At 42.5% G+C, this 57,671-nt stretch carries 62 protein-coding genes and 1 riboswitch (2 of these 63 running past the window's edge); of the genes, 11 read left to right on the forward strand and 51 right to left on the reverse strand.

All coding sequences use genetic code 11. The annotated features are described in order from the left end of the window. Positions 1-208, reverse strand: the 5' end (the start) of a protein-coding gene (locus tag M3180_RS07150) for a CPBP family intramembrane glutamic endopeptidase (protein WP_251666620.1). 395 nt of this gene lie to the left of the window's left edge; the window shows 208 of its 603 coding nt (coding positions 1-208); it begins with the start codon at positions 206-208; the stop codon falls past the left edge of the window. A gap of 60 nt (positions 209-268) precedes the next feature. Between M3180_RS07150 and M3180_RS07155 the strand changes: the two genes are divergently transcribed. Next, complete coding sequence (locus M3180_RS07155) at positions 269-1,183, forward strand: hypothetical protein (RefSeq protein WP_251666621.1); 915 nt, start codon at positions 269-271, stop codon at positions 1,181-1,183. 215 nt (positions 1,184-1,398) lie between these two features. Beyond that, positions 1,399-2,988: a phosphoglycerate dehydrogenase gene (serA, locus tag M3180_RS07160; protein ID WP_251666622.1), complete on the forward strand. Its 1,590-nt coding sequence runs from the start codon at positions 1,399-1,401 to the stop codon at positions 2,986-2,988. Between the two features lie 148 nt (positions 2,989-3,136). Here serA and M3180_RS07165 read toward each other — a convergent pair whose 3' ends face one another. The 26 genes from M3180_RS07165 to M3180_RS07290 form a co-directional block, all read right to left on the reverse strand. Then, a complete protein-coding gene (locus tag M3180_RS07165) occupies positions 3,137-4,600 on the reverse strand; it encodes a HAMP domain-containing sensor histidine kinase (protein ID WP_251666623.1) in 1,464 nt (487 codons plus the stop codon). Next, on the reverse strand, positions 4,601-5,317 hold the full coding sequence (locus tag M3180_RS07170; RefSeq protein ID WP_251666624.1) for a response regulator transcription factor: 717 nt from the start codon (positions 5,315-5,317) through the stop codon (positions 4,601-4,603). Positions 5,318-5,353: 36 nt separating this feature from the next. Continuing rightward, on the reverse strand, positions 5,354-6,616 hold the full coding sequence (ccsA, locus tag M3180_RS07175; protein ID WP_251666625.1) for a cytochrome c biogenesis protein CcsA: 1,263 nt from the start codon (positions 6,614-6,616) through the stop codon (positions 5,354-5,356). Beyond that, positions 6,613-8,289 (reverse strand): cytochrome c biogenesis protein ResB, encoded by a 1,677-nt coding sequence (gene resB, locus M3180_RS07180; protein ID WP_251666626.1) that lies wholly within the window; start codon positions 8,287-8,289, stop codon positions 6,613-6,615. Before resB ends, ccsA begins: the two co-directional genes overlap by 4 nt. Positions 8,290-8,291: 2 nt before the next feature. Next, on the reverse strand, positions 8,292-8,819 hold the full coding sequence (locus tag M3180_RS07185) for a redoxin domain-containing protein (protein ID WP_251666627.1): 528 nt from the start codon (positions 8,817-8,819) through the stop codon (positions 8,292-8,294). Between the two features lie 94 nt (positions 8,820-8,913). Then, the gene (locus tag M3180_RS07190) at positions 8,914-9,654 is read right to left on the reverse strand and encodes a pseudouridine synthase (protein WP_251666628.1); all 741 of its coding nucleotides are present in this window, start codon (positions 9,652-9,654) and stop codon (positions 8,914-8,916) included. Positions 9,655-9,712: 58 nt separating this feature from the next. After that, the gene (locus tag M3180_RS07195) at positions 9,713-10,246 is read right to left on the reverse strand and encodes a spore maturation protein (protein ID WP_251666629.1); all 534 of its coding nucleotides are present in this window, start codon (positions 10,244-10,246) and stop codon (positions 9,713-9,715) included. Continuing rightward, positions 10,239-10,919 (reverse strand): nucleoside recognition domain-containing protein, encoded by a 681-nt coding sequence (locus M3180_RS07200; RefSeq protein WP_251666790.1) that lies wholly within the window; start codon positions 10,917-10,919, stop codon positions 10,239-10,241. The genes M3180_RS07195 and M3180_RS07200 overlap by 8 nt, the downstream gene beginning before the upstream one ends. 27 nt (positions 10,920-10,946) lie before the next feature. Continuing rightward, a complete protein-coding gene (locus M3180_RS07205; RefSeq protein ID WP_251666630.1) occupies positions 10,947-12,104 on the reverse strand; it encodes a D-alanyl-D-alanine carboxypeptidase family protein in 1,158 nt (385 codons plus the stop codon). Positions 12,105-12,261: 157 nt separating this feature from the next. Then, on the reverse strand, positions 12,262-12,783 hold the full coding sequence (ytfJ, locus tag M3180_RS07210) for a GerW family sporulation protein (protein ID WP_340836271.1): 522 nt from the start codon (positions 12,781-12,783) through the stop codon (positions 12,262-12,264). A gap of 84 nt (positions 12,784-12,867) precedes the next feature. Next, complete coding sequence (locus M3180_RS07215) at positions 12,868-13,539, reverse strand: DUF2953 domain-containing protein (protein ID WP_251666632.1); 672 nt, start codon at positions 13,537-13,539, stop codon at positions 12,868-12,870. Positions 13,540-13,606: 67 nt separating this feature from the next. Then, a complete protein-coding gene (gene scpB / locus M3180_RS07220) occupies positions 13,607-14,212 on the reverse strand; it encodes an SMC-Scp complex subunit ScpB (RefSeq protein ID WP_251666633.1) in 606 nt (201 codons plus the stop codon). Then, on the reverse strand, positions 14,181-14,963 hold the full coding sequence (locus tag M3180_RS07225) for a segregation and condensation protein A (protein ID WP_251666634.1): 783 nt from the start codon (positions 14,961-14,963) through the stop codon (positions 14,181-14,183). The genes scpB and M3180_RS07225 overlap by 32 nt, the downstream gene beginning before the upstream one ends. Before the next feature lie 30 nt (positions 14,964-14,993). Further along, the gene (gene ribH / locus M3180_RS07230) at positions 14,994-15,464 is read right to left on the reverse strand and encodes a 6,7-dimethyl-8-ribityllumazine synthase (protein ID WP_251666635.1); all 471 of its coding nucleotides are present in this window, start codon (positions 15,462-15,464) and stop codon (positions 14,994-14,996) included. Between the two features lie 63 nt (positions 15,465-15,527). Continuing rightward, a complete protein-coding gene (locus tag M3180_RS07235) occupies positions 15,528-16,742 on the reverse strand; it encodes a bifunctional 3,4-dihydroxy-2-butanone-4-phosphate synthase/GTP cyclohydrolase II (protein ID WP_285855649.1) in 1,215 nt (404 codons plus the stop codon). 38 nt (positions 16,743-16,780) lie between these two features. Beyond that, on the reverse strand, positions 16,781-17,437 hold the full coding sequence (gene ribE / locus M3180_RS07240; protein ID WP_251666636.1) for a riboflavin synthase: 657 nt from the start codon (positions 17,435-17,437) through the stop codon (positions 16,781-16,783). A gap of 28 nt (positions 17,438-17,465) precedes the next feature. After that, on the reverse strand, positions 17,466-18,575 hold the full coding sequence (ribD, locus tag M3180_RS07245; RefSeq protein WP_340836269.1) for a bifunctional diaminohydroxyphosphoribosylaminopyrimidine deaminase/5-amino-6-(5-phosphoribosylamino)uracil reductase RibD: 1,110 nt from the start codon (positions 18,573-18,575) through the stop codon (positions 17,466-17,468). 194 nt (positions 18,576-18,769) lie between these two features. Continuing rightward, positions 18,770-18,934, reverse strand: a riboswitch (FMN riboswitch). Between the two features lie 29 nt (positions 18,935-18,963). Next, entirely contained in the window at positions 18,964-19,395 is a 432-nt protein-coding gene (locus tag M3180_RS07250) for a peptidylprolyl isomerase (RefSeq protein ID WP_251666637.1), read from the reverse strand. Between the two features lie 52 nt (positions 19,396-19,447). Next, the gene (lysA, locus tag M3180_RS07255) at positions 19,448-20,779 is read right to left on the reverse strand and encodes a diaminopimelate decarboxylase (RefSeq protein WP_251666638.1); all 1,332 of its coding nucleotides are present in this window, start codon (positions 20,777-20,779) and stop codon (positions 19,448-19,450) included. Positions 20,780-20,896: 117 nt separating this feature from the next. Further along, positions 20,897-22,603 carry a spore germination protein gene (locus tag M3180_RS07260; RefSeq protein WP_340836267.1) on the reverse strand — a complete coding sequence of 569 codons (1,707 nt, stop codon included), beginning with the start codon at positions 22,601-22,603 and terminating at the stop codon, positions 20,897-20,899. 26 nt (positions 22,604-22,629) lie between these two features. Continuing rightward, positions 22,630-23,058, reverse strand: coding sequence for a stage V sporulation protein AB (locus M3180_RS07265; RefSeq protein ID WP_251666639.1), 429 nt, complete (start codon positions 23,056-23,058; stop codon positions 22,630-22,632). Then, entirely contained in the window at positions 23,051-23,704 is a 654-nt protein-coding gene (locus M3180_RS07270) for a stage V sporulation protein AA (protein ID WP_251666640.1), read from the reverse strand. The genes M3180_RS07265 and M3180_RS07270 overlap by 8 nt, the downstream gene beginning before the upstream one ends. Before the next feature lie 97 nt (positions 23,705-23,801). Beyond that, positions 23,802-24,557: an RNA polymerase sporulation sigma factor SigF gene (gene sigF / locus M3180_RS07275; RefSeq protein WP_251666641.1), complete on the reverse strand. Its 756-nt coding sequence runs from the start codon at positions 24,555-24,557 to the stop codon at positions 23,802-23,804. A gap of 19 nt (positions 24,558-24,576) precedes the next feature. Continuing rightward, the gene (gene spoIIAB / locus M3180_RS07280; protein ID WP_251666642.1) at positions 24,577-25,023 is read right to left on the reverse strand and encodes an anti-sigma F factor; all 447 of its coding nucleotides are present in this window, start codon (positions 25,021-25,023) and stop codon (positions 24,577-24,579) included. Beyond that, positions 25,020-25,373 carry an anti-sigma F factor antagonist gene (spoIIAA, locus tag M3180_RS07285; RefSeq protein WP_251666643.1) on the reverse strand — a complete coding sequence of 118 codons (354 nt, stop codon included), beginning with the start codon at positions 25,371-25,373 and terminating at the stop codon, positions 25,020-25,022. Before spoIIAA ends, spoIIAB begins: the two co-directional genes overlap by 4 nt. A 290-nt stretch (positions 25,374-25,663) precedes the next feature. Further along, positions 25,664-26,869, reverse strand: a complete 1,206-nt coding sequence (locus tag M3180_RS07290) for a D-alanyl-D-alanine carboxypeptidase family protein (RefSeq protein ID WP_251666644.1) — start codon at positions 26,867-26,869, stop codon at positions 25,664-25,666. Positions 26,870-27,142: 273 nt separating this feature from the next. Here M3180_RS07290 and M3180_RS07295 point away from each other — a divergent pair, with 273 nt between their 5' ends. Continuing rightward, positions 27,143-27,490, forward strand: a complete 348-nt coding sequence (locus M3180_RS07295) for a VOC family protein (RefSeq protein WP_251666645.1) — start codon at positions 27,143-27,145, stop codon at positions 27,488-27,490. Between the two features lie 83 nt (positions 27,491-27,573). Here M3180_RS07295 and M3180_RS07300 read toward each other — a convergent pair whose 3' ends face one another. The 9 genes from M3180_RS07300 to M3180_RS07340 all read right to left on the reverse strand — a co-directional run bounded on the left by M3180_RS07300 (position 27,574) and on the right by M3180_RS07340 (position 34,423). Further along, complete coding sequence (locus tag M3180_RS07300; RefSeq protein ID WP_251666646.1) at positions 27,574-28,908, reverse strand: pyrimidine-nucleoside phosphorylase; 1,335 nt, start codon at positions 28,906-28,908, stop codon at positions 27,574-27,576. 48 nt (positions 28,909-28,956) lie between these two features. Further along, positions 28,957-29,136: an aspartyl-phosphate phosphatase Spo0E family protein gene (locus M3180_RS07305; protein ID WP_251666647.1), complete on the reverse strand. Its 180-nt coding sequence runs from the start codon at positions 29,134-29,136 to the stop codon at positions 28,957-28,959. A 128-nt stretch (positions 29,137-29,264) separates the two neighbouring features. After that, positions 29,265-30,083: a purine-nucleoside phosphorylase gene (locus tag M3180_RS07310; protein ID WP_251666648.1), complete on the reverse strand. Its 819-nt coding sequence runs from the start codon at positions 30,081-30,083 to the stop codon at positions 29,265-29,267. A gap of 42 nt (positions 30,084-30,125) precedes the next feature. After that, entirely contained in the window at positions 30,126-31,307 is a 1,182-nt protein-coding gene (gene deoB / locus M3180_RS07315; RefSeq protein ID WP_251666796.1) for a phosphopentomutase, read from the reverse strand. 30 nt (positions 31,308-31,337) lie between these two features. Next, complete coding sequence (gene xerD / locus M3180_RS07320; RefSeq protein WP_251666649.1) at positions 31,338-32,228, reverse strand: site-specific tyrosine recombinase XerD; 891 nt, start codon at positions 32,226-32,228, stop codon at positions 31,338-31,340. 40 nt (positions 32,229-32,268) lie between these two features. Next, positions 32,269-32,490: a DUF4227 family protein gene (locus M3180_RS07325; protein WP_251666650.1), complete on the reverse strand. Its 222-nt coding sequence runs from the start codon at positions 32,488-32,490 to the stop codon at positions 32,269-32,271. 122 nt (positions 32,491-32,612) lie between these two features. Next, the gene (gene fur / locus M3180_RS07330) at positions 32,613-33,068 is read right to left on the reverse strand and encodes a ferric iron uptake transcriptional regulator (RefSeq protein ID WP_251666651.1); all 456 of its coding nucleotides are present in this window, start codon (positions 33,066-33,068) and stop codon (positions 32,613-32,615) included. Between the two features lie 91 nt (positions 33,069-33,159). Further along, a complete protein-coding gene (spoIIM, locus tag M3180_RS07335; protein ID WP_251666652.1) occupies positions 33,160-33,765 on the reverse strand; it encodes a stage II sporulation protein M in 606 nt (201 codons plus the stop codon). A 106-nt stretch (positions 33,766-33,871) separates the two neighbouring features. Further along, on the reverse strand, positions 33,872-34,423 hold the full coding sequence (locus M3180_RS07340; protein ID WP_251666653.1) for an NUDIX domain-containing protein: 552 nt from the start codon (positions 34,421-34,423) through the stop codon (positions 33,872-33,874). Positions 34,424-34,515: 92 nt separating this feature from the next. Between M3180_RS07340 and M3180_RS07345 the strand changes: the two genes are divergently transcribed. Then, positions 34,516-34,665, forward strand: a complete 150-nt coding sequence (locus tag M3180_RS07345; protein WP_251666654.1) for a hypothetical protein — start codon at positions 34,516-34,518, stop codon at positions 34,663-34,665. Positions 34,666-34,697: 32 nt separating this feature from the next. On the opposite strand, the gene M3180_RS07350 is transcribed toward M3180_RS07345, so the two are convergent. Next, positions 34,698-35,834, reverse strand: a complete 1,137-nt coding sequence (locus M3180_RS07350) for a M20/M25/M40 family metallo-hydrolase (protein WP_251666655.1) — start codon at positions 35,832-35,834, stop codon at positions 34,698-34,700. An 84-nt stretch (positions 35,835-35,918) separates the two neighbouring features. Here M3180_RS07350 and prli42 point away from each other — a divergent pair, with 84 nt between their 5' ends. Continuing rightward, positions 35,919-36,017: a stressosome-associated protein Prli42 gene (gene prli42, locus M3180_RS07355; protein ID WP_251666656.1), complete on the forward strand. Its 99-nt coding sequence runs from the start codon at positions 35,919-35,921 to the stop codon at positions 36,015-36,017. 9 nt (positions 36,018-36,026) lie between these two features. Here prli42 and lipB read toward each other — a convergent pair whose 3' ends face one another. The 5 genes from lipB to lpdA form a co-directional block, all read right to left on the reverse strand. Beyond that, entirely contained in the window at positions 36,027-36,716 is a 690-nt protein-coding gene (gene lipB / locus M3180_RS07360) for a lipoyl(octanoyl) transferase LipB (RefSeq protein WP_251666657.1), read from the reverse strand. A gap of 85 nt (positions 36,717-36,801) precedes the next feature. Beyond that, complete coding sequence (locus M3180_RS07365; protein WP_251666658.1) at positions 36,802-38,100, reverse strand: dihydrolipoamide acetyltransferase family protein; 1,299 nt, start codon at positions 38,098-38,100, stop codon at positions 36,802-36,804. A 31-nt stretch (positions 38,101-38,131) separates the two neighbouring features. Then, positions 38,132-39,115, reverse strand: a complete 984-nt coding sequence (locus M3180_RS07370; protein ID WP_251666659.1) for an alpha-ketoacid dehydrogenase subunit beta — start codon at positions 39,113-39,115, stop codon at positions 38,132-38,134. Next, positions 39,115-40,146, reverse strand: coding sequence for a thiamine pyrophosphate-dependent dehydrogenase E1 component subunit alpha (locus M3180_RS07375; RefSeq protein WP_251666660.1), 1,032 nt, complete (start codon positions 40,144-40,146; stop codon positions 39,115-39,117). Before M3180_RS07375 ends, M3180_RS07370 begins: the two co-directional genes overlap by 1 nt. A 97-nt stretch (positions 40,147-40,243) precedes the next feature. Beyond that, entirely contained in the window at positions 40,244-41,671 is a 1,428-nt protein-coding gene (lpdA, locus tag M3180_RS07380) for a dihydrolipoyl dehydrogenase (RefSeq protein ID WP_251666661.1), read from the reverse strand. A 184-nt stretch (positions 41,672-41,855) separates the two neighbouring features. Between lpdA and M3180_RS07385 the strand changes: the two genes are divergently transcribed. Both M3180_RS07385 and M3180_RS07390 read left to right on the forward strand, forming a co-directional pair. Then, positions 41,856-42,158 carry a DUF2627 domain-containing protein gene (locus M3180_RS07385; RefSeq protein WP_251666662.1) on the forward strand — a complete coding sequence of 101 codons (303 nt, stop codon included), beginning with the start codon at positions 41,856-41,858 and terminating at the stop codon, positions 42,156-42,158. A gap of 83 nt (positions 42,159-42,241) precedes the next feature. Continuing rightward, entirely contained in the window at positions 42,242-42,403 is a 162-nt protein-coding gene (locus M3180_RS07390) for a mechanosensitive ion channel protein MscL (protein ID WP_251666663.1), read from the forward strand. Between the two features lie 58 nt (positions 42,404-42,461). On the opposite strand, the gene nagZ is transcribed toward M3180_RS07390, so the two are convergent. Next, entirely contained in the window at positions 42,462-44,204 is a 1,743-nt protein-coding gene (nagZ, locus tag M3180_RS07395) for a beta-N-acetylhexosaminidase (RefSeq protein WP_251666664.1), read from the reverse strand. A 661-nt stretch (positions 44,205-44,865) separates the two neighbouring features. Between nagZ and M3180_RS07400 the strand changes: the two genes are divergently transcribed. Then, on the forward strand, positions 44,866-46,206 hold the full coding sequence (locus tag M3180_RS07400) for a hypothetical protein (RefSeq protein WP_251666665.1): 1,341 nt from the start codon (positions 44,866-44,868) through the stop codon (positions 46,204-46,206). A gap of 52 nt (positions 46,207-46,258) precedes the next feature. On the opposite strand, the gene M3180_RS07405 is transcribed toward M3180_RS07400, so the two are convergent. Then, the gene (locus M3180_RS07405; RefSeq protein WP_251666666.1) at positions 46,259-46,552 is read right to left on the reverse strand and encodes a DUF6509 family protein; all 294 of its coding nucleotides are present in this window, start codon (positions 46,550-46,552) and stop codon (positions 46,259-46,261) included. Positions 46,553-46,767: 215 nt separating this feature from the next. Between M3180_RS07405 and M3180_RS07410 the strand changes: the two genes are divergently transcribed. Beyond that, a complete protein-coding gene (locus tag M3180_RS07410; RefSeq protein WP_251666667.1) occupies positions 46,768-48,498 on the forward strand; it encodes an ABC transporter ATP-binding protein in 1,731 nt (576 codons plus the stop codon). Beyond that, on the forward strand, positions 48,491-50,323 hold the full coding sequence (locus tag M3180_RS07415) for an ABC transporter ATP-binding protein (RefSeq protein ID WP_251666668.1): 1,833 nt from the start codon (positions 48,491-48,493) through the stop codon (positions 50,321-50,323). The genes M3180_RS07410 and M3180_RS07415 overlap by 8 nt, the downstream gene beginning before the upstream one ends. Before the next feature lie 150 nt (positions 50,324-50,473). Here the strand turns inward: M3180_RS07415 and M3180_RS07420 are convergent, their stop codons facing one another. Together M3180_RS07420 and M3180_RS07425 are read right to left on the reverse strand one after the other, a co-directional pair. Further along, the gene (locus tag M3180_RS07420) at positions 50,474-51,379 is read right to left on the reverse strand and encodes a LysR family transcriptional regulator (protein WP_251666669.1); all 906 of its coding nucleotides are present in this window, start codon (positions 51,377-51,379) and stop codon (positions 50,474-50,476) included. A gap of 205 nt (positions 51,380-51,584) precedes the next feature. After that, positions 51,585-52,427, reverse strand: a complete 843-nt coding sequence (locus M3180_RS07425; protein WP_251666670.1) for a flagellin N-terminal helical domain-containing protein — start codon at positions 52,425-52,427, stop codon at positions 51,585-51,587. 233 nt (positions 52,428-52,660) lie between these two features. On the opposite strand from M3180_RS07425, the gene M3180_RS07430 reads away from it, so the two are divergent. Further along, a complete protein-coding gene (locus M3180_RS07430; RefSeq protein WP_251666671.1) occupies positions 52,661-53,032 on the forward strand; it encodes a hypothetical protein in 372 nt (123 codons plus the stop codon). 88 nt (positions 53,033-53,120) lie between these two features. Here the strand turns inward: M3180_RS07430 and M3180_RS07435 are convergent, their stop codons facing one another. From M3180_RS07435 to recN, 5 genes are all read right to left on the reverse strand, one after another. Next, a complete protein-coding gene (locus tag M3180_RS07435) occupies positions 53,121-53,483 on the reverse strand; it encodes a hypothetical protein (protein WP_251666672.1) in 363 nt (120 codons plus the stop codon). 220 nt (positions 53,484-53,703) lie between these two features. Continuing rightward, the gene (locus M3180_RS07440; RefSeq protein ID WP_251666673.1) at positions 53,704-54,258 is read right to left on the reverse strand and encodes a DUF4352 domain-containing protein; all 555 of its coding nucleotides are present in this window, start codon (positions 54,256-54,258) and stop codon (positions 53,704-53,706) included. A 190-nt stretch (positions 54,259-54,448) separates the two neighbouring features. Continuing rightward, positions 54,449-55,264 carry a sporulation transcription factor Spo0A gene (spo0A, locus tag M3180_RS07445; protein ID WP_251666674.1) on the reverse strand — a complete coding sequence of 272 codons (816 nt, stop codon included), beginning with the start codon at positions 55,262-55,264 and terminating at the stop codon, positions 54,449-54,451. Positions 55,265-55,503: 239 nt separating this feature from the next. Continuing rightward, on the reverse strand, positions 55,504-56,835 hold the full coding sequence (gene spoIVB / locus M3180_RS07450; protein WP_251666675.1) for a SpoIVB peptidase: 1,332 nt from the start codon (positions 56,833-56,835) through the stop codon (positions 55,504-55,506). Positions 56,836-56,942: 107 nt separating this feature from the next. Beyond that, a protein-coding gene (gene recN / locus M3180_RS07455; protein ID WP_251666676.1) for a DNA repair protein RecN crosses the window boundary here: on the reverse strand, positions 56,943-57,671 show its end. The gene runs 978 nt beyond the window's last position; the window shows 729 of its 1,707 coding nt (coding positions 979-1,707); its start codon lies off the right edge, out of view — the gene reads right to left on this strand; its stop codon occupies positions 56,943-56,945.

A 57,671-nucleotide genomic window follows, 5' to 3' on the forward strand; every position in this document is an offset into this window, starting at 1 on the left:
CCCCCCAAAATAGAACATCAACAATTTCGTCAGGTATCGACAAAAGTGAAAGTAAATTTTGGTGTTGAAAAAATACCCATATTAAGCCGATAATAAGAGTAAGTGCTTGGGTGAGATATAAATTAATAAGCAGCGTACGATCATCTAGCTCATCGATAGACACCTGCCGGAATTGAATTTTTCTGAATTTGAATTTATTTCTTTTCACCAAAACACTTCCTATTCTGCGTTAATTCTACAAATGAACATATCATAAAGGAGCAATAACATGGACAGAACCTTCAATCGCAATGCAATGATTTTTAGTACATTATTTTTAGTGATGCTTGTCGTCTCAGTAGCCGCATTTTTCTATGGGCTAAATATTGGAACTAAAAAAGTGGAGGCAAAATATGCACACTTAATAAGTCCTGAGTCCACAGCAAATGATTATGTGTATCAGCAGCAAGATCTTGTGTCATTCTACTTAACAGTATACGCACCTTATCGTGAATTCCAGCTATCATGGAATGATGCGCTGAAAAAAATCTCAAATAATGAAGTGAGCAATGTAGCTTCACTTTACAAGGAAATCGAAGGGCAAGCAAGTAAAAAAGCTGAAGAAGCTGCTAGCTTTAACTTACAGCACGCCGGTTTGCTCGGTCAAGCACAGCAAAGCTATATTCGTAGCTTAGATCAATTTGAAAAAGTAGCTGTCGTTCTTCAACGAAAAAATGCAGCAACCACGTATGAAGGTATTACAAACTCCCTTAAAAATAATGATGTATACCAAGCTGCCATATCGCAGGCATTAACTGGACAAGGACAGTTTTATGAAGCTATGGTACAATGGGGAATATCAATAGATCCGAACATTCCAAGTGAATATGACCGGAATGTTAGCCAAAAACTAACGGATTGGAGCAGTAAACCACTGTTAATTAAGAATGAAATCATTGCCAACTATTTACTTGATTCCAAGCAGTTTGTGGAATATTTGCCACATGACTTAGTAAGTAGCATCGATCAATTTATTACATCTGGACAAGCTGAGTCTATGAATCTTACTACAGTTGAGGGCATTATTTCTCTTCTAATGAATACTGCTGCTGTTCGTGCAGGTGACTATAATCTGCATCGTAACTCACTGTACACAGATGAATTTTTGCCACAAATTCCATTTTTCTATCCAAATGTGGACTAAATAAGAAATTAAATAAAAATTGTTGAATGTTAGTGAAATTTCGTCTTTTTGTTTATGCTAGAGATTGATTTAAATAGAGTACTTGCTATAGAATAGGAATTGACCGTTATGTTCGTTGATGAAACTCTCGCCCACATCCTTCATCGATGCGGCGAGAGTTTTTTAGTTTACATTATTTGCGAGCAGTCGCACACATTCAGGAGGTAGTTATCGTAATGTTTAAAGTTTTAGTTTCCGATCCGATCAGTGACCAAGGAATTCAACAGCTAGTCGATGCTGCAGACATTGTAGTAGACAAAAAACCAGGTCTCTCCGAAGATGAATTAGTAGCCATTATTGGTGAGTATGATGCTTTGCTTGTTCGTAGCCAGACGACAGTTACGGAGAAAATTTTAGAGGCTGGAAAGAAACTAAAGGTTGTTGGTCGTGCAGGTGTAGGCGTTGACAACATTAACCTTGAAGCTGCAACAAAGCTTGGCGTAATCGTTATTAACGCTCCAGACGGCAATACAATTACGACATGTGAACATACGTTTGCAATGATGATGGCGTTAGCTCGTCACATTCCGCAAGCATATAAGAAAACTACTGAAGGCGTTTGGGATCGCAAATCCTTCCTGGGCGTTGAGCTTCGCAATAAAACACTAGGCGTACTTGGTATGGGCCGTATCGGTAGTGAAGTTGCCAAGCGTGCAAAGGCATTTGGTATGAAAGTGCTTGGTTACGATCCTTTCCTAACTGAAGAACGTGCTCAGCAGCAAGGGATTACACTTGCATCTGTTGATGACATCGTGCGTAACGCTGATTTCATGACTGTTCATACCCCGCTTACTCCTGAGACAAAGCATATGATTGGTAAAGCACAATTCGAGGTAATGAAGCCTGGCATGCGTATTGTGAACTGCGCTCGCGGTGGAATTATTGATGAGGGCGCACTCGTTGAAGCAATCGATCAAGGAATTGTTGCAGGTGCTGCATTTGACGTATTCGAGGTAGAGCCCCCTGCTGCAGATCATCCATTCCTGAATCATCCGAATATTATCGTAACGCCGCATCTTGGCGCTTCCACTGTAGAAGCACAAGAAAACGTTGCGATTGATGTTTCCGAGCAGGTGCTTCACATTTTACGTGATGAGCCGTTTATGAATGCTGTAAACATGCCTCCAATTCCAGCAGAGGTTCGCAAAGTGCTTGAACCATACTTTGAGCTTGGAGAAAAGCTTGGTCATTTCATCGCTCAAAGCACTGAGGGTGCAATTGAAGAGATTACAGTAAGCTACTCTGGTGAATTATCTGAGGTTGATACACAGCCACTAACTCGTTATATCGTTCGCGGCGTACTAGCTCATCATCTTGGAAAAGACGCGGTCAACGTCGTCAACTCTATGCATATTGCTAAGCAACGCTCATTGAATATTGTGACGAATAAATCACGTGCAGCACATAACTTTACTAACCTGGTTACTGTTTCACTTCGTACGAACAAAGGTAACCGCTCTGCTTCAGGTACATTACTTGCTGGTTACGGAGCTCGTATCGTACAAATCGACAGCTACAACATTGACCTTACGCCAGAAGGACATTTCATCCTTATCTCACATAACGACAAGCCTGGTATCATCGGTCGCGTAGGTACACTACTTGGCAACAATGATGTAAACATCGCAACGATGCAGGTTGGTCGTCAAGATAAAGGCGGATCTGCTATTATGATGCTTCGTGTAGATAAAGGCACACCTAAGGAAGTACTAAAACAGCTATTAGATATGCCTGAGCTTATCAGTGCTAAAGAAGTTATTCTGTAGTTCATAAAGAAAACGCGCCAGAGACGCTGTAAGCGTCCTTGGCGCGTTTTTATGTTGTTCCACGACAAACAATAACTTTCCTCTTCTTCCGTCCTGTATCGACGTGTATGGACGTTTCTCGTTGAGGATTTATATCGAATCATTTACTTTATTGTATCTTTTCATGAATGGATATAGGCAACAGAATCGTAAATGTCGTTCCTTGCCCAACCGTGCTTTCTACCGCGATCTTTCCTTCATGCTGATCAATAATATTTTTAACGATAGCAAGACCTAAGCCAGTACCTGATCTGGAGCCGCGCTTTCTTGCTTTATCTGCTTTATAGAATCGTTCAAAAATGTATGGCAAATCTTCGGCAGGAATTCCTTGGCCTTCGTCTTTGAATTTAAGCTGGACGAATGAGTCATAGTTTAATGATACGACACTAGGAAGAATCATTACACGCTTTCCGGTGTCCGTATGCCTTAAAGCATTATCGATTAGGTTAGTAAATACCTGCTCTAAACGATCCTCATCTGCATGCTGCAGCACAAGCGACTCTTCTGATGGAATATATTCAAGCTCTATCCCTCTTTCCTTCGCATATACGAAAAACTTTCGAAAAACACGCAGCAGTATATGACTGACATCAACAATTTGATATTTCATATTGATATGACCAGCTTCCATGCGTGCCACATCAAGAAAATCATTCACCAGTCTTCCCATTCGAACGGATTCATCATGGATAACCTGCACAAGCTCTTGTCTTTCCTCAGGGGATACGACGATATCATCTATGAGTGCCTCACTATAGCCTTGCAGCATTTGCAAAGGTGTACGAATTTCATGAGAAATATTTGCAACGAAATCACGACGAATTTTATCTATTTTGTGTTCTTCTGTCACGTCACGAATAACAGCTACGACTCCTCGCATAATACCGTTAGATAGCAATGGTGTTAATACTACAGACCACATATAGCTTTGTACATGAACTTTATCTGTGCTGTCCTTGCCGTGATTGAGAACTTTGATATAGTTTTCTCGAATAGGCGCTGGAACCTTAGGATAATTCAAGCCTTCACTTAACACCCATTCATCTTCAATCGCCTGCCATTGGTTCAGCAGGATATGACCCTGCGGATTGGTAAGTATAACCTCTCCATTAGCATCGAACGTAATAACCGCATCTCGAATACTCCGAATTACGTTAGACAAATGATTACTCTCATGATTAAGGTCATGGATCAGCTTTTCAAGCTTTTCAGTCATCTCGTTAAACGTATCAGCTAACTGACCAATTTCATCAGACGATGAAATATTGACACGTGTAGAATAATTACCCTTTGATATTGAAACTGCTGCATCCTTAAGCTGCAGCAGAGGCTGCTGTAGCTTTGCTGATAAGAAAAATGCGAAAAAGGTTGATAATAAAAAACCTATAATCGCCGTAATGATGAACAGCAGCTTAATGTCATGTGCATCCTCAGCAAATGAAACATCAATATACTGCAGCAAAAATGCACCTAGTATCAATAATACGACGGCTACAAGCACAATAATCGTCACCCATAGCTTACCGATTACACTATGCCACAGTAGATTGAATATTTTACGCAGCCACCCCATTTACTTAGGCACCTCAAGCTTGTAGCCAACGCCCCAAACCGTTGTAATCATGCTAGCAGCCTCACTAGACACTTTATTCAGCTTTTCACGTAGACGTTTTACATGCGTATCTACTGTTCTTAAATCTCCAAAAAACTCATAGTTCCATACATCCTTTAGCAGCTCTTCACGAGAGAACACCTTATCTGGCGATATCGCTAAATAATGAAGCAGCTCGTACTCCTTAGGTGTTAAGCTAACCTCTTGTCCACCTGCTGTTACACGATGAGCATCATGCTCAATAATAAGGTGTGGGAACACAATACTGTTAGATGTATTCATTTCCTTTGTTAAAAAGGCTGTAGCAGATGAACGTCGCAAAATCGCTTTAACACGATAGATAACCTCACGAGGAGAAAATGGCTTTACAACATAATCGTCAGCACCTACTTCAAAGCCCTGCACACGATTCATCTCTTCTCCTTTCGCCGTTAACATAACGACAGGAGTAGCCTTAACCTGACGAAGTCTTGTGCATACCTCGATGCCATCGATTCCTGGAAGCATAACATCAAGTAAAATTAGCGCATAGTCTCGATTCATTGCTAATTGCAATGCGCTTTCGCCGTCCTCGGCTTCATCAATTTCATAGCCTTCCTTCTCAAGATACATCTTCAATAAGCGACGTATACGCTCCTCATCATCAACAACTAGAATACGATTAAAGTAATCAGCCATAGCAACAAGCACCCCTTTCAATTATTCAGCTTAACATTAATCTACCCCTGCATATGAATGCATACCGGCAATAAGTAGATTTACTCCGACTAACGTAAATAGAACGATAACAAATCCAATAACAGCTAGCCATGCAGACGGTCTACCATGCCAGCCGCGTGACAATCTAAAATGCAAGTACGCACTGTAGTACAACCATGTAATTAGTGCCCATACCTCTTTCGGATCCCAGCCCCAGAAACGTCCCCATGCAATCTCTGCCCATATCATCGCAAAGATTAATGCTCCGAGCGTGAAGATTGGAAAGCCTATAACGATCGCACGATAACTTATTTCATCCAAATCATCTGGATCGATGCCCTCGAGCTTAGGATGTATGGCAGCACCTAACGGTTTGCGAATGATTAAACGAATTATACCATAAAGAATTAGTCCTACAATAATCGACCAAACGACCGTATTCAGCTTACGTCCAGAGTTCACTCCGTTGAACCATGATGGTGTCTCGAACAAGCCATCGGTCATTCCTAAAAACTCAGTCACTTGCAGTGCTTCACTATTATATGGTTTGAAAATAGGGGGCATCGTATACTCAACAACATCATATGATGTAGTAAGCTCGCCTACTTGTGATACATCTACTGTTTCTTGCTGAAATTGTGCAACGTAGCCAGCACCCTTAAAGCCAAATGCCGCTACGATAAAGCCGATTACAATGAAAATGGAAATAAGCGTGAACTCAAGCCAGCGCTGTGCTCGTTTCCCTTTTTTCGTATGATCGTTATAGTCAATAACGCGTAAAAGGTACATGAGCCCTGCTGCGAAACCAACTGCAAAGAATGCCTCACCTAATGCTGCCATTGTTACGTGGATTTTCAGCCAGTTCGATTGTAGTGCTGGTATTAACGGCTGGACCTCTTGGGGAAATACAGACGCATACGCAATGATAATAATCGTTAGTGGTAATGCGAACATCCCAAGCAGCGGCTTTTTATATATGAAATGAATAATGGTATAGGCAATCATGATGGTCATGCCTAGTAGCGTTATAAATTCATACATATTGCTCGTTGGGATCTGGCCACTGCCAATCCATCTTGTAAAGAAAAACGAAAGATGCGCAAGTAAGCCAAGAGAAGACGTTATAAATGCTATTTTACTCCAGCGCGCCTCATGCTGCTTAGCATCTCTTTTCCCCCATTTCTTACCTGCTACGGCAACCATATAAAAAATAAAAGCAAACACATATAAAAAGAATGCAGCAATAAAGCTTGAACTACTAAAATCTAACCAATTCATCCTTTGTGTCCTCCATTATCAAGACTTTTGGGATCAAGCTCAATGCCGCAACGCTTCAATGCGTATGCTGCATCCGCCCGCAAGCCAAACCAGTTTTTATTCGTGTGAGCTCCTAGCGTCAGCTGATTGTCATCGATGCGCAGCCATATTCTTCTATGCTGCCAATACGTTCCCATAATCAAGCCAAGCATACTAAAGAATGCTCCGATCCAAAGAAACTTCACTGCCTTATCAATACGAACATTCAAATACGTTGTAGCTGCAGAGAAATCAACGTTTTCCATGCCATCAACCTTAATCTCTAGCTTATTGGCCAGCTCACGATTAATCGTATCCTGTGAGAAGCGTACTTTATCCTTCTCTAACGGAAAATACATAAACATTTCTCCGTCTTCAGCTAAATTAGGACCCTTTATATTAAAAATAAAGGCTGGAGCGTTCGGACTGCTTGAAAGTGTAATCGGCTCACCTTCACTATTAATTGAAAAGTCCATATATTTGTCGATTAACTCCATAGAGTACGGTCCAACCTCGTAATAAAGCTCAGGATCAACCATTGTTAAATGAAATGGCCCGTAGCTCTCTCCTGTTTCTTTATTAATGATCATTGGAGAAACTGCATTAATTCTAGGTGTTAGATTAAAATCAAACTGATGAAGCTTTAGCTCTTTATAGCGAAGCGGATCGTTAACAAGAATCGTATGCTCTTTAACCTCTTTAAGCTCTGGCTGCAGAAAATCGTCTCCACAATTAGCTGCACACTCGTATAGAACAACATCCGTTTTGAACGTCTTCACTCGACCGGAGTCTTTAAGCTCGATGGGCAGCTCATCGTTATCGTACAATTCCATAGAGAAGCCATCGCTTTTTACATAGTAGTTCGTTCCAACGATCGGAACGGTATCTCCATCCGTAATACTTACATATGTATCTACATTCCAGTCAGGAATGCTACGAGCTAGAACCGCTAAAAGAAATAATATAAGCCCAATATGGTTAATATAGGGACCCCAGCGGCTAAAACGGTTCTTTTCTGCTAGTAGTGCAGTGCCAGACTCATCGATATGTACCTTGTAGCCCTTTTTCTTCAGAGCCTCTCCATACTGCTTTGTCCATTGAACCGGCTCGTCTGTCACTTGACCGCTATAGGTCGCTTTTTGACGTTTTAAGAAGGCGTGGTGCTTTCTAATTTGCTGCTTGTTCAATGCACGATACAATGGCAACACACGGTCAATACTGCAGATGACAAGTGAGGTTCCGATCATCACTAAAAGTGTAATAAACCACCAGCTTGAGTAGGTGTTGTGCAAGCCAAGGAAATAATAAATTTCCCCTGCCAGTCCATACTGCTCACTGTAATAAACTTTTGGATTGAAAGTGGCAGAAATAAATGTAGAGGCCTGCGGGAAAATCGTTCCGAGCATTGCGCCTAAGAATGTAATAATAATGAGATAAATGGCAATCTTAACGGAAGAGAAGAAGTTCCAGATCTTATCTAGAAAATCTGGATTCGCCTTCTGTGAACGCCGAGCAACGCCATCATAACGCATTTCGAGCGGTTCATTTGACTTCATTAGCTGCTCTTCAAGTGGCTTACCACATGCTTCGCATAATACAGTCCCGACTGCATTTTGATGGCCGCATTCACATTTTGAGTTCACAGGTAATAGCACAGTTAACCTCCTACTATTTTTTCAATATGCTCATGAATTTGAGATTCCTTCATCTCACCGACAAAAACAGAGGATAATGTCCCATTCGGGTTCACAAAAAATGTTGTCGGATAGGAGCGTAGACCGTATTTTTTTTCTGTTTTGCGATCAACATCACGCAATATGGTGTACGTTACACCAAGCTTTTTCACATAATTAGAAACAGTCAACGTATCTTCGCTCAAATTAATGGCAACAACTTCAACACCCTTATCCTTCCACTCTTCATACTGTCGTTCGAAAGAAGGCATCTCTCGTATGCAAGGCTCACAAAAAGTACCCCAAAAATTAATGACGAGGGGTGAACCATTATAATCTTGCAGCGAAATTGGCTCTCCTTGCAAATTAGCCAAGCGAAAATCTGGTACAGCCTGTCCTTCTTTTATCGTTCCTGGAGTATCGTTTGTAAACGTTTGAAAAATTGCATACCCACCGATTACAAATGCAAATAGAAGAACGATGATTTGAACTTTTTTGCGGTTTTTACCCAATATGTATTACACCACCTGCATAAGTAGTATCCATGCTACAATACAATTCTCATTATAACGAAAATTCGACGGCACGATATGCCGTCGTCTCTTCTTATTTTTGAACTTTATGTGACTTACGCGCCTCTTGTAACATAGCCTTCACTTCATATTCCGTCAAATGACGAAACTTCCCTCGAGGCAGCCCCTCTAAAGTAAGCTCTCCAAATCGAACACGCTTCAGCTTCATCACCTTATGACCAATCGCATCAAACATTCTACGAACCTGCCGATTACGGCCTTCATGGATCGTAATCCGAATCGTCGCTTCATTCGATTCCATCTTCACATCATGATACTCTACCTCAGCAGGAGATGTGATGCCGTCTTCAAGCATAATTCCTTGCTGCAGCTTCTCTAGCGCCGTACCATGCGGCACTCCCTTTACTGTTGCATGATAGGTTTTTGGTACATGATGCTTAGGATGCGTCAGTAAATTTGCAAATTCACCATCATTGGTTAGCAGCAACAAGCCTTCCGTATCATAATCAAGTCTTCCGACTGGATATACCCGCTCCTTAATGCCCGGAAGGAAATCTGCAACGACCTTGCGGCCTTGAGGATCCTTAGCGCTTGTGATTACGCCTTTTGGCTTATTCAGCATTAAGTATATCTTTTTCTCACTACGAATTGGACGACCATTCACAGTTATGACATCAACGGCAGGGTCTGCCTTCGTTCCTAAAGTTGTGACTGGCTCACCGTTCACTTCTACAGCACCTGACAAGATCAGCTCTTCACATTTTCGCCGAGAAGCAACCCCTGCTTGAGCTAATATTTTTTGTAATCGTTCCAATTATGTTCACCTCATCTACCATCATAACGAGTTCATGAAAAAAGCACAAGCATTGCTGTTAGAATACGAGCATACAGATGACAATTGCCGCGACAAATCCAACAACATCAGAGAAAAGTCCAACCTTTAATGCGTATTTTGAATTTCTAATGGCGACTGCTCCAAAATAAACAGTAAGCACGTACAATGTCGTATCCGTGCTGCCTTGAATCGTGGAAGCAATTCGACCAATAAGAGAATCGGGTCCGTGAGTAGCAATTAAGTCTGCTGTAAAGGCAAGTGAGCCTGCACCTGTTATCGGTCTTAGAATACCTAGAGGAAGCACTTCACTAGGTACACCAAACCAATCGAACACTGGCTTGACCACCATCAGCATCGCATCCATTGCTCCAGATGCTCTAAACATGCTAATGGCCACCATCATACCTACCAGATGAGGTATGATGCCTATCGCCGTATCAAATCCATCCTTCGCACCATCGACAAATACCTCGTAAACCGGCTGCTTCTTACGCAGCATCGCATATAAAGGAATGAATACGATTATTGCAGGGATCATATAGGCGGATATTTGCGAGAACAGCTCAACCATTTCCGCTACCACCTCCTATTGCAGTTACCGTCGATGGAGTATGGACATCTGGTGCCGTACTTAAGCCATTTTGTTTCTTATATGGCACAGGCGGCCCTTTATCTCTATTGCGATACCATCGATCCGCTAATATAGCTGCACCTGTAGCGATAAAAGTAGCAGCCAAGGTAGTACCGATAATCTCGGCTGGATTAGCTGAGTTATAATTCATGCGAATAGCAATTAATGTAGTTGGCACTAACGTGATGCTGGACGTATTCAAGGCAAGCAAGGTACACATAGCCGGCGTTGCTGTATGCTTATCGGGATTTATACTCTGAAGCTCCTGCATCGCTTTGATACCCATTGGTGTTGCAGCATTACCGAGCCCGAACAGATTCGCACTTAAATTACTCATTATGTAGCCCAGAGCCGGATGATCCTTAGGTACATCTGGAAATAACCAACGAACGACAGGATATAGCATGCGGGAAAGCTTTTCCAGCAATCCCGCCTGCTCTGCTATTTTCATCATCCCTAACCAAAATACCATAATGCTTATTAACCCAAAGCTAATCGTCACTCCTGATTTGGCCCCATCAAAGGCTGCCTGAGTGATGCCATCCATATTGCCGTTAATCATTCCAAAAATTACGCTAATTACAATTAAAAAAAGCCATATCCAATTGACCATCATTCATGCCTCCCCCAACATGAAATGTTATTCAAACCATTCTTTTAATGTACCTAGCAAGCCTTGCTCCATCCAATTTTGTCGTTTAAATTGTGTAAAGCTTTGCTCTGCACGATGTTCATGCTTTTTCAACCGCGAGCTCCCCTTTTCGTACAGCGGAACAGAACCGATTGGTTCACCATTTAAATAAAATTGCATGCGTCCTCGTTCTCCAAGTATATAGTGTGGACCACTTGGATGAATAAGAGATACGGTAGCTTGAATATTGCCTAATTCATCCTCCTTAAGAGGATAGTTAAAATTTGCTCCGTATACGAGCGAACTTCCCGGTACTTCCTCATGTACTTCAGCTAGCCTTGATAGCGGAAAATGCTTAAAGCCCCAGTCTAATAAGTTTCGATGATCTCTCCAGTCATCACCATCATTCAAGGTTACAGCTACAAGCTGCTGACCATTCCTTGTCGCTGAGCTTACTAAGCAACGGAACGCTTTCTTTGTAAAGCCTGTTTTCACCCCGTCTGCCCCTTCATACATTCGCAGCATTTTGTTTTTGTTACGCCACGAATAATTCCACTTTTCGTTTGGATTAGGTGCCTGCTTAAATTCGGTTTTTACGATTTCCGCGAAGATTTTATTTTTAAGTGCATATGCGGTCAGTACTGCCAAATCATTAGCGGACGAATAATGACCATCTTCATCCAAGCCGTGTGGATTACGGAACTGCGTATTCCTTAGCCCCAATTCCTCTGCCTTTTGATTCATTAAAAACACGAAGCCGGCTTCTGATCCACCCACATGCTCAGCTATAGCTGTAGCCGCATCATTCCCTGACCTGAGCATTAAGCCATACAATAGGTTGGAAAGTGTAATTTCCTCACCAACTTTTAAATAAATCGATGAGCCTTCCTTACCCGCTGCACGTCGAGATACTGTTACCTTATCCGATAAATCACCTTGCTCAATAGCAACAATCGCTGTCATTATTTTCGTCAAGCTTGCAATACGTGTTTTTACATCCCCATTCATGTTGTATAGCAATCTTCCTGACTGCACATCGATAAGAGCCGTTGCATAAGCATTAGTCGAAATGGAAGGCGATGCGTGTGCCGGATGTCCACCAATGCCTGTTACGAAACAAGCTGCAATCGCAATATAGGCAACAATCATCTTAAGCTGTTTGTTCATAGTTGTCCTCCTGCATTTCTTTTGCTTATATCTCGTCTTTAGTATATGCAGATGCTCGTCTTTGTAGACGAGCATTCATCGCTTTCCTTAATCTGCTTACGATTAACAATAAAAAGCACATTGCGATTTTCCCGCAATGTGCCACTAATGAAGCTCGTTATTGAAAAGTAGTGCCGCTACCGCTACCCGTAGATGAAGTTGTCAGATCAGAGCTTGAACCGGATAATGTTGCAGAGGATGGATTCACTTGGCTAGCTTGACTTGAGCCGGTGCTGCTATTAGAGCTGCCACCAAACATGCCAGACATTTTATCGATAATTGCCGGCGCAGAGTCAATCACCTTATCCAGTAAATGCGTTTGATTATCCAGCGGAACAACCTTCACACCCTGAACACCAACGACTAGAAATGCGATCGGTGTAATCGAAACACCACCGCCGCTACCTCCACCGAATGGCAATGAGTTTGGATGAATGGAGCCGTGATGTGCTTCCTCTTGATCCATGCGAAGCTCACTGCCTCCAGCGACAAAGCCTACGCCAACACGTGAAATTGGTAAAATCGTATCGCCCGTAGGCGTATGGATAGGGTCGCCAACTATTGTGTTAATTCCGAGCATTTCTTTAATCTGTCCTAACGATACACCAACTAAGCCTTCTATATTATTGGTTGTTGTCACAATCATCCACTCCTAACGTATACGTATTAGTAAATACGCAGTTAGTGTGCTCAATTCTGCTTTCATTATTAGGGTAAGTTCTGGCTAAACCTTAGATACAAAAGCTTTCCATAAGCTTATCCCTCTACGTAATGTTGAAAAATGGAAAAGTAAGTAGACAGAGGCGAGCAGCAAAGCTCCTAGCTTTAGCTTAAGCTTGCATGACCATTCTGTTGAAAACCATTTTTCTTGATAAAGGGGACTTATTGTGACACTCGGTGTGTTGACCACCTTGACGTAGCGAGATACCGTTCCAAACAGCAAGCCCTTAACTGACCATAGCATTCCGCACGTGAGTGCAGCTGACATCGCTTCACCTGTACCTGCTCGACTATGCCAGCTCCAATCTGACAATTCAATTTTTCGCAGCAACGCAAGAAACCATGATTTAAAATCTTTAAAGATATCGATCGCTTCATTCATACTACGATATTTAGTTATTGCCTTTTTCACATCAAGCTCTGCATCTGTTTCTTGCCCGCTTTGTCCCTTCACCTCAAAACCGATTCCTTTTGCATTTAATCTAAGCTTAGGTAGCTTAAAGGTGTAAGACACAATGCCTGACAGCGCTGAAACCTTAATCTTTGCGTCATCATTCTCTTTTTGTCTGCGAGCATATAGCTCTAACGTTATTGTAGTAAAGCAAGCTGCAACAATACATATAACCAAAAAAAGACTGATCCATAGCGGCCAGTAGCTTGCAATGATAGGAAGCATATCCTCCCTCCCAACTGTAAACATGACCATAGTATGAACCAGTCTTCTAAATTATATGAATAAGTAATTAGTCCTTCACTTCGTCCAGCGTCATCTGACGACCTTCAAACCGCTCAAATAATAGCTGCGATTGCTCCTCGAAATCTTCGTCCTCAAGTGATACATCCTTCGGCTCCGGCAGCTCTTTTAATGACGCAAGGCCAAAGCTATCAAGGAATGCCTTTGTCGTTCCATATAGTATAGGGCGACCAATCGCATCGGCGCGACCAACTTCCTCGATCAAGTCCTTAACAACTAACGTATGGATCGCACGCTCACATTTAACGCCGCGTATCTCTTCAATCTCCACACGTGTAATGGGCTGCTTGTAGGCAACGATCGACAATGTCTCCAGTGCCGCCTGTGATAGCTGCGCCCTTGTCGGGGTATACGCCATTCTTTCGAAATATTCGGCATGCTCCGGGTGGGTAGTTAACCGAAAAGCACCTGCCAAGATTCCGATTTGCACTCCTCGTTCTTCCCGCTCCAAATCACGCTGTAAATCAAGCACAAGCTCCTCAGCATAATCCGCATCGATAGACATTATATCAGCCAGCTGTCGCTTCGTTAAGCCCTCGTCTCCGGCCATAAATAATAGTCCCTCAATAATCGATTTCAATTTCTGAAATTCCATCTACAGCCCCTTCTCCTCTCCACTGGATCACAATATCATCGAAGAGTCCGTGCTGATAGCAACGGATATGCTTCATCTTCATTAATTCAAGGATAGATAAGAAAGTAACAACAATCTCCGGCTTGCTCATATGATCTCGTATAAGCTTGGAAAATCGAACCGTTTCAAATTGCTTCAATACGTCAACAATATCGCGAATACGATCCTTCACGGATATTTCATCCCGCTGTACCGTTGCAATAATATCTCTACGATTGGCTCTTCTTAGCGCCTTTTGGAATGCTCGAACGAGCTCTGAAACCTGTAAGCCTTCAAGCGGGTTCACAGAGGTTTCCTTCATATATTCGGACAAATCATCCGGCTCTCGCGAGAACACAAGACTGCGTGCATATTCCTTTTCCTTGAGATCCTCTGCAATTTGCTTGAACTTTCGATACTCGATTAGCTTTTGAATGAGCTCCTCTCGTAGATCAGGCCCATCATCTATCCACTCATCAAACTCATTATCAAAAACAGGAGGAGGCTTTGGTAGCAGCTGCTGGCTTTTAATGCTCAACAAAGTGGCCGCCATTACCAAAAATTCACTTGTTATGTCTAGCTCCAATTCCTTCATGGCATGCAAATATTCCATATATTGTGTAGTAATCTCACTAATGGATATTTCATGGATATCGATCTCAGCACGATCGATCAGATGGAGCAATAGATCAAGCGGACCTTCGAAAGAATCCAGCTTATAAAGTACGGACACACCACAACCTCCTGTTACGATTATTGCTTATTATGCTTGTAATGCTTTTGTTAGGTTAGCCATTTCAATAGCAGAGACAGCCGCTTCGTAGCCTTTGTTGCCAGCCTTTGTGCCTGCACGCTCAATCGCCTGCTCAATGGAATCAACAGTAATTACACCGAAAATAGATGGCACGCCTGTTTTTAGCGCAACCGCTGATACACCCTTCGCTGCTTCATTACACACAAAGTCAAAATGCGGTGTTGAACCACGAATAACTGCGCCTAACGTAATCACTGCATCATACTTTCCACTTTCCGCCATTTTTTGTGCGATTAAAGGAATTTCGAAGGCTCCAGGTACCCAAGCTACTTCAACATCTCCTTCTGCTGCACCGTGACGCTTAAATGCATCAAGCGCACCAGATAATAGCTTGCTGGATATAAATTCATTAAAACGGCCTACCACTACACCATATTTTAAACCTTCAGAAATAAGATTGCCTTCATAAAATTTTGTCATCTCATATTCCCCTCTCTTATTTTAAGCATGTTTGTCGAAAATTGCATTACTTTTATTTTCAAACTAAAATTTAAGCATATGTCCTAGCTTCTCTTGCTTCGTATGCAGATACTTTTCGTTATCCTTATTGTGCTGCAGTTGAATCGGTACGCGCTCCACAATCTCTAGACCATAACCCTCTAAGCCTTTAATTTTACGTGGATTATTCGTTAGCAGACGAATTTGTCGAACACCAAGATCTTTAATAATTTGTGCACCAATACCATATTCGCGCAAATCAGCCGGGAATCCGAGCTTAATATTCGCCTCCACGGTATCATAGCCTTCCTCCTGAAGCACATAGGCTTTCAGCTTATTGATCAAGCCAATGCCTCGGCCTTCCTGTCTCATATACAAGACTACGCCAGTACCTTCCTCTTCAATACGTTTCAAGGCAGCTTCTAGCTGTGGCCCGCAATCGCATCGATGCGAATGGAACACATCTCCAGTTAAGCATTCGGAGTGTACACGCAGCAGCACTGGTTTCTCTGGATCGATCTCGCCTTTTACGATCGCTACATGCTCTTTGCCATCAACGACATTCGTATAAGCAACGATACGGAACTCACCGAAGTCAGTAGGCAGCTTACAGGATACTTCGCGTGTAACGAGCTGTTCCTTGCAGCTGCGATAAGCGATCAGATCTTTAATTGTAATAAGCTTCAAATTATGCTTCTTGCGAAACTCCATTAGATCATCCATACGAGCCATGGAGCCGTCCTCTTTAATAATCTCACAAATAACGCCCGCTGGTTTCGCTCCTGCGATGATAGCAAGATCGATTGCAGCTTCAGTATGACCAGCACGCTGCAGTACTCCACCTTTTTTAGCAATTAGTGGGAACACATGTCCAGGACGACGAAAATGCTGGGGCTGTGCATCATCTGCGATTAATGCCTTAACCGTTTCTGCCCGTTCATGCGCAGAAATGCCCGTTGTTGTTGACACATGATCGACGGATACTGTAAATGCTGTGCCGTGATAATCCGTATTATGGTTAACCATTAATGGGAGATCAAGCTCTAATGCACGCTCCTCAGTAATAGGCGCACATACAAGACCTCGACCTTCCTTAATCATGAAATTAATCGTCTCCGTTGTCGCATATTGAGCTAATGCAACTAAGTCGCCTTCGTTCTCACGATCCTCATCGTCGACTACGATGACAACCTTGCCTTGCTTAAGATCCTCAATCGCTTCCTCAATTTGATGAAACAAATATTGTTTGTTGTCACTCATGCTGCTTCCTCCTTCAGTATAATGCCTAATCATGCCTATTACATAAAGCCATGTTCCTGTAAAAATGATGTAGTAATGTTTGATTGTTTTGCGACATGACCTGATCTAAATGATAATAAGTGCTCAACATATTTACCAATAATATCGCACTCTATGTTAACGAGATCTCCCGATTTTCTATATTGCAGAGCAGTTTCAGCCAAAGTATGTGGAATAATCGAGACAGAAACTTTACTGTTTTCTACATTTACCACGGTTAGGCTTATTCCATCAATTGTGATCGAGCCCTTCGGTATTATATAGCGAAGCTGTTCTTTATCCTGCAGCTCAAGCTCATATACGACAGCATTTGCATCCTCATAAACCGATGAGATTATCGCTAAGCCATCCACATGTCCCTGTACAATATGTCCGCCAAACCTTGCTCCGAGCTGCATCGCGCGTTCTAAGTTCACGGTAGATCCAGTCTTAAGTGAAGACAATGAGCTTTTACGATAGGTTTCTGGCATAACGTCTGCAGAGAAGCTAGAATGGTTAAAGCTTGTTACCGTTAAGCACACACCGTTGACCGCAATACTATCTCCAAGCTTTACTTGCTCCAGCACCTTATTCGCGCGTAGCGTGAGCACCATCGCTTCCCCTTTGCTTGATACATGCTGTACATGTCCAACCTCTTCAATTAATCCAGTAAACATAGCGTTCTCCCCCTTCCAACCAAGCTTGCTACTCAATACTTCGTTTTGGGTAACCACTCACACGAATATCTTTTCCTATAAGCGCTACTTCTACCCCGTCAAGCGTATAAGCATCATGCATTAGCTCCACACCGCTCATATCAAATAAGGAAGGGGCTTGACTTCCTCCAACGATTTTCATGCCGTAATAAACGATGACTTTTTGAATGAGGTCTGCCTCCAGCATTGCACCGTTAAGCTTTCCTCCGCCCTCTAACAGTATCGAGCTGATCTCGTGCTCACCGAGCCATTGCATCGCCTGATCTAGATCAACACGATCACCGCTACCGCAACGAACAACGGTAACGCCTAGCTGCCTCAGCTCTTTCTCCTTCTCCTCAGAAGCAGCGTCTGTTGTTATGATGATTGTACGTGTCCCACTAAGCTCTATAACTTTTGCGGTAAGTGGTGTTCTTAGCTTAGCATCAACGATAATAGGAATCGGATGCTTCGCTTCAACCTCTAATCTTGTCGTGAGCGATGGATCATCCTTCAGCAGCGTATTGACACCAATCATAATAGCTTCATGCTGATGTCTAAGCGTATGTACCTCTGCTCTTGCTTCTGGTCCGCTTATCCATTGAGAGCTTCCGCTATAAGTAGCAAGCTTCCCATCAAGTGTAGAAGCTGACTTTAATGTCACATAAGGCCTTCTCGTCGTAATATAATGATTAAACTTTTCATTAAGCAGACGGGATCTTTCCTCCAGCACACCTACCGTTACTTCGACTCCCGCTGCTTTCAAGCGCTCAACACCGCTGCCAGCAACGATAGGGTTCGGGTCAAGTGCCGCAATTACTACTCGCTTGATACCGCTAGTAATTAGAAGCTCTGCACAGGGTGGAGTCTTGCCATAATGACTGCAAGGCTCTAACGTCACATAAGCAACTCCGCCCAAAGATCGCTCTCCTGCCATTCTGATCGCTTGCACCTCAGCATGACCTTCACCTCTGCGCAAGTGTGCACCCATCCCAACGATACTGCCTTCATTCGTAATCACACAGCCTACAACAGGATTAATTCCTGTTTGACCCATTGCTTTACTTGCCATTGAGATAGCTAAGTCCATGTAGTATTCATCATTGATGATGTCCAACAAACAAAAAACCCCCATAACAGCAACAGAGCCATTCGGGGGTAAATATGATATGAGAAAAAGTTTCGACACCAAAAAGAGCATATAGCTATACCGTAAAATTATACCTTGTGAATTTTAGCACAAAAGCATACGAAATAAGCTATACTTGATCGTCATATTAAAAAAAACATAACGAAATGCAGAAATGCCGAAAATTTCTCCTTCTCCCATCCAGACTTTACTGTCGGTTCTAGATTTGCACTAGATCAGCCGACATACAAATTGCATATGCCGGGTCACGGACTTACTGTGAAAGAAGGCAAATGCCTTCTCCACAGATCACCGCCGGTTGGGACTTTCACCCGACCCCGAAGGAGTTACTAATTATTTAATTGATATTACTTTACCATTATACTTCGTAAACTTCAACTGTTTCCATTTGAGAGCCATTAGACAAAGCGTCAACAAACTCCATGCCTTTAGCAACTTTACCAAAAACAGTATGCTGTCCATCTAGATGCGGCTGTGCTTGATAGCAAATATAGAATTGGCTACCACCTGTATTACGACCTGCATGAGCCATTGCTAGAGTACCACGCTCGTGCTTGTTAGGATTTATCTCACAATCGATTGTATATCCTGGACCACCAGTACCTCTACCCTCTGGGCAACCGCCTTGAGCTACAAAGCCAGGAATGACACGATGGAAAATCAAACCGTTATAGAAGCCGCTATTAGCAAGCTTTTCAAAGTTGGCAACCGTATTCGGTGCGTCTTGGTCGAATAGATCAAGAATCACTTCGCCGCCTGTAGCGAGTTTAATTTTTGCTTGTTTTGCCATGAATGACATCACCTTTCTAAGTTAAGATAACATAACGTTACCAATTTCCAGCTTATTTCGCAAGTGAAGATTTCTGAAGTCGCGCAGGAATGACGTCATTGCACACAATATTGTCAAGAGATTCACGTTGAACGACGAGATCCGCTTGACCATCCTTTACAAATACGACAGCTGGTCTGCGAATACGATTATAGTTGCTAGCCATCGCATAATTGTACGCACCCGTACAGAAAACAGCTAATAGATCTCCGCTTTTTGCTTCTGGCAGCTTCAAGTCCCAAATCAGCATATCGCCGCTTTCACAGCATTTTCCTGCTATTGAAACTTCCTCTGTTGCTTCTTCATTTGCTCGGTTCGCGAGAATTGCTTCATATTTTGATTGATAAAGCGCTGGACGAGGGTTGTCCGTCATACCACCGTCAACCGCTACATATTTGCGAACGTTTGGAATATTTTTGCTCGTACCCACTGTGTAAAGTGTTGTACCCGCATCGCCTACCATACTACGACCTGGCTCAACCCAAATTTCAGGCAATTCATAATTTGCCGCAGCAAAGTTTGTTTTAATGGCATCTGCGATGGCTTGGATGTATTCAGCAATTGGCAGTGGAGAATCTCCTTCTACATAGCGTATTCCAAAGCCGCCGCCAACATTGATAACTGAGAACAAGATGCCATGATCATCACGAATTTGTACAGCAAATTGAGTCACTTTCTCAACAGCCATACGGAAGCCTTCTACCTCAAAAATTTGAGATCCGATGTGAGAATGTACACCAAGCAGGTTGAGATTAGCAAGCTCATTAGCCTGAACAATCGCCTCACGAGCTGAACCATTACCCAAATCAAAACCAAATTTTGAATCTTCTTGACCTGTAGAAATATAATCATGCGTATGTGCCTCTACACCAGGTGTAATGCGAAGCAATACATTAACTACTTTATCCTTTTTCGCTGCCAGCTCATTAAGCATGTGAAGCTCGATAAAGTTATCGACAACAAAGCAGCCAATCTCTACATCAAGCGCCATGTTGATTTCTTCCTCGGTTTTATTGTTACCATGGAAATGAATTCGCTCTGCTGGGAAGCCTGCTTGTATTGCTGTATATAGCTCACCATCGGAAACGACATCCAACGATAGATTTTCTTGCTCGGCAAGCACACACATTGCTTTTACAGAAAAAGCTTTGCTTGCATAAGCCACTTGGAATTTTAAGCCTGACTCGCGAAAGGCTTGAACATATTCACGTGCACGTTGACGCACAAGTGCTTCGTCAACAACATATAGTGGTGTTCCGAATTGCTTCGCCAACTCGACAGCATCTACGCCGCCAATTTCTAAATGGCCATTATTGTTAATTTTACTTGTTCCGTGTAAATACATAGTTCCCCTCTGCTTTCCTCTATCATTGCAAGATAGACCCATTTATATCATATTCCCCAGTATAACCTATAACACTTGCCCGGTGAAATGGATATTTGCGCACTAAATTTGTATTATTTAGTTGGATTCACCGGAATCATCATTAGGCATACGATCAGATTGCTGTGGTCTCATAATATTTGGACGTGTTCGATTATACAACACTGGCTTGCGAATGAGAATATTCAAAGCAGCTTTTGCATCAAATGGGATGAATGGCCATAAGTATGGACGATTCACTGAACGCTCCATCGTAAGCAATATTGTGATTAGCGTGACCGGAATAATGAGTCCTGCTAAGCCGAACCAGGCGACAGTACATATGAGTACTAGTCTTACGAGTCGATTAGCAAGCCCAAGCTCATAGCTCGGTGTGGCGAACATCCCGACCGCTGCAATCGCAATATATAGGATGACCTCGTTAACGAATACACCGGTCTGTACTGCTATATCCCCGATTAATATTGCTGCAACTAAGGACATCGCTGTGGCTAATGAGCTCGGTGTATGCACAGAAGCCATCCGCATCAGGTCAATCCCTATCTCCGCCAATACAAATTGCAGAATAAGCGGTATTGCACCTGTCTCCTTTGGTCCAAGAAAGGCTAAAAACTCTGGCCTGTACTCTGGATATTGGACGAACAGCATCCATAGTGGCAAGAGCAGCAGCGATCCAATAATTCCGATAAATCGCACCCAGCGCAAGTATGTACCGACGAGTGGTGTTTGACGGTTTTCTTCCGCATGCTGCATTAGATCAAAGTACGTAGTAGGAAGCGTCATTACACTTGGAGACGTATCAACGAATATAGCGATCGCGCCCTCCATTAAATGAGATGCTACCGTATCTGGACGTTCAGAATATCGTACGAAAGGAAACGGATTCCAGCCACGCTTAATCGTCGCTTCCTCTAGCTGCTTATCGGCAAGCGGCAAACCGTCAATTTTTATCATTTCGATTTTACGCTTAACCTCCTGAAGCAGCTGCTTATCCACGATATCATCTATATAAGCGATACATACATCCGTTTTCGTACGCGCACCGACCCGAACCAGCTCGTAGCGAAGCTTAGGGTCCTTCAGGCGGCGGCGAACGAGAGATACATTGACCATCAGTGTCTCGATAAAACCGTCTCTAGAGCCTCGTACAACCTTCTCAAGAGAAGGCTCCTGTAGTCCGCGAGCAGGGAAATTACGTACCTCTATGGCAAGCGCAGTAGGCTCTCCATCGATATAAAGTACACATTCTCCTCCCATCGCAGCCGCAAGCGTTAGGTTCCAATCTTCTTCCTTGCGAACCTGGGCAGCAGGAATATAGTATGTGAAGAAGCTTTCCAGTACGTCAGGACCAACCTGTCTTGCTTCAAGATAGGTTAGTCGCTTGAGAACCTCTAGCATAATCGTGTCCTTGACTAGTCCAGTCATACATAACATAGCGATCCGTGTCTTGCCGATGGTCATCTCACGAACAGCTACGTCAAAGCTTTTTTTATAGCCAAGCTCTGTTTCCAAGCGCAGCAGGATCTCATCCATACTTGTTGGTATTGGCTCAAGCGGCGCAGTTTGAATTTGTTCCTTTTGATCGTCCTTCAGTCCATGCTCATTCTTCTCGTTCTGAGGACCAGGGGAAGGAGAAAGCCACACTCCATAATCGACAATATTGCGAAAGCCGCTATTGCTTTCCTCTTGTTCTTTTTTTAGCTCATCTTGCATTTGAAAAGGTTGAAATGACTGCTGTTGATGTTGTCCGTTACTTGTATTTGTGTTTTGATCTTGATCTCTCAATGTCTACACCTCACTAGATTACGAAATTACTTATGAAACAAAAGCCAGTCGACAAGTGAACCTGTTATTTTCCCAAGCACCATCGCCATCATTAATGCAACCATAGCCTGTGAAATTTTTAAGCGCTTCGCAATAATGGGAAGCACGTTCATCACTTCCGTTAGCGCAGCTGCAAGCATGCCAACAAACATCCCATTGAACAAACCGGTAATGATGTTACTAAGCACGAATGGCAGCTTTATCGTAATATCAAATTGATCTGCAACTATAAAATATAGTGCTCCACTTATTAATGCTGTTTCAAACCAATGCGACAAATGATAGGCATTCGACAGCTGAGCAAGCCTTGGAATAAGGTCAAATATAACAAGCAATGCAACAAAGCTTGTTCCGACAACAATACCGCCTGCCAATGCTATAAAAACCGTTGCAGCTAGTTGAGCAGCGTTAATCATAGCCTTCTTCTCCTAGCTTTTGCGCTTCTCGCTTACCACGATTGCGAATTTCTTCAGCAATGACATAGGTATTAACGTTTTCCTGATACATAAACATTTCGACCTCTAAAGGATTCGGTTCCTCATTAAACTTCTTTTTGAAAATATGATTAAAAAACAGAACCATCCCTGCTCCGACGCCGATTGAATAAGGAATTTGAAACCATAGTGGACGCTCCACCCGCTGGCCTGTAATGAGCTCGACGATTCGAATATGCGTCTCCTTCATATTGACATCCGAATGAAAGTTCATAAGTGCAAGCCCTGAGCCGCAAAACAGCAGCAGCCATGAAACAACGAGCACAACATAATGTGGCTTCCGTCCTCTCTCTGAAACCATAACGAGAATCTGAGGATCACCGTAAACATCAATTTGCAGGTCTGGCCATTTCTGTTTGAGCAGCGCGATAATTTGCAATAAATCAATGACGACACGATTACCATCCTGCTCCTTATGGCGGTATAGAATCATATCTTTCAGTTGCTGTTCAATGCTCTTGTCATCTGCTAATACATGCGCGGCATCCTTAAGCTTAACAATCTGCTTTTTGCTTATACTGATCCGTTTTTTCAGACGTAAATAGATAGAGGCAGACGAATTCGCCATATTAACCCCCCTCTCATGTCTATGTAACCTCTCGTTAGTATGAACAAATCAGCTATTTTTATCCTAAAGTCATCGACAATAAAAAAGATCAGATCACCTATAAGGCGATCTGATCTTTAATAAGCTTTAATATTTTCTTCTCTAAACGAGACACTTGAACCTGAGAGATGCCGAGCCTGCTGGCAACCTCGGATTGCGTCTTGTCTCTGTAATACCGCAAATAGACGATAGTCCGTTCACGCTCGCTCAAGCCTTCAATCGCTTCAGCCAGTGCCATTTTGTCAAACCAGTTTTCCTGTGACTCATCCGCGATCTGATCCATAAGTGTAATAGGATCGCCATCGTTTTCAAAGACGGTCTCATGAATAGAGGTAGGCGGCTTGTTAGCCTCCTGAGCGAAGATGACATCCTCAGGGGTAATGCCTAACCGCTCAGCTACCTCTGAAATCGTTGGGAGTCTGCCCATTGTTTTTGATAGCTCGTCCTTCATCTTACGAACCTTATTAGCCGTCTCCTTTAAGGAACGACTTACTTTAATCGTACCGTCGTCGCGAAGGAAGCGTTGGATTTCACCGATAATCATTGGGACAGCATACGTAGAAAACTTCACGTCATAGCTTAAGTCAAATTTATCGACAGATTTAAGTAGCCCAATACAGCCTATTTGAAATAAATCTTCCGGCTCATAGCCTCGATTCATAAAGCGTTGCACAACTGACCATACGAGCCTGATGTTGGAATTGACCAAACGATCTCGCGCGCTCATATCACCTGCCTGCGACAATGCAATTAATCGCTTTACTTCGACATCATCCAAAAACGGCTGGGCTGATTGCTTGATATCTACATTCATGAGGTTCAACCCCTATGCTCTAATTATAGAGCGCTTTTTTTGATGCAATGCGCTTCATCATCGTTAGCTTTGTTCCACCACCAAGTGTACTGCTCATTTCGAAATGATCCATAAAGTTTTCCATAATGGTAAAGCCCATACCTGAGCGCTCTTCATCCGGCTTCGTTGTAAACAATGGCATGCGAGCAAGCTCTGTATCCTCTATGCCAGCACCTTCATCAATTATTTCAATGGTTAGCTTGCCGTTTTCTGCAATGCCGTTCAATTGTATCTCTTTTGTCGGATTATTGTCGTAGGCATGTATGATACAATTCGTTACCGCTTCGGATACCACTGTTTTTAGATCCTCCAGCTCCTCTAGTGTCGGGTCTAGATAAGAGACAAAGCTGGCAACAACCATCCTGGCAAATGCTTCGTTACAGGATTGGGCACTAAACGTTAAACTAAATTTATTCGGGACGCTCATGATACCACCTCCAGGCTTGAAAGCGCACTGTTTTCGTCGGCATGCAACTCAATGATTTTGAATAGACCGGACAATTCAAGCAGTCTGTTAACCGAACGGTTCGCATTACAAATCATCAGCTTACCGCCCTTTGCCTTAATCTGCTTGTAGCGACCAAGAATTACACCGATGCCGGAGCTATCCATAAAGGACAGCTGCGCTAGGTCCATGACCACATGCTTAATATTGTCCTTCATGATTGCTTCTTCGATCAGGCTGCGCACTCGATCAGCACTGTGGTGATCTAGCTCGCCATGCAGGCGGACAATAACTGCATTCTGATTGTGTTCAATATTCGCTACCACACTCACGTCTCGTTCAGCTCCTCATTGTTTGATTGATGTCAACACAATAGCTGTATTGTGATAGAGTAGGTTTCAACAGATGCACTTCCTTTTCCTGCCTGCTGACAAAACTAGAAGAAAAGCGTCAATAATCTACTAACAACTGTCTGAGAACTCAGAGAACAGCAAATTTTGCCGAATTTCCGTTCCACGCTAGGCTCGATTGTGAAGATGTACCAGGGTACGTCAAACAAACGGAACGAAGCAGAGGATGAAAAGGTGGTGAAAGATGCCACCTAACGAGTTTTCAGACATGCCTAATGAAACAAGCTTCGTGTCGAGCGTTTAAGAAGCTTCCACCAGCTGCTTCGCTCAATGGAGTAAGGTGCTAATAGCTCATACTCCTTAACGATTCGATCTTCTTGGTAGACGATAAGCTTTCCAATTGGCTGATCTTTAATAATTGGAGCTTTCATAGATTCGTCCATATCCAGCACATAGTGAATTTGATCGGTGTTGCTGCCACGACGAACTAGGATTGAGAAGTTCTGCGGTGCAACGAGATCTACTTTATTCTCCATCCCTTTTTCAATCTCAAGTGTGCCAATCGTATCACCTTTTTTAATAATTGGATAATTCATATATTGAGCAAAGGAATAATCCAGCATTTGAGATACCTCTGCATTACGGACCTTTGTTGAAGGAGATCCCATGACCACAGCAATGACTCGCATACCATCTCTTAGCGCTGATGCCGCTAAACAAAACTTAGCTTCACTTGTATAGCCCGTCTTGATTCCATCCGCGCCATCATAGAAACGAACAAGCTTGTTCGTATTAACGAGCCAGAACGGCTTATCTGAATCTTTTCTCAAATAATCCTGGTATTTTCCGGTAAACGACCTGATTAAATCATATTTCATCAGCTCTTTTGATAATATAGCGATATCGTAAGCACTTGAATAATGATTGTCTACAGGAAGACCGTTTGAGTTCATAAAATGCGTATTTTTCAATCCTAGCTGCTGTGCTCGCTCGTTCATCATTGCGACAAATTGCTCTTCGGTGCCTGCTAGTTTTTCAGCAAGTGCTACAGAAGCATCGTTGCCCGAAGCCATCGCAACACCTTTCAGCATTTCCTCAACCGTCATCTGCTCTCCGACCTCAAGGAATATTTGCGAGCCGCCCATTGATGCTGCTCTTTCGCTTGTTGAAACCATATCCGTAAGCTTTAGCTTACCTTGGTCAATCGCTTCCATGACGAGCAACATCGTCATAATTTTTGTAATACTTGCTGGTGGCAGCTTCTGATGACTATTTTTTTCAAAGATAACTGTTCCACTTTCCGCATCTATTACAATGGCTGATACAGCATTTTCAGCAAGCGCAGGCGCTGCAGCTGAATTGCTTTCGATTGAATCCTCCTGAAGATCGATCTTTGCTTCATTTGCATGTACTTGTGCAACAGTTAGATTCACGAGCAACATACTGATGACTAACATTGCTACAGTAATTTTCTTCAACGAATGTCCCTCCTAATGGTTGTGTCGAGATGCGTCAAATAATGAACCTCTCACTTACTTATTCATTATTAACGTATTGACTCTGTTTTATTCCATAGTTTGGACGCATTAGTCTAAATTAGGAAGCTTTTCTGCACTTCAGCTTGACACTCCGTTATTCCTTATTCACTTTAACCGTAGTAAGCCGATGGATGAAAATTTCTAAAGCTATAAGCAGGAAATATATAGAAAATAACGAATTATGATGACATCAAACATTAGTGGAGGAATGCTATGAATCCAATCTTGAATAAAATTGGTGGTGTCTTTATCCCAGTAAGCAGTATCGAAAAGGCACGCGATTGGTATTGTGACATTTTAGGATTACCAACGGAAGGTGAAATATATTTTGGTCATATTTTTGTCATTCCGATGGAAGGACCTGATCTTGTATTAGATAGTCAAATCTATTCCCCAGATAAAGTTTACAAGGTTCCAGCATTTCAGCTACGAACTGCAGATATACATCAAGCGTATGAATTTATGCATGCAAAAAATGTAGAATTAGTAACGGGTATTGAGAACGGACATTGGTTTAACTTTAAAGATCCCGATGGTAACCTACTCATGGTGTGTAAATAAACAAAAAGCAAGTATCGGGAGAGCTTACTCACTCGATACTTGCTTAGCTTATCGTTGCTTTGCTTATTAGGCTTGCTATATCTTTATGATAATAAATGCTGTACTCCATGCTTCGTGACAATCGCCTGCAGTAATGGTCTAGCTTCAGACCGCTGCTCGGTAATGTGAAATGCAGCTTTAATGATGCGAACAGCTTCATGCTCCTCATTCGTTTCACTGTTGACATGCAGCGTAGCTAACACGTCACCTTTTTCCGCATATTCGCCTACCTTTTTTCCGAGCACAATGCCAACCGCATGATCAATACGATCATCTTTGGTTTGACGTCCCGCTCCTAGCTTCATCGCTGCAAGGCCAAGCGCTTCAGCTTCAATCGCTGCAACGTAGCCTTGCTGCTCACTGACCACATGATAGGTCGAGCGAGCTTGTGGTAATCGATCCGGGTAATCAACAACAGTAGCATCGCCACCTTGTGCAGCAATTAGCTGCTTAAGCTTTTCTAACGCTTGTCCATTGTGAAGCACTGCTTCAACCAATTCACGCGCTTCCTTCTCATCCTGAGCCTTCTTACCTAAAAGAACAAGATGTGCAGCTAGCGTTAAGCTTAGCTCGGTTAAATCCGCAGGCCCCTTCCCTTTGAGGGTGTCAATTACCTCGGCAACCTCTAGTGCATTGCCAATCGCATAGCCTAACGGCTGATCCATATCGCTAATAATAGCTGCCGTGTCGCGACCGACCTCACTACCAATGGTAACCATTGCCTCAGCCAGCTTAATGCTGTCCTCAAGTGTCTTCATAAAGGCACCATTTCCCGTCTTCACATCAAGCACGATTGCATCTGCGCCAGCTGCAATCTTCTTGCTCATGATTGAGCTTGAAATGAGAGGAATCGATTCTACTGTAGCTGTCACATCACGTAATGCATACAGCTGCTTGTCCGCAGGAGCTAAATCCCCGCTTTGACCTATTAGGGAGACACCAATTGAATTCACTTGCTCGACAAATTGCTTCTGAGTCAGCTCAGTATGAAATCCTTGGATCGATTCAAGCTTATCAATCGTCCCTCCTGTATGTCCGAGTCCACGTCCCGACATCTTAGCTACAGGTACTCCAACCGCTGCTACGATTGGAGCGATAATAAGACTTGTTTTATCACCAACGCCACCAGTCGAGTGCTTATCTACTTTAATTCCTTCAATTGCAGATAAATCGACTTGATCTCCTGACTCTGCCATAGCCATCGTTAATGCTGCAACTTCAATGGCAGACATGCCATTAAAGTATACGGCCATTAGCCATGATGACATTTGATAATCAGGAATTTCACCTTTGCAATATTGTTCAATCCACTCTCGAATATGTTGAGCAGAATGTTCTTTCCCATCGCGCTTATGTTGAATGAAATCTACGGCTCTCATCGTTTCCTCCAGTTTGTGCTTAACAGTGATTAGGTGAAGGCATACAGCTTACAGCGCATACTCGAACAATTGAACCTTCTTCTTCATATACTGTGCCTTTAGCACATGCTCGTCCAGTAGCTGACTAATTGCAATGACGTCCTTGTGCAAAAGACTGCCTTTCTGCGCTGCTGTCATCTCCATCTGCTTACGTAACATCTCAATCTTCTTATTCAGTTGACTATCCATTTCCTTCCATAACCATCCTCACCTATCAAATTACAAACACACTAGATTGAGGACATTATACGACGAATTCGCATACGAAGGTTGTCACATTAAGGCACTTTAATTGTGAACATTCTGTGACAGATATCTTATATTTTGGCGATTAATGACGTTACAAGCTCTAAAAATTGAGATTTAACTCGATCTGTTGTCTCCATGACCTCTTCATGGGATAATGGCTGGTCCAATATACCTGCTGCCATATTGCTAATACATGATATTCCGACAACCTCCAGACCACTATGGCGAGCTGCAATAACCTCAGCTACTGTAGACATCCCTACGGCATCTGCTCCCAAAATACGCAGCATCCGAATTTCGGCTGGCGTTTCATAGGATGGTCCAAGCAAGCCAGCATATACACCTTCGACAAGCTCAATCTCCTTCTCGGATGCTACTTCCTTAGCGATCGATCTTAAACGTTTGCTGTAGGCTTCAGACATATCTGGAAAACGTACACCCAGCTCATTGTCGTTAGCACCAATTAAAGGGTTTTTCCCCGTCATATTGAGATGATCGGAGATAAGCATTAAATTCCCCGCTGCAAACTGCTCATTTATTCCCCCTGCTGCGTTCGTAACAACGAGCGAATGGACACCAATTGCTTTCATGACGCGTACCGGAAAGGCTGTCAGCTCCGGTCCATACCCTTCATACATATGGAAGCGCCCACGCATTAATGCAACGATTCGACCAGACAGCTTGCCAATCATTAGCTCTCCAGCATGCCCTTCTACTGTCGATACTGGGAAATGAGGGATATGCTCGTATGGGATAACGACAGCTTCCTCGATGTGATCACCTAATACTCCTAAGCCTGATCCTAGAATTAGACCTATTTCTGGTTTGACGCTTAATTTTTGCTCGATAAATTGTGCTGCCTCTTTTATTTGCTTAGCTGTTGACATATATCCGTAATCCTCCTTCTACATTAACCATAAGAATATGTACTATTGAATTAATTTACTTAAAAAGCTTGTTCCTGATGGAGGTGCAGCAACCCCAAAGTTATCTGCTATGGTTGCTCCTAAATCTGCAAATGTAGCTCGAGTATCCAGCCTTGATGGCGATTGGAAGCTGGGGCTAAACGCTAGAATCGGTACGTATTCACGCGTATGATCCGTGCCGGTATGCGTTGGATCGTTGCCATGATCTGCTGTAATAATTAATAGATCCTTCTCCCCAATTGTTTCCAGCAATGCTGGGATCGCAGCATCAAATTCCTCTAAAGCTTTACCGTATCCGATTGGATCTCGCCTGTGACCGTATAGTGAATCAAAATCGACAAGATTAACGAAGAGCATCCCTTTGAAATTCGTTTTAAGTAGCTCCACCGTTGTATGTATACCGTCTGCATTGCTTTTTGTAGGATGCGATTGATTAATTCCCTCTCCATCAAATATATCATGAATTTTGCCGACAGCTATCGTGTCATAGCCCTTATCCTGCAAAGCATTCAGTACCGTTGGCTCTGGCGGCTTTACTGCATAATCATGACGATTCGGTGTTCGAGTAAAGCTTCCAGGTTGTCCAATATAAGGACGAGCGATGACTCTTCCAACAAAAAAACGCTCCTCCATCGTCAGCTCTCTAGCAATCTCACAAGCGTTGTACAGCTCCTCTAGAGGGATGACCTCCTCGTGTGCGGCAAGCTGGAATACACTATCCGCACTCGTGTATACAATCCAAGCGCCCGTCTTCATCTGTTCCTCGCCAAGCTCATCTAATATTACGGTACCGCTCGCTGGCTTGTTGCCGATAACCTTCCGTCCTGTGCGTGCTTCAAATTGTTGAATGAGCTCCTCAGGGAAACCTTCGGGAAAGGTTTGAAACGGCTTATCAATACGAAGGCCCATTAACTCCCAATGTCCTGTCATCGTGTCCTTACCTGCGGAAACCTCAGCCATCTTCCCGTAATATGCTTTAGGCTGACGATTTTCATCGGGATTCCAGTTATGAATTTGTTCAATTCGATCTAAGCCAAGCTCACGCAAATTCGGTAGCTTCATCTCATATTCTCTTGCAATATGTCCAAGCGTATGGCTGCCAGCGTCACCAAAGCTAGCTGCATCAGGCAGCTCCCCAATGCCGACACTGTCAAGCACGATGACTGCAATTCGATCAAATTTCATCATCAATTCTCCTCACATTAATATAGAACGTTACGCCCGCGGGTGAGCATGGCGATACACATCCTTGACTCCGTTTTTCGTTAGCGTTGTATATTTCATCGTCGATACGATATCAACATGGCCAAGCAGCTCCTGCACTGTATACACATCTGCTCCGTTCTGAAGTAGATGAGCAGCAACGGAATGACGAAGCGTATGAGGTGTAAGCTCCTCTTCGATGCCTGCTAGCTGTCCGTATTTCTTTAACAGCTTCCAAAAGCCTTGTCTAGTGATACGCGATCCAAGATGATTAAGGAACAGCATGTCATCGCTGGTCCGCTCCGTAGTAAGCTGCTCTCTCCCTGTATTCAGATAGCTCTCAAGGGCATCTCTTGCATAGCTGCCGAACGGCACGAAGCGTTCCTTACCGCTCGGACTAATACACTGGATAAAACCTAGCGACAAATGAATATGCTCTACATTGAGCGCTACAAGCTCCGATACGCGTATGCCCGTTGCGTATAGCAGCTCAAGCATCGCCTTATCACGCAGTCCGCTAGCAGTTGTGACATCTGGCGAATTAAGCAGCGCCTTCGCTGTCTCCTGAGTAATCGTTTTAGGCTGCTGCTTCGATTGCTTCGGCGCCTCAATGTATATCGAAGGATCGAACGTAATATGATCCTCCAGCAGCAGGAAGTGAAATAACGCGCGTATCGATACAATGTGACGTGCAATCGTTGCTGACTTCAGCTCTGCATCCTTCAACATATTAATATATTTCATAACATGATGCTTATGGACGCGATTCCATTCCGTAACGCCTTGTTCCTCTAAATATCCAATAAATTTTTTAAGATCACGCTCATAGGATTGGTAGGAGTTAGGAGAAAGCTTGCGTTCATACTTAAGTACTTTTAGATATTGATGAAACTGCTCGTACATCCAATCCCTCCTTCCTACTTAGTGTATCATTTCCTAATTCCTATTCGCCATACCGGAAAAACAATAATAGACGATCAGGTATGCTATAGCTATCTAGATCCGTGTTCATCTGAAATACCTTTACCGCATCTGCTCCTGGGTGCTCGTATGGCGATCCGATTAATAAGCTCTGCACCCAGTCATATGCCGCTGTGATGACAATTACGAGTAACACAAACAATAGAAAGAACATAAACCGGTGAAACATCTCTTTCATCATCATAATGGCGCCTCCTATATATGTATATTCACTAGACCATATGTAGGACGAACTTAAATTATGATGTACATGCTTTTATATTAAGAAAAAAGGCCTGCCATCCCTTAACGGATATTGCAGGACCTTTATATTGTTTGTTCGCTCATTGCACGACAGCTTTTACATATACCGTGAAAATCCAATCGGTGATCAACCGTTTCGAATTTATATTGCTCCTGTAGTCTTTCCTCAAGCGGCAGCAACCAATCATCCTTTATTTCGCTTACGTCTCCACACTGTACACAAATTAAGTGATGATGATGGTGACGATTACTATCTCCTCGTAAGTCATACCTAGCTACACCGTCACCAAAATTGAGCTTTTCTACAACATGAAGCTCAGTAAGTAATTCTAGTGTACGATAGACGGTTGCTAATCCGATCTCTGGTGCAATTTCTTTTACAAGCAGAAAAACATCCTCTGCACTTAAATGATCTTCCTCATTCTCAAGCAAGATACGTAGTGTCGCTTCACGCTGCGGAGTTAATTTGTAGCCCTGTGCTTGAAGCTGCTGTTTAATTTTATCTATCTGGGCCTGCATTACAGTCCTCCTGCCTACATCTCCTACTAAAATATGTTTTCATTATATTAGCTTTTTTATAAAGAAGTCAAACACATTCCATCATTGAGATTTATAGCAGCTCCGTATTGGATGAATACCACTCAAGCAGCTTCGGTGTCACAAAAACCTCAATGAGTGAGGCAGCAGCCAGTAGGAGAAGCATTGCCGTCGCAATAGTCGAAAAGCTTAACAGTTGACTAGATAATACACCTTGATGCTTTCTAATGCGATTGTTGAACAGAAAAGCAGCAAAAGAAATTGCTGAGGAGCTTAGAACAATAAGTGCTGGAATGACAACGATATTGTGCGGAGCTATCGTAAGTAAGCTCAGCCATATGCCTTCCGTTCCAAAGGCTTGAGTAAGCATGAAGATCGAGCTCCCAAGCAAAAAGCCCTTTAAAAAATTTAGAATAACGACAATAGGTACACCAATTATCGATATCCCCAGTAATATAAATGCCACTGCCCATTTCATATGCTTAAAAAAAGTATTCCAGAATAGGTCCGCGCGATCTAAGAAGGCAGCCTGCTGCAGCCATCCGACATAATGCACCATGCCTCGATTCAGCTCCTCCTGCTGAACAGCCGGCAGCGCCTGCAGCAATATGCTGCCACATATTGCACCTGCAAACATGACAACTCCGAGGTAAATCCACTTGTTCCATTGACCCTGCATCGTAATCGCTCCTTGTATTCTAGCTTCTATTCTATTCCTATGCTAGATTGATAGAGCTTATGACTGCTTGGCCAGGATAAGTAGCTACCTATTCTCTATTCGGCTGCTATAGCTTTCCAGTTGCGACTAACAGCTTCCATGCGTATACGGCGAGCAGCGTTTTAGCATCACTTATATCTCCGCTTGCAATATACGAATCTGCCTCTTCAAGCGTAATTTGCATAACGATGACATCCTCATCATCATCTAAATTTTGCTTGCCAGCTTCCAGTTGATCTGTGTAGTAGACGTATAGCTTCTCATCTGCAAAGCCTGGCGAAGTATAGAAGGCATGAAGGAGCTTAACCTCTTGAGCTATAAAACCTGTTTCCTCCTCCAGTTCTCGAATAGCAGCGATATGAGGTTCTTCATTAGGATCAAGCTTTCCTGCTGGAATTTCAATTTGTGTTTTCCCTAGTGCCTTACGATATTGCTCAACCACGATCATCTTTCCTTGATGAATGGCAACTACAGCTGCTGCTCCAGGATGGCGAACGATCTCTCTCGTTGCTGTACGACCGTCTGGAAGCTCAACGGTATCGACCTGAAGATCAATGACTTTACCTTTAAAGACTTGCTCTGTTGAGATGGTTGGCTCTGTCCAAATTTTTTTATCCATTACAATATTCCTCCTAAAGGAAGTAAAGCTGCTGTCATATTGTCTCTTCGATGCTCATAGGCTTGTACAAAATAGGTTGAGGAGTGAACCCTATGACAAAGCAAAGCATTACACCTAACTATATTCTGTTCTCTGGAAAAGCACGTGACATAAAAAACGAGTTAAATAAGCTGCTTATAAGCACAAACAGCAGAGAGACGGTATCTAAATTCACACATCGCTCTGCTGAATTTAAACGCTAACTCTTGATATGACTACGAAGCTTTACAAGTGGCTAAGCTTGATATTGTGCCGATTGCTTTAGCAGCTCAACGACAAGCTGTGAGGTTTTAACGAGATTATCGACTTTAATTTGTTCATCGGTCGTGTGAATATGCTCATAGCCTACAGCAAGATTAACCGTTGGTACACCTAAACCGTTAAATATATTAGCATCGCTGCCCCCACCAGAGTGGAAGGTGCGCGGCTTCAAGCCAAGCGCTTCAATTGCCTTGCTCGCAAGTTGCACTACCGCACTATCATCTGTATGACAGTACGCGGGATATACAATATTGCTATGGAATGCGGAGCGAGCCTGATAGGTAGCAGCAGTATGCTCAACGGCTTGCTTCATGCTCTCTACCTGAGCCTCTAGCTTTTCACCTTGAATGCTGCGCGCCTCTGCAACAAGCTTCACATAATCACACACAATATTGGTTGGACCGCCACCTTCAAAGCTTCCGATATTTGCTGTCGTTTCATGATCAATGCGACCTAGCTTCATTGCACTAATCGCTTTCGCAGCTACTTGAATAGCACTAATTCCTTTTTCTGGACTAACGCCAGCATGAGCAGATTTACCAAATATCTCGATGACGATATGAGCTTGCGTTGGTGCAGCAACGGCGATATCACCAATATCACCATTGGAATCTAGCGCGTAGCCGTATGTAGCCTTTAACATCGCTGGGTCGATAGCACGTGCTCCTAGCAAGCCTGATTCCTCACCAACCGTTATAACCACTTGAACTGCTGCATGTGATAACCCTTGTTCCTTCACCACTTGAATCGCTTCGAATAAAGCAGCAATTCCTGCTTTATCGTCACTACCCAGAATGGTTGTTCCATCTGAACGTATATAACCGTCCTCGTCGATACGCGGCTTGATCCCTTTACCTGGTGTTACTGTGTCCATATGACAAGTGAATAATATAACTGGCTGATCCTTCGCATCCTCCGTTGCTTCAAGCATGGCAAATAAATTGTTAGCCCCATGTCCAGTTACCTCTGCTGCGTTATCCTCTGATACGGATAAGCCAAGCTCCTGAAGCCGATGCTTCAGCACCTTGCTAATTTCTGCCTCGTTTCCAGATTCGCTATCTACTGTCACAAGATCGAAAAATTGTTGAACAAGACGTTTTTGTTCTATCATTTTGTTTCCTCCAGCCTACTTTTTCGTATACAATAGAGTTAATGCTGTAATTCATCGTTGCTTTTGAAAGGAGATATCTTCGATATGCGTCAACAAAAAATTATTAAAATTGTTGCTATTGTTGTAGCAGCTGCACTATTATTCACAACATTGTTCGCAGGTATCGGCTCCTTCTTCCTTTAGAATGGAGCCTTATACAAAGCCAAAATGCCGTTTAAATATTGGAGCAATCTGCGCCGCAGCTTCTTCAACTGTCATCTGATCTCCTGTGATATCATTAAATGAGGTCACACCAAACTCCTGAATACCGCAAGGAACAATACCACTAAAGCCGTCTGATGCAATGCCTGACTTAATGTTTAGGGCAAAGCCATGACTCGTAATAAAACCTCTACGCTGACGTGATCGATTGAATTTTACACCGATTGCCGTAATCTTCTCGTCTCCAACCCATACTCCAGTATACTGTTGCTTTCTTGTTCCTTTTATACCATATTGCGAAAGCCATTCAATAATGACTTCCTCTACGTTACGTAAATATCCATGTAGATCAAGACCAGCCGCATCAAGATAGATAAGGGGGTAGCCTACAAGCTGTCCTGGACCATGATATGTAATATCACCGCCACGATCGATTTCATACAAGGCAATGCCTTGCTCTTGCAGCGCGGCGTCATTCAATAGCAAATGCTCCGGATGACGATCGGTACCAAGTGTATAGGTCGGTGGATGCTGAAGAAGGAGAAGCGTCTCACTGCGCTCCTCCTTGTCAATTTCCTTCACATATTGTTTTTGTAGATCCCACGCCTCTTTATAATCAAGCATACCGATATAATGTGCATCCAGCTGTTTCTGACTGAGCTGTTGTTCAGGTTTCTGCATAGCTGACACTCCTTTAACAAGTGTTCAAAAGTTGCTCTCTATCCTACTTGAACACTGACACTAATTCAGTATTACGACGATTATATCAGTAGATTGAGCTTTCAAGATTGTAAGCCTCAAGATTCTCTTTCACACGCTGTAAGAACCTTCCACAGATGACGCCATCCAGTATGCGATGGTCAAGTGATAAGCATATATTCGCCATCGAACGAACAGCAATCATATCATCTATAACGACAGGTTTTTTTACAATTGATTCGAACGTAAGAATCGCTGCCTGCGGATAGTTAATAATAGGATAAGACAGAATGGAACCAAAGGAGCCTGTGTTATTAACCGTAAATGTTCCGCCCTGCATATCTGAAAGTGTAAGCTTTCCTTCGCGTGTTTTATGTGCTAATTCCTCAATTTCCTTCGCGATGCCTGCGACATTTTTATGGTCAGCATTTTTAATGACCGGTGTCATGACGGAGTCCTCCGTACCAACGGCTAGCGATATGTTTATATCCCGCTTCACAATAATTTTGTCAACAGCCCATACGGAGTTCATAATCGGGAAATCTCGTATCGCGTTAACGACTGCTTTAATGAGAAAAGCAAGATAGGTCAAGTTCACGCCCTCACGCTTCTTAAACTCATCTTTAAATTTATTGCGAATCATAACTAGATTTGTAACGTCTACCTCGATCATTGTCCACGCATGCGGAATTTCACTCACACTTTGTCTCATATTACGAGCAATCGTGTTGCGAATAGGTGTAACGTCAATATAGGTCTCACCGCGACCTCCTGCATATGGATCATCGAGTTCTATTTTAGGTAGACGCGGAGACTCAGAAAGATGGATGCCTGTTGTGCGAACCTGTTGACTCGATTGCTCAATTGGCTTTTCTGGTTGTCGAACCTCACGTGCCCCAGAAGCAACATAGGCAAGCACGTCCTTGCGTGTAATTCTACCGCCTAAGCCCGTTCCCTGAACATGCTCCAGCGATATACCGTGCTGACTTGCCAAGGTTTGAACAGCGGGTGAATAACGTCCACGCATGGAAGTATCGCTTCCTGTGGCTGTGGCATTGGTATGCACAGTGGTGGCGCTGACAGCCTCATTGACTGGCGATGGCTCAGCAGCTTGCTCAGAGCCCTCACTTTCAATAATGCAAATTGCTGTACCCACTGGAACATCTTCACCAGTTCCTACTAATATTTTTGTCAGCTTACCTGCAACTGTGGACGGAATTTCTGCATTAACTTTATCCGTATTAATCTCACAGATTGGTTCGTATTCGTCCACCCAATCGCCTGGCTGCTTTAGCCAACGATCGATCGTAGCTGACACTTGTGATTCTGCAAGCTGTGGCAATGTAATTTCAGTTATAACACTCATTTATCGATCAACTCCTAACGTTTCAGACTAGCTAAAAATCAGCTAACTGCTTCATTGCGGCCTTCACCTTTTCCGTATTCAGTAAGAAGAACTTTTCACCTGGAGGGTTAATCGGCATGGCAGGTACGTCAGGGCCACATAAACGCATAATTGGTGCATCAAGCTCGAACAGAAGTTCCTCTGCAATAATTGCAGCTACTTCAGCTCCAACGCCGCCTGTTTTATTATCCTCATGCACAATTAGCACTTTACCAGTACGTCTTACCGCTTCCAGAATCGCTTCCTTGTCGAGCGGCTGAATGGTGCGAAGATCTAATATATGGGTGCTAATCCCTTCCTCAGCAAGCTCTTCTGCTGCCTGCTCAACAAACCGAAGCGGCAAGCTATAGCCAATAACGGTAATATCATCGCCCTCACGAAGTACATTCGCCTTGCCAATCTCTACGACGTAATCTTCCTCTGGCACTTCACCACTAATGAGGCGGTAGCTCTTTTTATTCTCAAAGTATAATACTGGATCTTCATCACGAATGGCTGCTTTTAGCAAACCCTTTGCATCATATGGTCGATAAGGTGCAACAATTTTCAAGCCAGGCGTACCAAAGAATACAGACTCTGGACACTGGGAATGGTATAGTCCACCGAATACGCCGCCGCCAATCGGCGCACGTATTACGACAGGACAATTCCAGTCATTGTTTGACCGATATCGGATTTTAGCTGCTTCACTAATAATTTGGTTCGTAGCAGGAAACATAAAGTCGGAGTATTGCATTTCTGCAATCGGACGCATGCCGTACATCGCAGCTCCAATGGCTACTCCAGCAATCGCAGATTCCGACAACGGTGTATCGAGTGCTCTCATTTCACCAAATTGCTCATACAGCCCTTTCGTAGTAGTAAACACGCCACCCTTGACGCCTACGTCTTCACCTAACACGAACACGTTATCATCGCGTTCCATTTCTTCCGCCATCGCCGTGCGAATCGCATCTATATAACTCATTGTTGGCATTAGTGTTTCTCCTCCTTGCGCGTATCAGCATACACATGATCGAGTACCGATTCTGGCGTAGGGAAAGGAGCTTTATCGGCATAGCTGCTAGCTTCATCCAGCTGCTTTTTAATCTCCTCGCGCAGTGTGCGCTCTAGCTCGTCATTCCATAGGCCCAGCTCTTCAATGTACATTCTGAAGCGAGGTAATCCGTCAAGTGCACGATGGTGTTCGACTTCTTCCTTCGTTCGATAGGCAAGGTCATTATCTGACGTTGAATGTGGAGAAATACGATACATCATCGCTTCAATTAGCGTTGGACCTTCACCTTTAACGGCACGCTCTCTTGCTTCCTTCACAACACGGTAAACCTCAAGCGCATCATTTCCATCGACACGCTCTCCATGCATTCCATAGCCAAGCGCGCGGTCAGAGATCTTCCCTGCTACTTGCTTGTGCACAGGTACAGAGATCGCATATTGGTTGTTTTCACACATTAATATAACGGGTAACTTATGGACGGCTGCAAAGTTGCTGCCTTCATGAAAGTCACCTTGATTGCTTGAGCCTTCCCCGAAGGTAACAAAGCTTACGAAGCTTTTATTTTTCATTTTTGCAGCCAGCGCTAAGCCTACGGCATGCGGCACCTGTGTCGTTACCGGACTAGAGCCTGTTACGATACGTAGACGCTTAGAGCCAAAATGCCCAGGCATTTGTCTACCACCACTATTCGGATCCTCTGCTTTAGCAAAAGCAGACAGGAATAAATCTCGAAGTGTCATACCAACTGAAAGCACGAAGCCATAATCACGGTAATAAGGAAGAAAATAATCATTGTCCCGGTCCAATGCATATGCAGCTGCAACCTGCGCGACCTCTTGGCCGATGCCAGATACGTGAAAATTGATTTTTCCTGCGCGCTGCATAAGCATCATTCGCTCATCAAACATTCTTGCTGTGAGCATATGCGTATACATCGCCACTAGCGTTTCATTACTCAATCCTAGTTGCTGATGCTTCGCTTGTTGACTTGTCGAAGACAATAGTGACATATTATCTTCCTCCTCTTTTAGTTAAATTAAAACCTGGTACTAATACCATGTCATAGTACTATTATACTCTTATCGTTCACAAAATAATATGTGACATTTATAATGAAATTGAACGTCCATCTACACCTAGCATCGCTTCTGCAATCGCTTCTGATAATGTTGGATGCGGATGAACCATCATACCAACCTCCCATGGCGCTGCATTAAGCCATCCAGAAAGCGCCGCCTCACTGATTAATTCTGTAGCATGCTGACCAATGATATGCACCCCTAATATATCATCTGTCGCCTTATCAGCAATGACCTTCACAAAGCCTTCAGAGTGACCAGATATAATGGCCTTGCCGATTGCAGCAAATGGCACCTTTGCTTTTTTCAGCTCAAAGCCAGCTGCTACAGCCGCAGCTTCAGTGTAGCCATATGATGCAACCTCAGGGTAAGAATAGATGCATCGAGGAATAAGATGGGAAGCAACAGGATGCACCGGCTGACCACAGATATGGTCCGCTGCAACAATTCCTTCATGAGAAGCTGCATGTGCTAGCTGAACACCGCCAATAGCATCTCCGATCGCATAAATATGAGGCTCTGACGTTTGACCTACCTCATTAACAGCTATAAAGCCATTCTTCACCTTAACATCGGTATTCTCCAGCCCAATATCTTCAACATTCGCAGCACGTCCAACAGAAACAAGCATCTGATTGCTATCCAGCACGACATCCCCATCTGCTGTTTGCGCCCGAATAGTGAACCCTTCATTCTGCACAGTAAAGCTTTCTGTATCAAGCTGTACACCAGTCAACACACGAATGCCACGCTTTGTCAGCTGACGAGTCATCTCTAGTGAAATTTCTGTATCTTCACCTGGCAGTAATCTTGCGCCAACCTCTACGACGGTAACTTGTACACCAAAATCATGCAACAGCGTTGCCCATTCTACACCAATCACTCCACCGCCTACGACAAGCATGCTTTCTGGCAGCTTGTCCAGCTCCAAAGCATGATCACTACTAAGTATGACCTTACCGTCCGGCTCAAGTCCTGGGAGACTGCGAGGCTTCGATCCAGTCGCGATAATAACATGTTGGCCAACCACTGACTCCATCTCACCATCTGCAAGTTCGACCGCTATTGCCCCACTGCGCGGAGAAAAGATTGATGGTCCGGTAACACGGCCTTTACCATGGATCATCTGAATACGATGGCGCTTCATAAGACCTTGCAGCCCTTTGAATAGCTGATCTACCTTGTCCAGCTTTGTTTGCTGCACATCATTAAAATCATATGTAACATGCTCACTATTTATCGCTATACCGTATTTAGAGGATTGTAATATCGTACGATATACTTCAGCGCTTCGTAGTAGTGACTTTGAAGGTATACACCCACGATGCAGGCAGGTCCCTCCGACTTTATCCATCTCAATAATTGCGACTGATTTGCCTTGCTGGGCAGCTCGTATGGCTGCCGTATAACCACCAGGACCTCCCCCTAAAATTGCAACATCCACTTGAATTGCCATGTATAAAACCTCCATTTATATAAGTTCAATTGTGAGTAAATTCATAAGCTATTTCCTTATTGTAACTCTTTTTAACACATCTCGCACCGTTCTTTCGAGCGGTATACCTTTATTTGGAGTTTTATGGTACGATATTCGATATGACTAACCGTCTACTGACTTTGATCATAGAAGGAGTTTACTGATGAGATTAACAATTCAGCGACTAATTGCAATCATTCTGCTAGTAGTGCCAGGAATTATTGCTTGCTTTGGTTTTTTGAAAATGAAGGATTCTCTCTTTGACTATTGGAGTGCATTCGGGAATGAAACCTTGCAGCCTAGCTTTGCGTGGGGTAAATTTATTCTTGGCTTCATTATGTTTGCCGCGGGTGCCGGCTTTATTGCTGGCTGGACGTTCTACCGTGATCGTAAACGAAACTATGTAGCCCCTCGTTTCAAGGAAAAACGAAACAAGCCGCCTAAGCCGACAAAAACTAATTTATAATTTACAAGCTGTTAATTTTCATTTAATGATCCATTAACAATTCACCTCTATACTGATCTCAGTACAGGAAGGTGGTGAAAGCTATGATCGTCTTCGACGTCATTGTTGATGGAGAAAAAATAGATACGTTAAGACCGATGACTTCGCGTTTGCGTGAATTACAAATGTTCATTGATCATCAGTTCCAACAGCTTGTTGAAAAATACGGTGCGAACGTATACCTGTCTAGACGCTTCGAATACTAATATCGAAGCGTCTATTTTATTTTAAATGATTTTTGCAACAATTCTCTAAGTACGCAAACTAATTTACGGAATCCAAAAGACTATTCATTGATTCATTTAGTTCATCTATGTTAGGATTCTCTACTTTACTATCATTAATTTTATATTTCCTTTTTAGTTGAATTATTTTTTCTACACTTTCATTTAGTCTTTGTTCTGAAATCTCCCCATATTGAACAGCGACTTTTATAGAGGAGATAACCTTGACAACATTATTATAGTCATGCCCTACCAAAATAATATCGCTTCCGGCCTTTACAGATTCTACAGCTGCCTTGCCAATATCGAAATGTTCTGTGATAGCTCCCATGGTCATATCGTCTGTTATAATTACTCCCGTGAAATTAAGTTGTTTTCTAAGAAGATCCGTCATGACAGCTTTTGACATGGACGACGGATTGTTTTTATCCAATTCAGGCAATAAGATATGGGCAACCATCACAACATCTGCGCCCTGTTCAATCGCACGTTCAAACGGAATTAATTCTAGTTTTTTTAGTTCCTTAAGGCTTTTATTTACAATTGGGAGTTCAAGATGAGAATCAACCGATGTATCGCCGTGACCAGGAAAATGCTTAATTGTAGGGATGACGTCTTGCGATTGAATCCCTTTCATTGTTTGGATTCCAAGTTCACTTACTATCTCCAAACTGTCGCCAAATGCTCGATCGCCGATAACAGGGTTCATTGGATTGCTGTTAATATCAAGAACAGGTGCAAAATTGAGGTTTAGACCAAATTGTTTTAATTCATGACCTAACAGTGTTCCAACTTTATAAGAAAAATCAGGATCATTTACCTGTCCAATCTCTTTATTGGTAGGAAAGTTTACAAGACCACCCGGCAATCTCGTTACTCTTCTTCCTTCTTGGTCAACGCCTAAAAAAAGCGGTAGATTCGATCGATTTCCTGCATTCAACTGATTCACAAGTTGGACAGTCTGTTCAGGGTTTTCAAAATTTCTTTTGTAAAAAATAATTCCTCCAACATGTAATTCGCCTATTATTTTTTTATCGTTCTCATCCATTGTAGTCCCGGAAAGTCCAGCAAGAATCATCTGCCCGATTTTATCTTCTACACTCATGTTAGCTATAATGTCTGAAATGATTTGATTTTCTTGTTGAACTGGAGCTTTGTCCATCTGTGTATAGAGTGAGATATGGTGCACTCTAGGATTTGGCTCCTGCTCAGTTGGTTTAGGCAAAACCCATAATAAATCCGTAGAGGACGTTGCATGATAGACAAGAATCATTTGGTCATAAGTCGAATCTTTATAGTATCGAATAGCATCGGGTTCTCCACCAGTTTCCTTAATTTCATCTAAAGATATTTTTTGTAGTTCAGGATCAAAGGATCGTATGTCATTTACAGTCTGATCGACATATCCGATTGTAGAATGATGACGTTCGTATTCCTCATACCTACCTTTAGCAGTGTCCGACATATCGTCCGATTTTCCCCACTCATTATTAACTTCTTTCCACTCTGTTTTACCTGAAACAAAGGATATGTTCGGAACTTTACCTTCCTTGGATAAGTAAAACGTTTCTTCTACTAAATTCTCAAGATTTGAATTCTGATCATTCTTCGAACCCACTATATTTTTATCAGAAGGTTTATTTATCATTGGACTTTCTTTAACTGGCGTCTGCTCGCTGTCATTTTCTTTGATTGCATAATAACCGCCAACCATTAAGGCTAAAATTACAAGTAGAATTGTAAAAATACGCAGCTTAGTTCGTTTATTTCTTTTTCTTCTCATGTTCCATCACCCTCTCTGCTTTTTTAAAGCTAATTTAAGAGTTAATATTTACCGTTAATCTATTGTAACTGCAATTGGTTTTTAATATAAATGGTAAAAAGCGGCAAAGCAAACCCGCAATGAGACTTCTCATTATAACCCCTTCTTCTTTCTCCCAAGTACTGACTGTTTCGTGAAAATAACTGTTATATGAAAAGCATCATTGATTTGTAGTATAATTGAAGTAGATAACATGAAAGAGCTTGTGATATTATCATTTACTACATAATTAATGCTGAGAGGGATGAAGATGATGACGAAATTATGTTATAGCGGCTTAAAATATAATAATGATATGGAAATAAATATATTGGTGGATATTCAAAATGATTGGGTCGAGATCACACATACCAAGGAAGTATCACAGGTTATGAATAAAACATCAGGTGAATATATTCAAGTAAAACGAAACACCTTGAAATGTGAGATAGTTTCATAGAACTGCAAACAATTTTATGCAACTGATAATATCGGTTGCATTTTTTATTTTAGCAACTTTAATGCTGGATAATGCAGACAGTCCAACTAGAGAGCAATTGCCAATATTTGTTTAGACAATCTATTCCATTACGTTTAATATTAATTCATATAAGAATACTAGGAATTATGGAGGAGATAGGAAATGGCTTGGAAATCTAAAACAAAAACAATCGCTGCACTTACAGTTGCAGCATCCGTTGCATTACTGCCTCTTGCACAGCCAATTTTAGCTGCTGCACCTACTGCAAAGGAATATGGTACTTTTTTGAGTGCGAAATATGATATTACTGTTAATGAGCATGCGACAAAGGGGCAATTTATTCAATACGTTGCAGATCTTCTACCAGGTGAAGCAACAAAAACTGATTATCGCTTTAACGATGTAGAAAGCAGTAATGAGCACTACGCAGCAGTAGCAGAGCTTTATGAAAAAGGACATTTAACAGGAACTACGATTCAGGCAGATCAACAGCTTCAGCCATGGATCGCTGCCATTATTGCTGTACGAGCAGCTGGCTTAAAGGAGCTTGCAGCTACCTACACAACAGAGAAAATAGATGCTGCGCTTGCTAACATTAACTCAACATCATCTGATTGGTACAAGCATGTTGCACAGGAGCTAGCTGTTGCCATTGATAACGGCATCATTCCTGAGCAATATTATGATGAATTCGATTCTAATAAACCTGCAAGTGCAGAATTTGTTCAATACATACTCGGCGAAATTACTAGCTACAACGGTAACTATAAAAATTATATTGCTAATTCAACAGATGCTAACCTTATATCTGAGCTAATTGCTGCTTATAATACAGCTGACATCATTCAAGTAAGCGAGCTACAAGAAATTGTCGATGCCGCACTTGAGCAAAATATTATTACGGGCTATAACTTTAAGGATGCACGCTTCGAGGCTAATTTTGTAGATGAATATACACTTACGTACGGACATTCAGATCTAACGCATGCAATTCAGCTAATCGGCTTACTGCGCAGTGAAGGATTAGAAGCTAAAGTTCAGCTTGAACCAAAAACATCTGCCTTCTTATATCTTAAAGAATGGGGTGAGCCTGAGCAGTCCGAATCGTTCCAAGTGAAGCAGATCGCTAACGGCAACTATGTCGCATATTCTAAGGAATATGACCTAAGCTTTGAATTCAACTCCATTGAAGATAAAGAAAAGTTCCAAAAAATTATTATTGACTATGCTAAAAAGGATGCCGATGATGAGCCAGGCTTAATTATTAATTCATGGTGGCAGCCACTCTATTACTCAAACACTGAACTTGATGAGTATGTAACGATCTCTAACAACAAGGTCACTCTAGGCAACTACTATGCTCAAACGTTCTCCTTGAATGAACAAGTAGAAAGCATTGCCGCTGGATTCAAAGAAGTTAATCCAGAGGTTGAAGTTGAAAGCTATGAGTTCTGGGCTAATATCGCGTTCTACAATTATTTAGGTGGTACGGATTATAAATAAGTTCGTAAAAAAACGGAGGAGACCTTCATAGGTCCCTCCGTTTTAATGTCTATTATATTGCTTGGGTATAGGTTTCTGCACAAAATTGCTCAACCATCGCAAGCTCATCGTCCTCCATCTCGATGTCTATATACTTGCCAGCATCAGCGGTTTGAAACTCATACTTCACGATTTTACCCTGACCATCGTTCACAGCATAGACAACGCGAAGTCTCACACCTTCTTCGTGATGCAGTTCATCGTCCTCTTCTACTTCAACATCAATTATAAATTCATAGCGCTCCCCACTTAATATTCGGAATGGGTCAGCAACTGCCTCAACAGTATATTCATGTAAACTAAACATATCGATTCGTTTCTCCTTTTCAATCTCACTTCTACGTATTATACCATTGCTAATCCGCTTATGCTATGACCGGTGTTCTACATTATATGATGCGGACAATTCCACTTAAACTGCATTCTCTCTCTATACTTTTTAATAAAATGAGGAGTACAATAGAGTTTGTGTACTAGTAATCCTAGAAATCGTTAATTGCAAACAACAGAAAGGATATTCACATGAGGCAAATATTTCAATACTTGAAGCCGCACTGGTTCGCCGCTATGCTAGCTCCAATTCTAATGGCCATCGAGGTGGCCATGGACCTGCTGCAGCCAATGCTTATGGCAAGTATCATTGATAAAGGGATATTAAGTGGTGATCAGGCTCATATTGTAACGACTGGCTTGACGATGATTGGTGCAGCTATGATTGGTCTAATAGGTGGCGTTGGCTGTACAATTTTCGCTTCCATTGCGTCTATGCGGTTTGGTGCAGATTTGCGGAACGACGTTTTTAGCAAAGTCCAGACTTACTCATTCCGTAATATGGACAAGCTTGAGACCGGTTCAATCATTACTCGTCTAACTAATGATATTATGCAGCTGCAAAACGTTGTCCAAATGCTGCTGCGCGTATTGGTTCGCTCACCACTACTTATGATTGGAAGCTTAGTGATGGCGATTTACATCAGCATTCGGTTATCAATTATTGTAGCCATTGCAGTCCCGCTGCTTTTTATCGTGATGTATGCCATTATTAAAGCAACGCTCCCTTTATTCTCTGCAGTTCAGCATAAACTAGATCGTATCAATATTGTACTTCAGGAAAGCCTGTCAGGTATTCGAGCTGCTAAAGCATTTGTTAGACATGAATACGAAGGGCAACGCTTCAATAAAGCCAACGACAGCTTTACTGAACATAGCGTTAAGGCTCAAACCATTATTGCACTTAATGCTCCACTGCTATCGATGATACTTAATGTAAGCATCGTAGCTGTCCTCCTGCTTGGCGGTAAGGATGTCATTGGCAATAATTTTGATATCGGTTTACTCGTTGCCTACATTAATTACGTTACACAGTTATTGTTCGCTATATCTGCTGTTGCCAATCACTTAGTACGACTAAGCGCTGCTAAAGTGAGTGTTGATCGCGTAACAGAGCTGCTATCGACAAGCTCTGAAATTAACGACAATGGTGAACAAACACAAAAAATTGATGGGAAATTGCAATTTCAACAGGTTTCATTCCGTTATGATGACAATCAACCTGCCTACCAGCTGCAGGACATTAGCTTTACAGTTGAAGCAGGACAAAAGCTAGCGATTATCGGAGCGACTGGCTCTGGTAAATCGACATTGATCTCATTAATCCCACGACTCTATGAAAAGAGCGGCGGGGAAATATATATTGATCAGCATCCGGTAGCAAGCTATTCTATTGCGGCTTTACGTTCCCAGATCGGCTTCGTATTGCAGGAAAGCATATTGTTCACTGGAACGATTGCACAAAATATTGCACTCGCCAAGCCTGATGCAGATCGAGAAGAGATTATTGCTGCTGCACAGGCTGCAGAAGCTCATGAATTTATCCAACGTTTGCCACAGGGCTACGATACCGAGCTTGGTCAACGTGGCATTAATTTATCAGGCGGACAAAAACAGAGAATCGCAATTGCTAGAGCTTTGTTAATAAAGCCAAAAATTCTTATGTTAGATGACAGCACAAGTGCGATTGATATGCGAACAGAATCACGTATTCAGCAGCATATTGCACAGCTGATGGCAGATAGTACGGTCATCATTGTTGCACAGAAAATAAGCTCCATCCTCGATGCAGATCAGATTCTGCTGCTTGATCAAGGCAAAATTATTGCACAAGGGACTCATGAAGAGCTGCTGAAAAGCTCAAAGGATTACCTAGAAATCTATCGTTCGCAGCTTGGAAATGAGGAGGTCAGCTATGCGTAAATCAACAGCATCTTCTATGCCAGAGTTCAGCATGAGAGGCGGCCATACTCCTAGTGGACAGCCTAAAGCTAAGCCATTAAACACGCAACAAACCTTGATCAGGCTATGGCAATATTTAAGTATGTATAAGAGAAGTTTTATTGCGGTCATATGTTTTACAACGATTGCTACCTTGCTTAATCTCGCCGCACCTTATTTGTTAGGCAAGGCGATCGATACCTCCATTATGCAGAAGGACTGGGACGGACTTATAATCTATGCGGTCTTATTACTTATCATCTATTTATCGTCCGCTTGGTTTACATGGCTGCATCAGAAAAAGATGGTATATGTCGCACAGCATGCGGTACGTCAGATGCGAATCCATATCGTTGAAGCGATGCAACGGCTTCCAATTCCCTTTTTCGATCGCAAAACACATGGAGAGTTGATGAGCCGAACAACCAATGATATTGAAAACGTCTCGGCCAGCCTACATCAAAGTACAACCGGCATCATTACCAGTGTTATTTCATTATTCGGATCAGTGATCATTATGTTATACATGAATGTTTGGTTGACCTTATTATGTATGGTTACGATTCCCCTTGTAATGCTCTTTACGAAATATGTGGCTTCGTTTACTAGAAAGCACTTCTCAGACCAGCAAAAAAGCCTCGGCGAGCTGAACAGCTATATTGAAGAGACGATTTCTGGACAGAAGGCCATTCAAGTTACGCAGCGTGAACAGCATTCGATTAAACAGTTTAGAGCAATGAATACAAAACTTGCCCATGCTAGTGTTAGGGCACAAATTTTTTCAGGTCTAGTCGGACCTGTCATGAATGTACTGAACCATTCAAGCTTTACCATTATCGCGGCAGTTGGCGGCTGGATGGCATTTAATAGCTGGACGTCGGTTGGTGTTATTGTCGCATTTATGAACTATTCCAAGCAATTTCAACGTCCGATCAATGATTTGGCTAACCAGTTTAATATGATACAATCCGGAATTGCAGGCGCAGAGCGTGTATTTGAAATTATCGATACGAAGAATGAATATGAGGATGATACGAATAGAGGCAGTGTAGCGCCGTTCAAAATTAAAGGCGATGTCAAATTCGATAAGGTTTGCTTTGGCTATCAGGATGACCGCTTGATCCTAAAGGATGTTGAACTGCATGCAGAGGCCGGTCAAACGATCGCCTTGGTCGGTCCTACAGGGGCAGGCAAAACGACGATTATCAATGTAATCTCTCGCTTTTATGAAATTCAGTCCGGCACGATTTATATCGATAATATCCCGATCAATCAGATCGATAAGGATAGCTTGCGGTCACAGCTAGGTATCGTGCTACAGGAAGCACATTTATTTTCAGATACCATTTATGAAAATATTCGTTATGGGCGGCTAGATGCCACGAAGGAAGAAATTATTGAAGCAGCTAAAATCGCCAATGCGCATCGCTTTATTATGGAGCTGCCGCAGGGCTATAATACTGTGCTTTCTACGGAAGGCAGCAATTTGAGTCAAGGTCAGCGCCAGCTGCTTACGATAGCTCGAGCATTGCTTGCCAGTCCTGCGATTCTAATCTTAGATGAGGCTACAAGCAGCATTGATACTCGTACAGAAATGCATATTCAGCAAGCGATGAAAGTACTGCTTCAGGGCAGAACAAGCTTTGTGATCGCGCACCGACTCAGCACGATTCGAGAAGCTGATCAAATCCTCTTCATTGATCAAGGCCAAGTGATCGAGCGAGGTACACATGATGAGCTGCTCGCCCTAAAGGGCCGCTACTTCGAGCTGTATAATAGTCAATTTCGACGTGTGGCTGTTCAATAACAGCCGATCTACTAATAAAGAACTAGCTTCATATAATAATGGTGCTATGAAGGTCATTTTACTGATCTTCGTAGCACCCTATTTTTATTCAATATGAGCAGTATAAGCTGATAAATTCTTCATCGATCTAATTTATAAATACATTCTAGACTAGTCCTGCTCAATATGCAGCTTCAACGCCTCAATATAGGCTTCGGCGAGCGCGGACTGCGTAACATTGCGATGAGCGATCCAGCCAATCTCAAGATGATCATCAATATCCAGCGGTACGGGAATAATCTCATTACCGTTTAAGTCCTTGCTTAATACACCCGATGAAATCGTATATCCATTTACACCGATAAGCAGGTTAAACAGCGTCGCTCGATCCGTCACTTTTATGCTTTTCGGTCTCGATACTGTACTTTGTATTTCCTCAGAGAAATAGAAAGAATTATATTCTCCTTGCTCAAACGATAAGTACGGATAATGCTCTAGATCCTCCATCGTAACTGATTTACGCTTCGCCAGTGGGTTATATATGCTTATAAATACATGAGGGTGGGCGACAAAAAGACGGTGAAATTGCAGATTCGCATCCCGCAGCAGCTTGGATATCACCTTACGGTTAAAATCATTCAAGAACAAAATGCCTATTTCACTGCGCATCGTCTTAACATCCTCAATAATTTCATAGGTTTTTGTTTCTCTTATTGCAAATTCGTACTGCTGCTGTCCGTGCTCCTTCACCAGCTGCACAAATGCATTTACTGCAAAGGCATAATGCTGAGTCGACACAGAGAAATGCTGAGGTGAAGGCGTCGCATTCATATACTTTTGCTCCAGTAGCTCTGCCTGCTCGACAACCTGTCTAGCATAGCTTAAAAACTCTACCCCCTCCTGCGTTAACGAAATTCCTTTATTGGTACGCTCGAAAATTGTAATCGAAAGCTCTTTTTCAAGCTCCTTTATCGCGTTAGACAAGCTCGGTTGCGATATAAATAAATGACGAGCTGCTTCATTCATAGAGCCGTGCTTATTCACTTCAAGCACATACTTGAGCTGCTGTAGCGTCATTACACTCCCCCCGTTTCATAGCTTCATTCTAGCCATAATTGCTTGAAATGACTAGTACTGTCCTCTTAGCATTCTCTAATCAAGGATTATTTACAGTTTTACTGATGGAGCTCTTATTGTTCAATGCTGTGGCTACTGTACCTGCATAAAAAATCCTCCATGCAATAGGCAAAGAGGATTGTGGATATCTCTATTTTCATTTACATTACAGTGCTTCAAGCAGCTTCAGCATATTTTTAGACATCGCATTCGCCTGTGCAAGCAAACTGACGGACACCTGTGATAGCATATTCGCTCGAATGAAATTAGTCATCTCCAAAGCCATATCAGCATCCCGAATTCTTGACTCAGCTGCTGTTAAGTTTTCAGCATAAGCTAATACAAAATTATGTCGATGCTCAAGACGGTTCTGATAAGCACCAAGCTTAGCACGTTCATACGAAACATGATCAACCGTCTCCTTGAGCGTCTGTAGAGCGTCTTGAGCGCCGCTGCTAGTTGAAAGATCTAAGCCGCTTAATGATGCCAAATATGACGGCAGATTAGGCATGTCCATCTCCAGAACGTGATCAGCTTGCTCACCGACTTGCAGTGTCAATCCACGTTTATTGGACAATGGGTCGATCGTATACTGCCCATCCAACAGCTTAATACCGTTAAAATTCGTTCCAGCTGCAATACTTGTAATTTCCTCACGTAACTGATTGAATTCCAGCTGAAGCTTAGAGCGATCACTATCACTGTAAGTACCATTCGCCGCCTGATTGGCTAGGACGTTCATCCGTTGAAGCATAGCATGGATTTCAATCATCGCTCCCTCGGCTGTTTGAATCAGTGATATGCCGTCCTGTATATTACGTGAGGCCTGCTTTAGTCCATTGATTTGGAATCTCATACGTTCTGATATAGCAAGGCCTGCCGGATCATCGGCAGCTCTATTAATACGATAGCCGGTAGAAAGTCTTTCCATCGCAGTAGATAGCTGTCGCTGATGTGATTGATAATTTCTTAATAAATTCATCGACATCATATTCGTTTGAATATACATGGAAGTCCTTCCTCCTTACCGCTTCGTATTTTTCCAACAACCTTGCTCGTATTATTATCATAAAAAATCCATTAGGAAATAACAATAGTATTTTGCAGACTTCTCCATAGAGAAGTGAAGACCGAACAACATATATAAAGGTTGGACAATGGTGTTAAGGAATACATGTAACCTAACGTCAATCTTCAACGTCTTGTATGTAGTTACAATTATTCACGCTAAGGAGGAGTCCAATGTCAAGCATTCTACGTTTCTTTGGCTGGAGCTCATTAATTATAGGCATCCTAGCTGGTCTAACCCAAGGATTTATTGCAGACAATCTTATTAGCTTTTGGGGGATTATCAACTTTATCCTTACTTTATTCGGTGGAATGGCAGTGGCAGCAATATTTTTTGCTCTTTCTTATATGTTAGAGTATCTCGAAACAGTGCATCAACTCTTAGCGGAGCATATTAAAAAGGATCAGCACCAACCAAAAACCGCATACCCAGAGAAAGGAAAGGCTGCTTCATCTAGTATATTCTCAGATACGACGTCCAAGTCTGAAGCCTCACCAGCAGGGCCAGCGATGCTAGATGCCCTCAAGCTGAAGTCACTTGACTAATGAAGCTCTCTTATAATGGACGATCATATTGTACAAACATGCTGATTGTCTGATCGGTACATCAACCTGAAGTTAGTTTAATCATCCATTATGCATTTTCGCTCGATGAGCCCGAACTAGCAGAACTCGCGGATGATTCAACGGACGAAGAGCTATCGCTGCTGCTAGAGCTTTGTTCATACTCCATCTGAGCCGCTTGTGAGATTTCTACAGTATCTCCATCTTCATTTGTTTGTTGATCTTCATTTTTCTTTTCCTTAATTTCAACTTTGTTCATACTCACCATTAATTGCTTGACACGATCGCCCTCCATTTGCTCTTGTAAAGCTTGAAGCATCTGTCTCTTCTCAGCAGGTGATCGTCCACTTTCAGCGATTAGCATGACACGTTCAAGTGCGGACAGTGGCTTTTGCTTTGCGCTACCAGAGCTAAATAGTGAAATGGAATCCACGTTAATCCCTCCAAATTTTGGTGATTATCTTAGTATATTACTATATTTCGGTAAATCGACCTTTGAAATGAAGTTTTCGGAGTAAATTCTTTCTTATCATTTTCTTATCAACCGCAAAAAAATCCTATCCATTTAATCTACATCAAATGGATAGGATTTTTTATAATGCTCATTCGTTATTGAGCTAAAATAAGCTTAGAGCATTTTATGATTTTGTTCATTACAGTTTAACTACATATTGATTCGCATGAGCTGCTGTTTTGCTCATTGCATCATAAAAAATAATTTCTGCAGGCACAGAGCCTTCTTCAATCGTAATATACAAGAAGCCTTCGTTTTTACCGCCCGGACGTAGCTCCGCAGGTTTGAATTCATCTTCTGGAGTAATACGTTGAGTCGTTAATGTTGATACTGATATTTCTTTACCATTCGCGTCATAGATGTTAAAGCTGTACTCATGAATAGCCATATCGTGAGAATTCTCATCACCAACATTTTCAACGAGTGCATATAGTTTAAGATAGTCTACATCTTCTCTAAGCGAGTCAACAGCTGACTTTTCTTTTACTATCTCATAATCACTCAAAGTAATCTCAAGCTTAGTCGTGGATTTGTTCACTGCGCCCATTCTATGGTAAAGAAATTCCTCACCTAGCTCTACGTTATACACTTTTCCCTCGGTACTGTGAGTCGCTGGTTCCGATGGATTACCACTTGTTGAATTAGAGCTACAAGCAGACAATAATAGAATGACACCACAAAATAAAATAATCATCTTTCGTTATTCAAAATCAGTCATTCAAAATCAGTCATAAAAAATACCGCCCTTTACCAGAGTTATCACTCCAATAAATAGCGGTATTCGTTGATATGATATAAGTAATAGTTAGTTCAAAAGGTTTCCCATACCCAATTCATAAAATTGGTTGGCTTATGTAAAGCCGCATTCCCTACGGCTCATCCTTTCAAGACACCTTATGCTCAATTCTTAGCTTATCCGCCACCATCGCGATAAATTCGCTATTCGTTGGCTTGGATTTGCTTATGTTGACCGTATAGCCGAACAAGTGGCTGATGCTGTCGATGTTGCCGCGCGTCCAAGCGACTTCAATTGCATGACGAATCGCGCGTTCTACACGTGAAGGTGTCGTTTTGAACTTCTCAGCAATTGCAGGATATAACGTCTTCGTAATCGCTCCAAGAATTTCGATATTGTTATACACCATCGTAATGGCTTCACGCAAATATTGATATCCCTTAATATGCGCAGGCACTCCAATTTCATGTATGATGCTAGTAATATTCGCATCAAGGTTTTTATGCTTGCCAATAGGCACTACATTCGATCTGCTCGTAGTTAGGCTCGAGCTGAATGAACTGGAGGTTGCAGTCGTTGAAGTAACTCCTACAAGCTGTCTAATGCGGTTAGAAAGCATATCCATATCAAATGGCTTAAGCATATAATAGGATGCCCCCAATTGAACGGCTCTTTGTGTAATGTTCTCTTGTCCAAAGGCTGTAAGCATAATAACTTTTGGCATTGGATTCAGATCCATCTCACGGATGCGTTCTAGAACTCCAAGTCCGTCAAGATGAGGCATGATGATATCTAGGACAAGTACGTCTGGCAGCTTTCTGGCATTCTCTAGGTGTCGTAATACTTCTTCTCCGTTGTAAGCTACACCGCATACATTCATATCACTTTGACTGGCGAAATACTCCGATAATAGGTTTGTGAATTCTCGGTTGTCATCTGCTAATAGTACGTCAATCTTCTGCAAGATGTTTTGCCTCCCTTTAATTAAATATGAATGTCGAGTTTACCTTCTACTCTATACAATTTCGACACAGCGCTAATTATTCCTTCTGTCGAAAAACTTTTTTCTTTATTTTTTTTCTACTTTTCGATATAATAAATAATTCGCAACAAAAACCACTCTCATTCGACAATTCCTATCACTATTCACCATAAACAAGAAAATGCTGTCTGCTTCAACGGAAACAGATAGCATTTTCTTGTTTATGAAGCTTGGTCCACGATTTGCTCGTTGTCCGAATGAAGCAACACACCAGCATCTTGAAGCATCCATTCAATGAAGCAGCCATAGCCTGATGTTGGATCATTTACAAACACATGGGTAACAGCTCCAATAAGCTTTCCATCCTGAATAATGGGGCTGCCGCTCATGCCTTGTACAATACCGCCTGTCTTACTCATCAACCGTTCATCAGTTACTTTAATGACCATCCCTTTTGTAGCTGGCGTTACTTGCTTCGCTACATGAACAACCTCGATATCAAAGCGTTCAACCTTCTGTCCATTGACTACAGTTAAAATTTGAGCTGGACCTTCTTTTACATCCTCTGCAAATGCAACAGGTATCGCACGTTCTTCGTAGCTGTGTGCCGGCATTTCATTCATCTTCCCAAAAATACCGAAAGGTGTATTGCGTTCTATATTGCCGAGCAGCTGTTTTTCCTTCACGAAGTGAGCTCTTTTTTCACCAGGATCACCATTTTGACTTTTATTAATCGATGTGACGCTTGCTTGAAGAATTTCTCCATCACCTACTACAATCGGTGTTCCAGTGTCCATATCTGTTATTACATGTCCTAAAGCACCATACACGCCCTGATCAGGGGCATAAAAGGTTAACGTTCCTACACCCGCTGCTGAATCGCGAATATATAGTCCGATTCTCCACTCTTGTTCTCGAACATCATAAATAGGCTTTAGCTTAGTGGTCATCGACTTGCCATTACGCAAATAAGTAATAGTAAGCGGCTTTTTACTCGAGCTGTACTTCTCACATAGCTCTCCTAACTTTTTTACATTATTCACTTTGACTTTATTAATTGCTGTGATGAGGTCACCTAGCCTTAAGCCTGCTGCTTCACCCGGTGATTGCTTGTTACCGGCCTCATCTACGACCTGATGATGTCCGACGACAAGAGCACCTGCTGAATTAACTTTTACTCCGATCGTTTGTCCTCCTGGTACGACCTTAAGATCAGGGACAATGTCGACCTTTACAGTTTTGAACGGAATTTTTCCAAACAGCTTTACCTTCATTTCTGTTTGACCAATTTGATAAGAATGTAATGATAACGGTTCCTTCAAACTAACGGATAATGATGATTGTGCTTTACCATTCACTTGCAGCACTTCTGGATCAACCTCTAATTCAGCTTGTACAGGTACGCTATACTGTACATTTTTCAACTGACCTGTAAATAGTCTGAGCTCATTGGGAAATGCTACGATTTGTTGCATTGGTGTAGATACCCCGATTAGACCGACTAATACGACGAGAATTAATCCAAAAATACGTTTAGGTTGTTTTGGGTCCAATCTATTCACGCTCCTGTCATTCCATCGCTTAATCGCCAATGGCGTAACATTAAGTTACCCTGAGCAGAAAGATTTATGACCACAAAAACATCCCAAATTTCCTTGATTCAAGCACCTTTCAAGCCTATAGCCAGATCAAGCATCTCTTGTGCATGATGCTTAGTTTTTTCCGTAATTTCCACTCCGCCAAGCATGCGGGCAAGCTCATTGATTCTTAGCTCATCTGTAAGCTCTACGACAGAAGTGTATGTGCGCTCACCAACAAATTGCTTACGGATCTCATAATGATGATCAGCCATGCATGCAACCTGAGGCAAATGCGTAATGGAAAACACCTGACAATCCTTCGCCAGCTTTGACAGCTTTTCAGCAATGGCTTGAGCTGCACGTCCGCTGACACCGGTATCGACTTCATCAAACACAAGCACCGGAATCTGATCAATGGCTGCAAATATCGTTTTGAGTGCGAGCATAATACGAGACATCTCACCGCCTGAAGCGACCTTATGAAGTGGCTTTAACGGTTCTCCTGGGTTCGTACTCATCATAAATACGGCATGATCAATGCCCGTTGCACTTAAACGGACGTAGCTTGTCTCATCCTTAGGCAGTGTCTGTAAATTAACTTCAAAATTAGCTGCTCCCATTTGCAATTGCGTAAGATGTTCTTTGATTTCGCCAGAGAGCTGCTGTGCGGCCTCCTGACGCAGCTCAGACAGCTTTTGCGCAACCAGGTAAGCTTCAGCATAGATCTCTGCCTCTTGAGCTTTGAGCTGCTCCAGAAGCTCTTCCCGGTTCTCAAGCTTATCTCGTTCCTCTGTAATTTTTTCGAGATA

The sequence above is a fragment of the Paenibacillus camelliae genome (assembly GCF_023715345.1).
GTDB lineage: Bacteria > Bacillota > Bacilli > Paenibacillales > Paenibacillaceae > Pristimantibacillus > Pristimantibacillus camelliae.

Bases quoted from the DNA above. Each gene is read 5' to 3' on its own strand.
- fur (WP_251666651.1), bottom strand. From the start codon at position 33,068: ATGCAGGCCCAGATAGATAAAATTAAACAGCAGCTTCAAGCACAGGGC.
- ccsA (WP_251666625.1), bottom strand. From the start codon at position 6,616: ATGAATTGGTTAGATTTTAGTAGTTCAAGCTTTATTGCTGCATTCTTT.
- M3180_RS07430 (WP_251666671.1), top strand. From the start codon at position 52,661: ATGTCAAGCATTCTACGTTTCTTTGGCTGGAGCTCATTAATTATAGGC.
- M3180_RS07420 (WP_251666669.1), bottom strand. From the start codon at position 51,379: ATGACGCTACAGCAGCTCAAGTATGTGCTTGAAGTGAATAAGCACGGC.
- M3180_RS07365 (WP_251666658.1), bottom strand. From the start codon at position 38,100: ATGAGTGTTATAACTGAAATTACATTGCCACAGCTTGCAGAATCACAA.
- ribE (WP_251666636.1), bottom strand. From the start codon at position 17,437: ATGTTTACTGGATTAATTGAAGAGGTTGGACATGTACAGCATGTATCA.
- serA (WP_251666622.1), top strand. From the start codon at position 1,399: ATGTTTAAAGTTTTAGTTTCCGATCCGATCAGTGACCAAGGAATTCAA.
- M3180_RS07205 (WP_251666630.1), bottom strand. From the start codon at position 12,104: ATGAACAAACAGCTTAAGATGATTGTTGCCTATATTGCGATTGCAGCT.
- M3180_RS07415 (WP_251666668.1), top strand. From the start codon at position 48,491: ATGCGTAAATCAACAGCATCTTCTATGCCAGAGTTCAGCATGAGAGGC.
- M3180_RS07265 (WP_251666639.1), bottom strand. From the start codon at position 23,058: ATGATTAACGCTGCTCAACTAGCTGCAACGGTTTTTATAGCATTGGCA.
- M3180_RS07200 (WP_251666790.1), bottom strand. From the start codon at position 10,919: ATGGTCAATTGGATATGGCTTTTTTTAATTGTAATTAGCGTAATTTTT.
- prli42 (WP_251666656.1), top strand. From the start codon at position 35,919: ATGCGTCAACAAAAAATTATTAAAATTGTTGCTATTGTTGTAGCAGCT.
- M3180_RS07340 (WP_251666653.1), bottom strand. From the start codon at position 34,423: ATGGATAAAAAAATTTGGACAGAGCCAACCATCTCAACAGAGCAAGTC.
- M3180_RS07235 (WP_285855649.1), bottom strand. From the start codon at position 16,742: ATGAGTGACAACAAACAATATTTGTTTCATCAAATTGAGGAAGCGATT.
- M3180_RS07425 (WP_251666670.1), bottom strand. From the start codon at position 52,427: ATGTATATTCAAACGAATATGATGTCGATGAATTTATTAAGAAATTAT.
- M3180_RS07325 (WP_251666650.1), bottom strand. From the start codon at position 32,490: ATGATGATGAAAGAGATGTTTCACCGGTTTATGTTCTTTCTATTGTTT.
- scpB (WP_251666633.1), bottom strand. From the start codon at position 14,212: ATGGAATTTCAGAAATTGAAATCGATTATTGAGGGACTATTATTTATG.
- sigF (WP_251666641.1), bottom strand. From the start codon at position 24,557: ATGAATGTAGATATCAAGCAATCAGCCCAGCCGTTTTTGGATGATGTC.
- M3180_RS07345 (WP_251666654.1), top strand. From the start codon at position 34,516: ATGACAAAGCAAAGCATTACACCTAACTATATTCTGTTCTCTGGAAAA.
- M3180_RS07155 (WP_251666621.1), top strand. From the start codon at position 269: ATGGACAGAACCTTCAATCGCAATGCAATGATTTTTAGTACATTATTT.
- M3180_RS07165 (WP_251666623.1), bottom strand. From the start codon at position 4,600: ATGGGGTGGCTGCGTAAAATATTCAATCTACTGTGGCATAGTGTAATC.
- M3180_RS07375 (WP_251666660.1), bottom strand. From the start codon at position 40,146: ATGTCACTATTGTCTTCGACAAGTCAACAAGCGAAGCATCAGCAACTA.
- M3180_RS07350 (WP_251666655.1), bottom strand. From the start codon at position 35,834: ATGATAGAACAAAAACGTCTTGTTCAACAATTTTTCGATCTTGTGACA.
- M3180_RS07385 (WP_251666662.1), top strand. From the start codon at position 41,856: ATGAGATTAACAATTCAGCGACTAATTGCAATCATTCTGCTAGTAGTG.
- M3180_RS07440 (WP_251666673.1), bottom strand. From the start codon at position 54,258: ATGATTATTTTATTTTGTGGTGTCATTCTATTATTGTCTGCTTGTAGC.
- M3180_RS07400 (WP_251666665.1), top strand. From the start codon at position 44,866: ATGGCTTGGAAATCTAAAACAAAAACAATCGCTGCACTTACAGTTGCA.
- M3180_RS07295 (WP_251666645.1), top strand. From the start codon at position 27,143: ATGAATCCAATCTTGAATAAAATTGGTGGTGTCTTTATCCCAGTAAGC.
- M3180_RS07405 (WP_251666666.1), bottom strand. From the start codon at position 46,552: ATGTTTAGTTTACATGAATATACTGTTGAGGCAGTTGCTGACCCATTC.
- spoIIM (WP_251666652.1), bottom strand. From the start codon at position 33,765: ATGCAGGGTCAATGGAACAAGTGGATTTACCTCGGAGTTGTCATGTTT.
- spoIIAB (WP_251666642.1), bottom strand. From the start codon at position 25,023: ATGAGCGTCCCGAATAAATTTAGTTTAACGTTTAGTGCCCAATCCTGT.
- M3180_RS07390 (WP_251666663.1), top strand. From the start codon at position 42,242: ATGATCGTCTTCGACGTCATTGTTGATGGAGAAAAAATAGATACGTTA.
- lysA (WP_251666638.1), bottom strand. From the start codon at position 20,779: ATGTATTTACACGGAACAAGTAAAATTAACAATAATGGCCATTTAGAA.
- M3180_RS07250 (WP_251666637.1), bottom strand. From the start codon at position 19,395: ATGGCAAAACAAGCAAAAATTAAACTCGCTACAGGCGGCGAAGTGATT.
- ribH (WP_251666635.1), bottom strand. From the start codon at position 15,464: ATGACAAAATTTTATGAAGGCAATCTTATTTCTGAAGGTTTAAAATAT.
- M3180_RS07195 (WP_251666629.1), bottom strand. From the start codon at position 10,246: ATGGTTGAGCTGTTCTCGCAAATATCCGCCTATATGATCCCTGCAATA.
- M3180_RS07370 (WP_251666659.1), bottom strand. From the start codon at position 39,115: ATGCCAACAATGAGTTATATAGATGCGATTCGCACGGCGATGGCGGAA.
- lipB (WP_251666657.1), bottom strand. From the start codon at position 36,716: ATGCAGAAACCTGAACAACAGCTCAGTCAGAAACAGCTGGATGCACAT.
- M3180_RS07310 (WP_251666648.1), bottom strand. From the start codon at position 30,083: ATGTCAACAGCTAAGCAAATAAAAGAGGCAGCACAATTTATCGAGCAA.
- M3180_RS07270 (WP_251666640.1), bottom strand. From the start codon at position 23,704: ATGGCGAATTCGTCTGCCTCTATCTATTTACGTCTGAAAAAACGGATC.
- M3180_RS07410 (WP_251666667.1), top strand. From the start codon at position 46,768: ATGAGGCAAATATTTCAATACTTGAAGCCGCACTGGTTCGCCGCTATG.
- M3180_RS07300 (WP_251666646.1), bottom strand. From the start codon at position 28,908: ATGAGAGCCGTAGATTTCATTCAACATAAGCGCGATGGGAAAGAACAT.
- deoB (WP_251666796.1), bottom strand. From the start codon at position 31,307: ATGAAATTTGATCGAATTGCAGTCATCGTGCTTGACAGTGTCGGCATT.
- M3180_RS07215 (WP_251666632.1), bottom strand. From the start codon at position 13,539: ATGCTTCCTATCATTGCAAGCTACTGGCCGCTATGGATCAGTCTTTTT.
- xerD (WP_251666649.1), bottom strand. From the start codon at position 32,228: ATGTACGAGCAGTTTCATCAATATCTAAAAGTACTTAAGTATGAACGC.
- lpdA (WP_251666661.1), bottom strand. From the start codon at position 41,671: ATGGCAATTCAAGTGGATGTTGCAATTTTAGGGGGAGGTCCTGGTGGT.
- M3180_RS07305 (WP_251666647.1), bottom strand. From the start codon at position 29,136: ATGGATAGTCAACTGAATAAGAAGATTGAGATGTTACGTAAGCAGATG.
- M3180_RS07170 (WP_251666624.1), bottom strand. From the start codon at position 5,317: ATGGCTGATTACTTTAATCGTATTCTAGTTGTTGATGATGAGGAGCGT.
- nagZ (WP_251666664.1), bottom strand. From the start codon at position 44,204: ATGAGAAGAAAAAGAAATAAACGAACTAAGCTGCGTATTTTTACAATT.